Origin of the sequence: Pseudomonas sp. RHF3.3-3 (assembly GCF_048069595.1) — a bacterium.
GTDB classification, from domain to species: domain Bacteria; phylum Pseudomonadota; class Gammaproteobacteria; order Pseudomonadales; family Pseudomonadaceae; genus Aquipseudomonas; species Aquipseudomonas fuscovaginae_B.
This window is the reverse complement of the sequence record NZ_CP182250.1, coordinates 6,502,501-6,558,907: the sequence shown is the minus strand read 5'-3', so window position 1 is coordinate 6,558,907 and position 56,407 is coordinate 6,502,501. Positions and strand designations below refer to the sequence as shown.

The window sequence follows — 56,407 nt, the reverse complement described above, 5'->3', positions numbered from 1 at the left end:
GTCATATCCGCCACCCACGCCTTGTTCATCGCGTCGGGCTCGAACTGGCGATTGAGCACATTCTCGGCGATCGGCAGATCGTGATGGCTGTCCGTCGTGTGCACAAACTTGCGCTTCCAGGCCGAGCGCCGGCCATTGGCTTGCATCAAGCGGCGGATCTTATAAAGGCCTATTTCTATTCCCTTGGCGTGCAGGGCTTTACGCAGCGGTCGGCTGCCATAGCAACCGCCGCTTTCGCTGAACGGGGCCTTGAGCTGCACCGTGATCTGGCAAATGGCTGTCGGCGCTTGGGCACGCTTGTTGGCCTCGTAAAAGCCAGAGCGGCTGATGCCCAACAGCCGACAGGCGTGGGCCACCGAGTAAGCCTTCTGTTGCAGTTGTCGAACCAGGCGGTAGGTCACTTCTGATGTGGACCCGCCAAAAACACGAAAGCCGCGCATTGCGCGGCTTTGAGTATGGTGGGCCCACACGGACTCGAACCGTGGACCAAAGGATTATGAGTCCTCTGCTCTAACCGACTGAGCTATAGGCCCTCAGTTGGCCGCGAATTATAACGACGGTTTCTCTCCTGTGCCATCCGAAAACTCCGAAAGCGTCATGTGAAGAAAGGTCGCGGCAAATTCGTCGGCGGACAGCGGCAGGCTGACGATGTAGCCCTGGATCTGTTCGCACCCTTCGGCCGCGAGGAATGCCTGCTGCGCCAGGTTTTCCACGCCCTCGGCGATGATCGTGAACTGCATGCTGCGGCCCAGGGCGATGATGGCACGGACGATCGCGGCGTCGTGGGGGTCGTCCGGCAGGCCGCGGACGAATGACTGGTCGATCTTGAGGATGTCCAGCGGCAGGCGCTTGAGGTAGCTCAGCGAGGAGTAGCCGGTGCCGAAGTCGTCGATGGCCAGTTGCACGCCCAGGCGCTTGAGCTGGTGCAGGACATCCAGGGCCTCTTCGGTCTGGCTCATGATGAAGTTTTCGGTGATTTCCAGTTGCAGGCAGCCGGGGCGCAGATGGTGGCTCTTGAGCAGTTGTTCGATGCGTGCCAGCAGGTTCGGCTGGCGCAATTGTGCGCCGGCGAGGTTGACCGACAGTGGGCCGAACTCGCCGTAGCGCAAGGTCCAGCGTTGCATCTGGTGGCAGGCGCGCTCCAGGACCCAGTCACCGATCTGCAGAATCATGCCGTTGTCTTCCGCCAGCGGAATGAAGTGCTCGGGTGGCACGTCGCCGTAGGTCGGGTTGTGCCAGCGGATCAGCGCTTCGGCACCGACCAGTGCACCATCGTCGAGGCTGATCTTGGGCTGGTAGTAGAGCACCAGTTCCTGGCGTTCGATGGCGCGGCGCAACTCGTGTTCCAGGGCGACCCGTTCGCTGGCCTGGGCGGTGAGGTCGCGGGTGTAGCTTTCGACCCGGTTGCGGCCCTTGGCCTTGGAGCGGTACATCGCCGCGTCGGCGTTCTTGATCAGGGTGGCGACATCGGTGCCGTCGCCGGGGTAGAGGCTGGTGCCGATACTGGCGCTGATGAAGAACTCGTGTTCGCCGGCCTGGAACGGCGCGCTGAAGCAGCCCAGCAGCTTGTTGGCCAGGTGCTCGGCGTCGCTGGGCTGGTGCAGGCCGGGCAGCAGGATGATGAACTCGTCACCACCCAGGCGGGCCACGGTGTCGATATCCCTCAGTTGCTCCTTCAGGCGCTGGGCGATGCCCTTGAGCAGCAGGTCGCCGACCGGGTGGCCGAGGCTGTCGTTGATATGCTTGAAACGATCCAGGTCGAGGAACAGCACCGCGCCCTGGCCGCCATTTTCCTGCTGGCTGTTCAGCGCCGCCTGCAAGCGGCTTTCGAACAGGGTGCGGTTGGGCAGGCCGGTCAGCGGGTCGTGGTGGGCCTGGTAGTCGAGCCGCGCCTGGGCGTGCTTGAGGCTGGAGATGTCGGCGAACACGGCGACGAAGTGGGTGATGACCTGGTCGCGGTTGCGCACGGCGCTGATGGTCAGCCAACTGGGATAGAGTTCGCCATTCTTGCGCCGGTTGTAGATCTCGCCCTGCCAGTGGCCGTCGGCGCTCAACTGGTGCCACATGGCGGCGTAGAAGGCGCTGTCGTGCTGGCCCGAGGCGAGCAGGCGCGGGGTGTTGCCCAGGGCCTCGGTTTCGCTGTAGCCGGTGATTTCGCTGAAGGCGCGATTGACCGCGCTGATGTGCTGCCGGGTGTCGGTGATCAGGACGCCTTCGGCGGTGCTTTCGAAGACCGTGGCGGCCTGTTGCAGCTTCTCCTGCATCAGGTGGCGTTCGGTGATGTCCCGGGCGATGGTCAGCATGCAGTCTTCGCCGCCGATTGGCAGGGGGCGGCTGGAGACTTCGCAGAGGCGGATCTGCCCGTCGCTGCGGCGGATATGGCAATTGAAGTCGCGGACGAAGCCATCGCGTTGCAGCAGTTCGAGCATGTGCTTGCGCTCGTTGAGGTTGACCCACAGGCCCAGATCCATGGCCGAGTGGTCCAGCGAGCTGGCGCTGTTGTAGCCGGTGAGGCGGGTGAAGCCTTCGTTGATTTCCAGCAGCATGCCGTCGCGCTGGCGGCTCAGCAGCATGCCGTCCGGAGAGGCGTGGAAGGCCTTGGCGAATTTTTCCTCGGAGGTCTGCAGTTGCTCCCGGGTTTCCTTGAGCTGGCTGATGTCGCGCACCACGACCACCAGCGCGGGGGTGGTGTCGAGTTCGAAAACCTCGGCGGAAATCAGCCCGGTGAACAGCTGGCCGTTGCTGCGGCGAAAGGGCATTTCCAGGTTGCGGAGGCTGCCACCCTGCAGGCGCTGGAGGAGGCCGGGACCGACCCCCTCGATGCCCCAGATGTTGAGTTCGGTGGCGCTCCGCCCCAGGACCTGCGCGGCGCGCAGGCCAATCTGTTCCTCGAAGGCTTCGTTGACCTCCAGCAGGCAGCCGTCCGATAGCCGGGCGATCACCAGAATGTCGGGGCACTGCTGGAATACCGAGGCGAATTTCTGCTCCGACAGGCGCAGCGCCTCCTCGGTGTGCTTGGTTTCGCTGATGTCGATCATCAAGCCACGGATGACCAGATCATCACCCTCTCCGATCAGGCTGACGATGTCGCGCACCCACAGGGTCCGGCCGTCGGCGGTGATCACCCGATAATCGAGGCTGTGGTCGAGGCCGGCCAGGACCTGGTGATCGAAGAAGGCGTGGGCGCGGGTGAGGTCGGCAGGGTGGGTGATGCTGCGCCAGAAGCCCGGTACCAGCCAGTGGGCCAGCGGGTAGCCGAGCAGGGCTTCGGCGTGCGGCGAGACATAGGTATAGGTGTAATCCTCCATCCGTGCTTCCCAGGCAATCGCCGACAGGCTCTCCACCAGGCCGCGGTAGTGGTACTCGCTGCTGCGCAGTTCCTGTTCGAGGGCCACCCGCCGGGAGATCTCCGAGCTCAGGCGCCGGTTGACGCGGATCACCACGGCGAGCACGGTGACCAGCAGTAGGACGCCCGGCAAGCCGTAGCTGAGGATATCGACCCAGTACGAGGGGCTGCTCATGACGTTGCCGACCCAGTGTTTCTGGATGGCGTCGACTTCGGCGGGGCTCATGTCGGCCATGACCTTGTCGAGAATGCCCACCAGGATCTTCTGCTCCTGCGGCACACCCATGGCCAGTTGGTAGCGGTAGGGCGTTTCGCCGCTGACATACAGGCCGTCGAGCTTGAGTTGGCGCAGGCTCCAGACGGTGGAGGCGAGATCGCCGACCACGGCATCGACCTCGTCGGTGGCCAGGGCCTGGAGGGTCGAGCTGACGTTGGGCAGGGCGACCAGGTTCAGGTCCGGATGATGGGTGCGCAACAGCTCGTGGGGGGCGTAGCTTTCGACCACGGCGATCTTCAGGCCATACAGTTCCTGCAGGTTGCGCGGCTTGGCACCGCCCTCATGGGCGAGGATGACGATCGGAAAGTCCAGGTATGGGCGGGTGAAGGCCAGGTAGGCCCGACGTTCCGGCGTGGACATCACGCCGGGCAGCAGGTCGAGCTTGCCATCGCGTGCCTGTTGCAGCACCGCTGCCCAGCTCATTGGCTCGGCGGGTGTGAGCCTGATGCCCAGGCGTTTTTCCACCAGTGCCATGTAGTCGGCGGACAGTCCCTGATGGCGCCCGTCCTCATCGCGAAACTCGAACGGCGGCCAGGCGCTATCGATGCCCAGGCGAAGCTCCGGATGGGCCGCGAGCCAGCTACGTTCCTCATCGGTGAGACTCAACGCGCCAGCCGTTGCGGTCCAGGCGAGCAGCGACAGCAGTAGCAGGGCTGGCAGTCTGGGCATAACGGTCTCGTTATGGCACGGGGATTGTTTCGAGTGTAGACGGGCTGTGGGGGAGGAGAGGCTTTTGTACCCTGCTGAAAAGCAAAACCCCCGGCGGGCCGGGGGTTTTGTCCATCACTCGTCGAGGAAGGAGCGCAGATGCTCGCTTCGCGTCGGGTGACGCAGCTTGCGCAGCGCCTTGGCTTCGATCTGACGAATCCGCTCGCGGGTCACGTCGAACTGCTTACCGACTTCCTCGAGGGTGTGGTCGGTATTCATGTCGATGCCGAAACGCATCCGCAGTACCTTGGCTTCACGGGCGGTGAGGCCGGACAGCACTTCGCGGGTGGCTTCCTTGAGGCTTTCAACGGTGGCGACATCGATTGGCGACTGCATGGTCGAGTCTTCGATGAAGTCACCCAGATGAGAGTCTTCGTCATCACCGATCGGGGTTTCCATGGAGATCGGTTCCTTGGCGATCTTCAATACCTTGCGGATCTTGTCCTCAGGCATTTCCATGCGTTCGCCCAGCTCTTCCGGCGTCGGCTCGCGACCCATTTCCTGCAGCATCTGCCGGGAAATACGGTTGAGCTTGTTGATCGTCTCGATCATGTGCACCGGAATACGGATGGTGCGGGCCTGGTCGGCGATCGAGCGAGTGATCGCCTGACGAATCCACCAGGTGGCATAGGTCGAGAACTTGTAGCCACGACGGTATTCGAACTTGTCCACCGCCTTCATCAGGCCGATGTTGCCTTCCTGGATCAGGTCGAGGAATTGCAGGCCGCGGTTGGTGTACTTCTTGGCGATGGAGATCACCAGACGCAGGTTGGCTTCAACCATCTCTTTCTTCGCGCGGCGGGCCTTGGCCTCACCGATCGACATGCGACGGTTGATTTCCTTGATCTCGGCGATCGTCAGGCCGGTTTCGGCCTCGAGTGCGGTCAGCTTCTGCTGGCAACGGATGATGTCCGGCTGCAGGCGGCCGATGGCTTCGGCGTACTTGGCCTTGCCCTTGGCCAGGGCATCGCTCCAGCTCTCGTCGATTTCGTTGCCAGGGAACTGGCGCAGGAAATCGGCGCGCGGCATGCGGGCATCACGCACGCACAGCTGCATGATGGCGCGTTCCTGCTGACGCAGGCGATCCAGGGCGCTGCGAACGCGCTCGACCAGGATCTCGAACTGCTTGGGCACCAGCTTGATCGGCATGAACAGGTCGGCCAGGATCAACAGTTCGGCGATGGCCGCCTTGTTGTGGCGGCCGTGCTTCTTCAGCGCCTTGCGGGTGATTTCCATCTGCTCGGCGACGGCGCCGAAACGCTGTGCCGCAACGACCGGGTCCGGACCGCTTTCGGCCTCTTCCTCGTCGTCACCGCTTTCGGATTCTTCGTCTTCGTCGTCGTCGCCGTCGTCCTTGCCGGACTTGGCATCGACCGGTGGCGGAACTTCGGCGGCAGGCGGCGCGGTGCCGTCGTCCGGGTCGATGTAGCCGCTGAGAACGTCGGACAGGCGGCCACCTTCGCTGGTGACGCGATTGTACTCGTCGAGGATGTATTCAACCGTGCCAGGGAAGTGCGCGATGGCACTCATGACTTCACGGATGCCCTCTTCGATACGCTTGGCGATTTCGATTTCGCCTTCACGTGTGAGCAGCTCCACCGTGCCCATTTCGCGCATGTACATGCGCACCGGGTCGGTAGTGCGACCGATGTCGGTTTCCACAGCCGCGAGCGCCGCAGCTGCTTCTTCGGCAGCGGCTTCGTCGGTATCGGCTTCGGCCAACAAAAGGGCATCCGCATCCGGAGCACTCTCGAATACGTTGATCCCCATGTCGTTGATCATGCGGATGATGTCTTCCACCTGTTCCGGATCTGAAATATCCTCCGGCAGGTGGTCGTTGACCTCCGCGTAAGTCAGGTAACCCTGCTCACGACCACGGCTGATCAACTCTTTGAGGCGAGACTGCTGTTGCGCTTTTCCGGACATAACACCCTATCCACTGAAGGTCTTGGCGGGCAAAAAACAAGCCGAGGATTATACCTGAGCTATGACCTCACGCGCCAGTTGAGGTCGGGTTTGATGCAGGAACATCGCGTTTGAGCAATTCGAGCAGCAGGGATTTCTCCTCGGCGCTCAACTCGCTCTGTCGCGATTTCCTGAGAAGTTGTTCCAGCTTTCGCTCGCGCTGGCGGGCTGACAAGCTAGTTATGGTGTCGAAAAACTGTTGTTCAAGGTTTTCTCCGTCGATCAGCCACTCCTTTTCCGCCAGACGGGTCAGCAATCGGCCCTGTTCGGTGCCGTGCCAGCGCGAAAGCATCTGAATGGAGCTTAGCTGAGGATTCTTCTGCAAGGCCTCGAGCAGGGCCACCAGCAACTGGGTCGTGCTGTTGTCTTCATCGGCGAAGTGACCGGCGGTCTCGACCTTGCCGGCCAGTTGCGGGTAGTGAATGAGCGTGCGCACCGCGGCCTGGATCGGCGGCTCCACCGGTGCCGGGACCCTGGGTGGGTGTGGCTGGTCGCGATCGCCGCCACGCTTGCCGTTCTTGTCCCAGGGTTTCTTTTCCCACTTCTTGCCACCGCCAGCGGATTTCTTCGGCGTCCACTCCTGCTGCTGGGGCACGTAGGCCTCCTGCGGCTGGTGGTAATCCGAATAGTCCGGGTGGTCCGAGTAGTCCGGAGTGAAGCCGTAGTCGATGCCCGGGTCGTAGGCACCCGGCATCGGTGCTGGCGCGCTTTGCGCCAGTTGGCTGACCGTTTCGCTGCTCAGGCCGGTGATTTCCGTCAGCCGCTGGCGCATCAGGATGCGCAGGTTGGCGCCTGGCACCTTGTCGATCAGCGGGGCGGCGAGGGTGGCCATGTGGGCCTTGCCCTCCAGCGAGCGTGGGTCTGCCTCTTCCGTCAATTGCTGGAAGAAGTAGTCGGCCAGGGGCTGCGCATGCTGGTTGATCCGGGCACGGAAGGCGTCGGTGCCTTCGGCGCGGATCAGGGTATCCGGGTCTTCGCCTTCCGGCAGGAACAGAAAGCGCGCGCGCCGGCCGTCCTGCAGGCTGCTCAGGGTGGCCTCGAGCGCGCGCCAGGCGGCATTGCGGCCGGCCTGGTCGCCGTCGAAGCAGAACAGCACGCTGGGCACCACCCGGAACAGGCGTTTCATGTGCTCTTCGCTGGTCGCGGTGCCCAGGGTGGCCACGGCGTTGCGCAGGCCCTGCTGGGCCAGGGCGATGACGTCCATGTAGCCCTCGACGACGATGATCTCGTCGAGGTTGCGGTTGTTCTTGCGCGCTTCGTACAGGCCGTAGAGTTCCTGGCCCTTGTGGAACACCGGGGTTTCCGGCGAGTTCAGGTACTTGGGCTTGTCGTCGCCGAGCACCCGGCCGCCGAAGGCGATGATGCGGCCGCGGGTGTCGCGGATAGGGAACATCACGCGGTCGCGGAAGCGGTCGTAGCGCTTGCCGGTTTCGGCGTTCTCGATCAGCAGGCCGGCGTCGATCATGGCCTTCTGCTGCAGCGTGTCGCTGGACAGGTGCTTGAACAGGTTGTCCCAGCCCGGCGGGGCGAAACCCAGGCCGAAGTCGCGGGCAATTTCGCCGGTCAGGCCGCGGCCCTTGAGGTAATCGACGGCAGCCTTGCGCGCCGGATGGCTCTTGAGCGCCTGGCGGTAGAATTCGGCGGCCGCGGTCAGCAGCGGATAGAGCGGCGAGTCGGTCGGTTGGCGTGGCTTGCGCCCGCGGCCGTTGTCCCTTTCCTCGCGGGGGACTTCCATGCCGGCAGCTTTCGCCAGCTCCTCGACAGCCTGGGGGAAGTCCAGGTTGTCGTGGTCCATGATGAAGCCGAGGGCATTGCCCCCCGCGCCGCAGCCGAAGCAATAGTAGAACTGCTTGTCCGGGCTGACGCTGAAGGACGGAGTCTTTTCCTTGTGGAAAGGACAGCAGGCGGTGTAGTTCTTGCCGGCCTTTTTCAGTTGCACGCGCGAGCTGACCACATCGACGATGTCGGTACGGTTCAGAAGGTCGTCAATGAAGCTCTGGGGTATCAGCCCGGCCATGGCGTTCTCGTTGTCACTGCGCTGCTGGGAGATCCCGAAAGGGCCTGTCGACGTGAGGCATGCAGGCCTGTTGGCTGCGCGACCGTTCGTCGTCTGCTCAAGCATCGTCGGGAAATGTATCTGTCGAAACCGGCTGATCTTGAATCGGGCGGCCTGTCGAATTTCGATTTGTACAATGTCGCTGTCGGGCCCGCTGGAGGTCAAGGTGACCACGGATTTGCCGCAAGCTGGAAAGGGTGTGCTCGCCGGTAGCCTTGTTAGGCTCGTCAGTAAAGACGTGCACCGCTGGCTATAAGCCAGTTCTGACGTGGTGAAGCGGGTTCGTCTGGGCCGCATCGGCGGCTTTGACGGTGAAGCATCAAGCGATATCCGCAAATGCCATTAGCCCGGCTGAGGGCCGGGCTTGGCAGAAGCTTGCAGCGAACGTCTGTGTATTAGTACAGACGAACGGCGCGGCGCTGTTCGCGCTGAACTTTCTTGGCGTGACGCTTGACAGCAGCAGCTGCCTTGCGCTTACGCTCGGAAGTTGGCTTCTCGTAAAATTCGCGGCTACGAACTTCAGCCAGAACACCGGCTTTTTCGCAGGAGCGCTTGAAACGACGCAGAGCTACGTCGAAGGGTTCGTTCTCTTTAACTTTGACGGCTGGCATCCAGAGCTACCTTCATTCATTACCGGGGTCGACGTCCTCAGGCAAAAGCGCACTGGAGATCATCGGTTTTTAAGGGTTGCGGATGTTAACCCCTCGGGACGCGGAATGCAAAGCCTCTGATCGAAAACCGCTGGTCGGAGCTGGGGGGGGACGACTATCATGCGCGCCTTCGAATTCAGCCTCAGGGCGCAAACCCATGCTAGTACTGGGATTAGAAACCTCCTGCGACGAGACCGGCGTCGCGCTGTACGACAGTGAGCGCGGCCTTCTGGCCGACGCGCTGTTCAGCCAGATCGACCTGCACCGGGCCTATGGTGGCGTGGTGCCGGAACTGGCTTCCCGCGATCACGTCAAGCGCATGCTGCCGCTGATCCGCCAGGTGCTGGCCGAGGCCGACTGTGCACCGACCGAGATCGATGCGATCGCCTATACCGCCGGCCCAGGGTTGGTCGGCGCCTTGCTGGTCGGCGCCTCGTGCGCCCAGGCCCTGGCTTTCGCCTGGGATATCCCGGCGTTGGGCGTGCACCATATGGAAGGTCATCTGCTGGCGCCCATGCTCGAGGAGCAGCCACCGGAGTTTCCTTTCGTCGCCCTGCTGGTCTCTGGCGGGCACACGCAGTTGGTGCAGGTCGAGGGTATTGGCCAGTACAGCGTGCTGGGCGAAAGCCTGGACGATGCCGCCGGCGAAGCCTTCGACAAGACCGCCAAGCTGATCGGCCTGAATTATCCGGGCGGCCCGGAAATCGCCCGGTTGGCCGAACAGGGTGTGCCCGGGCGCTTCGTGTTCCCGCGGCCGATGTGCGACCGTCCGGGCCTGGAGTTCAGCTTCAGCGGCCTGAAGACCTTTGCCCTCAATACCTGGCAGCAGTGCGTCAGCGCTGGAGACGACGGTGAGCAAACCCGTTGCGACATCTCGCTGGCCTTCCAGCAGGCAGTGGTGGAGACTCTGACCTTCAAGTGCAAGCGGGCGTTGAAGCAGACCGGCATGAAGCGTCTGGTGATCGCCGGTGGCGTCAGTGCCAACAAGGCCTTGCGCGAGTCCCTGGAAAAAATGCTCGGCGACCTGAAGGGCGAGGTGTTCTATGCACGCCCGAGGTTCTGCACCGATAACGGCGCGATGATTGCCTTTGCCGGCTGCCAGCGTCTGCAGGCCGGGCAGCATGAAAGCCTGGCGATCAGCGTACAGGCGCGTTGGCCGATGGAGCAGTTGCCGCCACTTTGAGGCGCTGTGGCTCGGCTTTCACGGGCAATATCTAGAAATGCCGTTCGCGGCCGGCGAAAAGGTCGCGTAGATTGCCACGGTGGCGCCATACGATCAGCCCGGTCAGTACGCTCATCGGCAACAGCGCCGCCGGCTCCTGCCAGGCCAGCAGCGGCAGGGTCAGCGGTGTGGCGATCAAGGCGGCCAGCGAGCTGGTGCGGGTGAGGTAGAAGGTCAGGATCCAGGTGGCGATGGCCAGCAGGGCCGCTGGAGGGTAGAGCCCCAGCAGCATGCCGGCCGCTGTCGCCACCCCCTTGCCGCCGCGAAAGCGGAAATAGAGGGGAAACAGGTGGCCAAGAACGGCGCAGACGCCGATCCAGGCCTGTTGTTGCAGCGTCATGCCGGCTAGCCCGGCGATCAGTACCGGCAGCAGGCCTTTGAGCAGGTCGCCGAGTAGCGTCAGGATCGCCAGTTTCTTGCCGGCCAGGCGCAGCATGTTGGTGGCGCCGGCATTGCCCGAACCACTCATTCGCGGATCGGGCGTACCGGTCAGGCGGCTGAGCAAAATGGCGAAGGACAGAGAGCCGAGCAGGTAGGCGAGGATCGCCAGTAACCAAAACATGCTAACTATTCCGGGCGAGGACGCCCTGATTCTAACGGCGCATTGCGCCCTTGTCGTGCTGCGGAGAAGAGTGCTTGGACAGAGTGTTTATCGAGGGCCTGGAAGTCGACACGGTGATCGGGGCCTACGACTGGGAGCGCGGCATCAGGCAATGCCTGCGTCTTGACCTCAGTTTCGCCTGGGACAACCGCCCAGCTGCGGCAGGGGATGACCTGACCCTGGCGCTCGACTACGCCAGCGTGTCGACGCGGATCCAGGCGTTTGCCGAGCAGTCGCAGTTCCAGTTGGTGGAAACCTTTGCCGAGCGCCTGGCCGAAGTGCTCATGAGCGAGTTCCAGATTCCCTGGCTGCACCTCAAGTTGACCAAGCCGGGGGCGGTTGCGGCCGCCAGGGGCGTGGGCGTGGAGATCGAGCGCGGATGTCGCTAACTCAGGTTTATCTCGGGCTCGGCAGCAACATCGAGCGCGAAACCCATTTGTGCGCCGGTCTGGATGCCCTTGCCGGGTTTCTGCAGGATATCCGCTGCTCGGCGGTGTTCGAGAGCCAGCCGGTGGGGATCAGGAGCGGACCGTTCTTCAACCTGGTGGTGTCGGCCCTGACCGATCTGCCGTTGATGGAGCTGGATCGTCGACTGAAGTTCATCGAGGCCGACAACGGCCGTTATGCGCCGGATCGCAAAGGCTTGCCGCTGGATATCGATGTCCTGCTGTATGGCGAGCAGGTAGGGAATTTCGACGGGCTGATCCTGCCGCGTGCCGAAATCCTGAAAAATGCATTCGTATTGTGGCCATTGTCGCTGATTGCGCCGCAAAAGCTGCATCCCGAAGCCGGGAAGAGTTTTGCGACGTTGTGGCGCGAGGCGCGGATCGATCAGGTGCTGGCTCCCGTTGCGTTCGAATGGCGCGGCGAGCAACTGACACCGGCCGCGTTGCTGGCGGCATCGGCCTGAGCCCAAGGCTCGTCAGCCTGTGGGAGCTGGCTTGCCGGTGCGACGTCCTTGATATAGCGCAGAGCTTCGCGGGCAAGCCCGCTCCCACATCGGACCATGTTCCTCAACGGGCGGTCGTGTTTTTCTCCTTGTAGGCCTTGAGGGCGGTCAGGCGCTCGCGGCGCAGCGCCTCGCCGAGTGCCGGTCCCTTGTAGCCCTTTTCGATCAGCGGCTGAACCGCGACGGCCTTGGCCGCCTGCGCCGCGCCGCGCAGGTAGGCGGCCTGCGGATAATCCCGCTGTTCCAGCCCCTGGCGCCCGCGGGCATCCATTTCACAGGCGGCGATGAATTCCTCGAAGCGTTGCGGCCGACGATAGACATCGAAACTCTGCAGTAGCTCCAGCAGGGTCGAGGCTTTCAGTTCGAGAGCGCGATGGCCGTGGGTGTGATACTCACCCACCAGCAAGGCCAGCTCCTGGCAATCGCGGGGCACCTTGTAGCGCTCGTTGATGGCCTTGATCAGAGCAAGCCCCCTGGCTTCGTGGGCAATGTGCCTCGGCCATTCCTCCTCGGGGGTGAGACCCTTGCCCAGGTCATGCAGCAGGCAGGCCCAGCGTACGGTCAGGGGTTGCTGGTGGCGGGCGGCCTGTTCCAGCACGCTCAGGGTGTGCCGACCCGTATCGATCTCCGGATGGTGGGCGGCTGGCTGCGGGACACCAAAGAGGGCCTCTATCTCGGGAAACAGCACTGCCAGGGCGCCACATTCGCGCAGTACCTGGATGAATACCTGAGGCTGTTCCTCCATCAGGGCCCGGGAGATTTCCTTCCAGCTGCGCTCCGGTGTCAGCGCCTCCAGTTCGCCCGACTCCGCCAACTGACGCATCAGTGCGAGCGTCTGTGGCGCCACCGTGAACCCGAGGCCGGCATAACGGGCGGCAAAGCGGGCAACGCGCAATACGCGCAGGGGGTCTTCGGCGAATGCCGGGGAAACGTGCCGCAATACGCGATTTTCGAGATCCTGCTGGCCGTGGTAGGGGTCGGTCAGGTTGCCGTGGTCGTCTTCGGCCATGGCGTTGATCGTCAGGTCGCGACGGATCAGGTCCTCTTCGAGGGTGACCTCGGGACTGGCATGGAAGGTGAAACCGCCGTAGCCGCGCCCGCTCTTGCGTTCGGTGCGGGCCAGGGCGTATTCCTCGCCGCTTTTGGGGTGGAGAAACACCGGGAAGTCCGCTCCGACCGGGCGAAAGCCCCTGGCGAGCATCTCTTCACTGGTGGCACCGACCACGACCCAGTCGATATCGGTGACCGCGCGGCCCAGCAGGCGATCACGTACCGCACCGCCGACTTTATAGATCTGCATGAAAAACCTCCGTTAGCCGGACAGGATAACCTGTGTTGTCCGCCAACGGAGGTGTCTGCAACTCAGAGGTGAATCACGGCCAGGTCGAGTCGACCGTACTCGCTTTCGCCGTGTTCGCCTTTGGGGGGAACGTGATGGGTCTTCATGATCTGGTCGCCCTGCAGGGTTTCCAGGTGGATGTCGAAGCCCCACAGGCGATGCAGATGCTTGAGTACCTCCTCGGTCGAGTCGCCCAGGGGTTTGCGGTTGTGTTGCTGGTGGCGCAGGGTGAGCGAACGGTCGCCGCGGCGGTCGATGCTCCAGATCTGCACGTTGGGCTCGCGGTTGCCCAGGTTGTACTGGGCGGCCAGGGTTTCGCGGATGGTCCGGTAGCCGCTTTCGTCGTGGATGGCCGGTACCAGCAGGTCGTCGCGTTGATCGTCGTCGAGAATGCTGAACAGCTTCAGGTCGCGGATCACCTTGGGCGACAGGTACTGCAGGATGAAACTCTCGTCCTTGAAGCTGCTCATGGCGAACTTGATGCTCGACAACCAGTCGCTGCCCGCCAGCTCGGGGAACCAGCGGCGGTCTTCTTCGGTGGGTTCCTCGCACATCCGGCGGATGTCGCGGTACATCGCGAAGCCCAGGGCATAAGGGTTGATCCCGCTGTAGTAGGGGCTGTCGAAGCCGGGCTGGAACACCACGCTGGTATGGGAGGCGAGGAATTCCATCATGAAGCCGTCGGTGACCAGGCCTTCGTCGTAGAGATCGTTCATCAGGGTGTAGTGCCAGAACGTCGCCCAGCCTTCGTTCATCACCTGGGTCTGGCGCTGCGGATAGAAGTACTGGGCGATCTTGCGCACGATCCGCACGATTTCCCGCTGCCAGGGTTCCAGCAGCGGCGCGTGTTTCTCGATGAAATAGAGAATGTTCTCCTGGGGTTCGGAGGGGAAGCGGGCGGTGTCCTTCTCGCTGAGCTTGTCCGCGCCCTTGGGAATGGTTCGCCACAGGTCGTTGATCTGTTTCTGCAGGTGTTCTTCACGCTCCTTCTGCCGACGCCGTTCCTCCTCCGCGGAGATCGGGTAGGGGCGCTTGTAGCGGTCGACGCCGTAGTTCATCAGGGCGTGGCAGGAGTCGAGCAGGTCCTCGACGGCGTCGATACCGTGGCGTTCCTCGCACTGGGTGATGTACTGCTTGGCGAAAACCAGATAGTCGATGATCGAGCTGGCATCGGTCCAGGTACGGAACAGGTAGTTGCCCTTGAAGAAGCTGTTGTGGCCGTAGCAGGCGTGCGCGACCACCAGCGCCTGCATGCAGATGGTGTTTTCCTCCATCAGGTAGGCGATGCAGGGGTCGGAATTGATCACGATCTCGTAGGCCAGGCCCATCTGGCCGCGGCTGTAGGACTTCTCGGTGCTGAGGAAGTGCTTGCCGTAGGACCAGTGGTGATAGCCCAGGGGCATCCCCACCGAGGCATAGGCATCCATCATCTGCTCGGCGGTGATCACCTCGATCTGGTTGGGGTAGGTGTCCAGGGCGTAGCGCTCGGCGATACGGCTGATTTCGCGGTCGTAGGCCTGGATCAGTTCGAAGGTCCATTCCGAGCCGGTGGAAATGGGTTGGCGCTTGGGCTGTTTCTGCTCTCTGGAGGTCATGTCACTAACCTGCGCTGGAAGAGTTCACGGAAGACCGGATAGATATCGGCGGCCGATACCAGCTGCTGCTGGGCAAACGTATCGCTGAACGCTTCGCTGATGCGTTCGTACTCGTACCACAGGGCCTGGTGTTCGCGCGGGGTGATCTCTACATAAGTGTAGTACTGCACGAACGGCATGATCTGGTTGATCAGGATGTCGCGGCAGATCGGCGAATCATCGTTCCAGTTGTCGCCGTCGGAGGCCTGGGCGGCATAGATGTTCCATTCGTTGGTTGGATAGCGTTCGGCCATGATCTCCTGCATCAGCTTCAGGGCGCTGGAGACGATGGTGCCGCCGGTTTCCCGCGAGTAGAAGAACTCCTCCTCGTCGACCTCCCGGGCGCTGGTGTGATGGCGGATGAACACCACTTCGATCTTGTCGTAGTTACGCTTGAGGAACAGGTACAGCAGGATGAAGAAGCGCTTGGCGATGTCCTTGGTCGCCTGGGTCATCGAGCCGGACACGTCCATCAGGCAGAACATCACGGCCTTGGAGCTGGGGTTGGGTTGCTTGACCAGCAGGTTGTACTTGAGGTCGAACGTGTCGAGGAACGGCACACGGTGAATGCGCGCGCTGAGTCGTTCGATTTCCGCCTCGATTTCCTGGATATCGCCGAAGTTGTCCGGTTCTTCGCGTTTCAGTCGCTCCAGTTCGGCCTTGGCCTCCTTGAGTTTCGCCCGGCTGCTGCCGGACAGGGCGATGCGTCGGGCATGGGCCGAGCGCAGGGTGCGGATGATGTTGATGCGCGAGGGGTTGCCCTCGTTGCTGATCCCGGCGCGGACGGTCTTGTAGGTGTCGGTGCCGGTGAGGTTGCGCTTGACCAGGTTCGGCAGTTCCAGGTCCTCGAACATGAATTCGAGGAATTCCTCCTGGGTGATCTGGAAGACGAACTCATCCATCCCTTCGCCGGAGTTGCCGGCCTTGCCGGGACCGCGTCCGCCGCCTCCGCCCTGTGGCCTGGGAATGTGTTCGCCGGTGGTGAATTCCTTGTTGCCGGGATGGACCACGGTCTGCTTGCCGCCGCGCCCATGGTGGAGCACCGGCTCGTCGATGTCGCGACCGGGAATGCTGATCTGTTCGCCGTGTTCCATGTCGGTGATGGAACGGCGGCTCACGGCCTCCTCGACCGCTTTCTTGATGTGGTCACGGTAACGCCGCAGGAAGCGCTGGCGGTTCACCGTGCTCTTGTTCTTGCCATTGAGGCGTCGGTCGATCACATAGCTCATGGTGGAGCCCTCCGGGCAGCTTCAAGTTACAGGCTTCCAGCACCGGGCTGGAAACTCGGGGACAAGCGGTTGGCTGCGCGGACCGCGGACACGCCGGTGGACGTGTCGACGACCTGCAGCCTGGCGCTTGCAGCTGCCGTTACTGCGACTTGCGAACCCGCAGGTACCACTCGGAGAGCAGGCGTACCTGTTTGTCGGTGTAGCCGCGTTCGACCATGCGTGTGACGAAGTCGTTGTGTTTCTGTTGATCCTCCTTGCTGGCCTTGGCGTTGAAGCTGATGACCGGCAGCAGATCCTCGGTGTTGGAGAACATTTTCTTCTCGATCACCACCCGCAGCTTCTCGTAGCTGAGCCAGGTCGGATTCTTGCCGTTGTTGTTGGCCCGGGCGCGCAGTACGAAGTTGACGATTTCGTTGCGGAAATCCTTCGGATTGCTGATGCCGGCCGGTTTCTCGATCTTTTCCAGTTCCTCGTTGAGCGCGACGCGATTGAGGATCTCGCCGGTTTCCGGATCGCGGTATTCCTGGTCCTGGATCCAGAAGTCGGCGTACAGCACGTAGCGATCGAAAATGTTCTGGCCGTATTCGCTGTAGGATTCCAGGTAGGCAGTCTGGATTTCCTTGCCGATGAACTCGATGTAGCGCGGCGCCAGGTATTCCTTGAGGTAGCGCAGGTAGCGTTCGCGGGTTTCGGCCTGGAACTGTTCCTGTTCGATCTGCTGTTCGAGCACATACAGCAGGTGTACCGGGTTGGCGGCGATCTCATGGGGGTCGAAGTTGAAGACCTTGGACAGGATCTTGAACGCGAAGCGGGTCGACAGGCCGTTCATGCCTTCATCGACGCCAGCCGCGTCGCGGTATTCCTGGATCGACTTGGCCTTGGGATCGGTGTCCTTGAGGTTTTCCCCGTCGTAGACGCGCATTTTCGAGTAGATGTTCGAGTTTTCCGGCTCCTTGAGGCGCGAGAGCACGGTGAACTGGGCGAGCATCCGCAGGGTGTCGGGCGCGCAGTGCGCCTTGGACAGCGAACTGTTGTGCAGCAGCTTGTCGTAGATCTTCACTTCGTCGCTGACCCGCAGGCAGTACGGGACCTTGACGATGTAGATCCGGTCGATGAACGCCTCGTTGTTCTTGTTGTTGCGGAAGGTGTGCCATTCCGATTCGTTGGAGTGCGCCAGCAGTACGCCGGTGAAGGGAATCGCCCCCAGGCCTTCGGTGCTGTTGTAGTTGCCTTCCTGGGTGGCGGTCAGCAATGGGTGCAGCACCTTGATCGGTGCCTTGAACATCTCGACGAACTCCATCAGGCCCTGGTTGGCCCGGCACAGGGCGCCTGAGTAGCTGTAGGCGTCGGCGTCGTTCTGCGGGAATTCCTCCAGCTTGCGGATATCGACCTTGCCCACCAGCGCGGAAATGTCCTGGTTGTTCTCGTCACCGGGCTCGGTCTTGGCCACGGCGATCTGGTTGAGGATCGAAGGGTAGAGCTTGACCACGCGGAACTGGCTGATGTCGCCGCCGAACTCGGCCAGGCGCTTGGTCGCCCAGGGCGACATGATGGTGTTCAGGTAGCGCCGCGGAATGCCGAAGTCTTCCTCGAGGATCGCGCCGTCCTCCGTGGCGTTGAACAGGCCCAGTGGCGACTCGAACACCGGCGAGCCCTTGATGGCGTAGAAGGGCACCTTCTCGATCAGTTGTTTCAGCTTTTCCGCCAGGGAGGATTTACCACCCCCCACCGGACCGAGCAGATAGAGGATCTGTTTCTTCTCTTCCAGGCCCTGGGCGGCGTGGCGGAAATACGAAACGATCTGGTCGATGCATTCCTCCATCCCATGGAAGTCTTCAAAGGCCGGATAGCGACGGATCACCTTGTTGGAGAAGATGCGCGACAACCGTGAGTTGGTGGACGTATCCAGCAGTTCGGGTTCGCCGATTGCCAGTAGCATCCTCTCGGCTGCCGAGGCGTAGGCGCTGCGATCCTTTTTGCACAGCTCAAGATACTCCTGCAGCGTGAGTTCTTCCTGCCGTGTGGATTCGAAGCGTTGTTGGAAATGGCTGAATATGCTCATGACGTCACCTCGCTCGATACTTGGAGCCGGTGCCGGATCAGTCAGTCAAGTGCTGGCATGCAACGGTGAAGCCGTTGCCGTTTACCCCCCAGAACACCTTCAAGGCGGCGGTGGCCTTGAAAATTACTACCGATGACCCGTACGCCGGTGTACCGGCTCTCCCCTGATTTGGATGGCCTCGCGCTTAAGGATAGTTCGGAATCGGGGAGGTCAAGGCGGGATGCGCAATTAGTTGCGCTTTACCGTTCGTCAGGAAATGCTCTAGCCCGCGGTTCGTGCGGGCTTGAGCGGAAGAAAAAAATTATTCGGAAATATCTTGAGCGATTTCCGAAGGATAGGTCGTACGCCACAGTTCGAAGCCGCCATCCAGGCTGTAGACCTCGGAGAAACCCTGGCCCGCCAGGTAGGCTGCCGCACTCTGGCTGGAATTGCCGTGGTAGCAGCACACCACCAGCGGCTTATCCAGATCGGCGTTGGTGATGAAGTCGTGCAGTGAGTGATTGTCCAGGTGTTTCGCGCCCGCGATGTGCTGCAGGGCGAATGCCTGCGGATCGCGGATGTCGACGACCACGGCACCTTGCTCGCGCAGGGCCTGGGCTTGTTCGGGAGGGATGCGTTTGAATTCGCTCATGGTTGGCTCCGGTCGGGGGCTTGTAGGTCGTAGAGTCAGCGATAGAGCCAGGCGCGGAATCGCTCGGCCAGGGTCGGCGGTGGTGCGACGCCGCCCTGGCTGTCGCACTTGCAGCTCAGGCGCTCGCCGGTGTCGACGTTCATCAGGGTCATGGCACTGCCCCAGACACAACCGGTGTCGAGGGCGAAGATGTCCGGCACGTCGCATTGGCCTTCGAGTGCGGCCCAATGACCGAAGATGATCTTCAGCCCCTGGGTCCTGCGCTCCCTGAAGCTGAACCAGGGCGCGTAGCCGGCCGGCGCGGTGTCGGCGCCTTCCTTGCCCTTGAGGTCGAGTTTGCCTTCGGCGGTGCAGAAGCGCATGCGGGTGAAATAGTTGGTGATCACCCGCAGGCGGGTGATGCCTTCCAGGTCGCCGTCCCACTTGTTCGGTTCGTTGCCGTACATGCCAGCCAGGAAGGGCCTGAACTGCTGGTCGTCACGCAGGGCCGCTTCGACTTCCGCGGCGAGTTTGAGCGCCTTTTTCAGCGACCACTGTGGCGGAATACCGGCATGGACCAGTGCCACGTTGCGTTCCGGGTCATGATGCAGCAGCTTCTGCTGGCGCAACCAGCCGAGCAGTTCCGGTGCATCCGGGGCTTCGAGTACTTCGCGCAGGGTGTCGCTTTTCTTCAGGCGTTCAACGTTCTGCGCGGCAGCCAGCAGGTGCAGGTCATGATTACCGAGCACGCAGACCAGCGAGTCGCGCATGCGATAGAGGTAGCGCAGGGTCTCCAGGGACTGCGGGCCGCGGTTGACCAGGTCGCCGACCAGCCACAGGCGATCGCAGGCAGGGTCGAAGCGCACCCGTTCGAGCAGGCACTTGAGCGGTTCCAGGCAGCCTTGCAGGTCGCCGACGGCGTACACCGCCATCAGTGCAGGGCTCCGGGTACGGCAAGACGGAACGGCGCGATGATGGCGTCGAAGTGCTGACCATCCTCGGCCAGCATCTGGTAGCTGCCGTGCATGTTGCCGACCTGGGTGGTCATGACCGTGCCACTGCTGTAGGTGTGGCTTTCTCCGACTTCGATCAGCGGTTGCTGGCCGACCACGCCGGCCCCGCGAACCTCCTCCACGTGGCCGTCACCGTCGGTGATCACCCAGTGTCGGGACAGCAGGCGCGCAGGCAACTGCCCGTTGTTCTGCACGGTAATGGTGTAGGCAAAGGCGAAGCGGTTCTGTTCGGGCTGGGATTGTTCAGCGAGGAACCGGGTGACGACGCTGACGTCGACCTGATAGCGAGGATCGGACATGCAAGAGGCCTTGGAAGCAAAAGCGAAAGATGCGACTGATGGCACTCAGTCTAGGCCAAGTGCCGGGTAGTAGGCCAGATATGCTGTCTGGCGCCGTACCCGGTCACGGTGGGGTGTACTGTCAGTCGGTGACAGGCGACTTGTCGGACTGTTCGCTGAGCTTGTCGGCCAGGCGGACGAAGGCGGCCAGGTCCAGTTGCTCCGGGCGCAGGCTGCCATCGACGCCGGCGGCCTCGATGTCGGCGCTGCTGAGCAGGGCCTTGAGCGTGTTGCGCAGGGTCTTGCGGCGCTGGTTGAAGGCTTCGCGAACGATGCGTTCCAGCAGGCGGTGATCCTTGGCCGGGTGCGGTAGCACCTGGTGAGGTACCAGGCGGACGATCGCCGAGTCGACCTTGGGTGGCGGATTGAAAGCGCCAGGGCCGACGTTGAACAGGTGTTCGACGCGGCAGTGATACTGGACCATGATCGACAGGCGACCCCAGTCGCCTCCACCGGGGCCGGCGGCCAGACGCTCGACGACTTCCTTCTGCAGCATGAAGTGCATGTCGCGGATCAGGCTGGCATTGTCCAGCAGGTGGAAAATCAGTGGTGTCGAGATGTTGTAGGGCAGGTTGCCGACTACTCGCAGGCTGTTGGGGGCGGCGTTCAGCGTGGTGAAGTCGAACTTCAGTGCATCGCCCTGATGCAGTTGGAAGTTCGGCTTGCCGGCGAACTGCTGGTTGAGGATCGGGACCAGGTCCTTGTCCAGTTCAACCACGTCCAGTTGTGCGCCGCTGCTCAGCAGGCCTTCGGTCAGGGCGCCCTGGCCCGGGCCGATTTCCAGCATGCGGTCTTCGGCCTTGGCTCGGATGGCCCGCAGGATGCGATCGATCACGCCGGCATCATGCAGGAAGTTCTGGCCGAAGCGCTTGCGCGCCCGGTGTTGGTATTGCTCGCTCATAAACGGGTCTCGGCCATCTGGTAGGCGGTTTCCAGGGCGACTTGCAGGCTGCCGGTGTCGATTTTGCCGCTGCCGGCCAGGTCCAGGGCAGTGCCGTGGTCGACCGAGGTGCGGATGATCGGCAAGCCGAGGGTCACGTTGACTGCCGCGCCGAAACCTTTGTATTTCAGCACGGGCAGGCCCTGATCATGGTACATCGCCAGCACCGCGTCGCAGTGCTCCAGATATTTGGGGGTAAACAGAGTGTCGGCGGGCAGCGGGCCGCGCAAGTCCATGCCCTCACTGCGCAGACGCTCCAGGGTCGGTTCGATGACGTCGATCTCTTCGTGGCCCAGGTGACCACCTTCACCGGCATGGGGGTTGAGCCCGCATACCAGGATTCGTGGCTGGGCGATGCCGAACTTTTCCTTGAGATCGGTGTGCAGGATGCGCGTGACGCGCTCCAGGCGCTCGTCGGTAATCGCGTCGGCCACCTGGCGCAGCGGCAGGTGCGTGGTGACCAGCGCCACGCGCAGTCCGCGGGTGGCGAGCATCATCACCACCTGGCGGGTATGGGTCAGGTCGGCGAGGAACTCCGTGTGCCCGGAAAAGGCGATCCCGGAGTCGTTGATCACGCCCTTGTGCACCGGAGCGGTGATCATGCCGGCGAAATCGCCGTTGAGGCAGCCTTCGCCGGCGCGAGTCAGGGTTTCCAGGACGAAGGCCGCGTTGGCCTGCTCCAGTTGCCCGGGCACGACCGGGGCGGCCAGTGGCGTATCCCAGACGTAGAGGCTGCCAGCGGGGGCCGGCTGCTCTGGCCAGTGGTCCGGCCCTACCGCCAGCAGGTCGACGGCCACCGCCAGTTGCGTGGCCCGCTCGGCGAGCAGGTCACGACTGGTAATGGCAATCAGGGGGTAGGGCTGGGGCTGCGAGGCCAGCAGCAGACAAAGGTCTGGACCGATGCCTGCCGGCTCGCCGGGGGTCAGCGCAAAACGCCTGGGTTTCACTTGGCTGCCTGGTCTGCGCCAGGGAGCTTGATTTCAACGTAGGCCTCGTCGCGGATCTGACGCAGCCAGGTCTGCAGCTCTTCGTCGTACTTGCGGTTACGCAGTACGGTCATGGCCTGTTGCTCGCGAGCCTGATTGGTGCTGTCGGTGGCGCGACGGCCGAGGACTTCCAGCACGTGCCAGCCGTATTGGGTCTTGAATGGCTTGGACAGCACGCCTTGCGGGGTCTTGGCCATCACTTCCTGGAACTCGGGAACGAGTACCTTCGGGTCGATCCAGTTCAGGTCGCCACCGTTGAGAGCCGAACCCGGGTCTTCCGAAAAGCTCTTGGCCAGGGTGGCGAAGTCTTCACCATTCTGGATGCGCTCGTAGAGTTTCTGGGCCAGTGCCTGGGTCTCGGCTTCGCTGCGGATGGCGTTCGGCTTGATCAGGATGTGACGAACATGCACTTCGTCGCGCATCTGGGTCTCGCCACCACGCTTGTCCAGTACCTTGAGGATGATGAAACCACCGGGTGCACGGGCTGGCTCGGTGATCCCGCCTACCGGCAGGTTGCTCAACATCTGGTCGAACGGTGGTGGCAGTTGTGCCGGCTTGCGCCAGCCCATGTCACCGCCTTCGAGGGCGTTGTCGCTGCCGGACTTGGCAATCGCCAACTGGGCGAAGTCGGCACCCTGCTTCAGCTGCCGGTAGATGTCCTGGGCCTGGGCCGCCGCGGCCTGGATGGCTTGCGAACTGGCGCTGTCCGGGGTGGCGATCAGGATGTTGGCCAGGTGCAGTTCTTCAGAAAGCTGCATCTTGCCCAGGTCCGAGGCGAGGAAGTTCTTCACTTCCTGTTCGGACACCTGCACCCGCTCGGCAACCCGGCGCTGGCGCACGCGGCTGATGATCATTTCACGGCGAACCTGGTCGCGGGCGTCCTCGTAGGAGAGGCCGTCGTGGGCCAGGGCGGCCTTGAACTGGTCGATCGACATGTTGTTGCGCTGGGCGATGCTGCCGATGGCCTGGTTCAGTTCCTCATCGGAAATGCGAATGCCGGAACGTTCGCCGATCTGCAGCTGCAGGTTCTCGACGATCAGGCGGTCGAGGACCTGCTGGTCCAGGACGCTGGTCGGTGGTACGCCGCCGCCGCGCTTGGCAATGCTCTGCTGGACTTCGTGGACGCGCTGGTCCAGTTGGCTCTGCATGATCACGTCGTTGTCGACGATCGCCACGACGTTGTCCAGGGGTTGTACCGCGGCGTGAACCGCGGCACTCAGGGCCAGTGCGCCCAGCATCAGCGGGCGCAGACAATCAGAAAGCTTGATCTTCACGTTCACGATAACCTTGGATGCCTTTGTCGAGGAAGGTTTCTACTTTCTGGCCGAGAACGCCGCCCAGACCCTTCAGGACAATTTGGAGGAAGATGCCGTGGTCGCCTTTCTCGTTCTGTGGGGCTTCCTGACTGAATTCGTCATACTTGACCCAGTAACGGTTGATCAGGCGCAGTTTCCAGCAGCAGTTGTCATACTCGAAACCACCAAAGGCTTCCAGCGTGCGGTTGCGGTTGTAGTCGTACTGCCAGCGGCTGATGACGTTCCACTGCGGCACCACCGGCCAGATGACCGAGAAATCGTGCTGCTGGATCTTGTAGTAGTCCTTCACGTAGCCAGGCGTGCCTGGAGTGCCGTAGTCACCACCGAACTGCCACTGACCGGTGTTCTGGTTGTAGATGACCTGGTCGTTGCGATAGCGATAGCCGGCGTTGAAGACCTTGTTCGGGTTGTCTTCAGGCTGGTAGTGGAACATCGCACTGCCCGAGCGTGGGCTGTGGCTGTCCGGGTCCCAGTTGTAGTCGGCGGTCGCGCGCCAGTCGCGGTTGAAACGGTAGGCGTATTCCAGGGCGTAGGGCGATACGTTGGCCTTGGCGTCGGCGCGGGTATGGTAGTCGACACCTGGCAATTGAACGGCGCGGTCCTTGAAGTACAGGGCCTGGCCGACGCTGATGCGCTGGCGCTCGAAGCCGTTGTCCTCGATCCAGCGGCTGGTCACGCCCAGGGACAGCTTGTTCTCGTCGCCGACACGGTCCGAACCGGAGAAACGGTTCTCGCGGAACAGCGAGGCGTAGTTGAAGCTGTACTCACCCGTATCGAAAACCGGAATGTCCTTCTGGTCCTTCTCTGGAACGTAGAGATAGAACAGGCGTGGTTCCAGGGTCTGGCGATAGTTGGTGCCGAACATGCTGGTGTTGCGGTCGAAGTACAGGCCGCTGTCGATGCTGGCGATAGGCACGCCACGGCTTTGCGAGCTGCTGTAGCTCTCACCCAAGGCAGAAGCGTTGCCACGGTTGGTGAGCAGATCCTCTCTGCCCTGGGCGCCAAGGTCCAGATCGTACTTGGTGTACTGGTACTTGAGCGATGGCTTTACGTAGCCATAGGTCCAGTTAAGTGGCAGGCTGACACCTGGCTTGAGATTCAGGCGGTCACCGTTGGCGCGGGCCAGACCGGTGACGTTGGTGTCCAGGCGTGGTGTGCCCACGGTACCGTCCGCGTTGAACGGCCCGCCATCCTTGTCAAAAAAGTTGCCGGTCTCCAGGCTACGTTCAAAACGCACCGCTTCAGTCTCGTAGGTGAAATCGAGACCTTCGGGATGGTAAGGCAGTTCACCGTTGAAGGTGATCTGCGGCAGGCGGTTGTAAGGCGTGATGTTGGACACGCTGGCCATCTGATACGCCTGCAGGTTCAGCTTGGCGGTATAGCTGTCGCCGCGGTAGCTGACGGCAGCCTGCTGGTTGACGTAGTTGCTGCTGTCCTTGACGCCGATCTGGTCGCTGGTCAGGTCCTGGAAGTAGTAGGGGTCGCTGATCTTGGTGTAGTCGACTTCGGTCAGGATACGCGAGTCCAGGCCGCCCTTGTGCTGCCAGTTGAGCATGTAGCGGGTTTTTTCGGAGTCGGTCTGCTTCGAGCGATCGTTGCTGTCGTCGTTCAGGTACGCGCCGCCGAACTGGCCTTCGCTGGACTTGGTCAGGTAGCGGAATTCCCCTTCCATCAGCAAGCCGCGCTTGGTCATGTAGCGTGGGTACAACGTGGCATCGTAGTTCGGTGCCAGGTTGAAGTAGTACGGTGTGACCAGGGTGAAGCCGTTGTCGCTATCCGAACTGAAGCTCGGCGGCAGGAAGCCGGACTGGCGACGGTTGTCGATCGGGAAGTAGATATACGGCGTGTACAGGACCGGAATGTCCTTGACCCGCAGTGTCACGTTGGTCGCGGTACCGAAGCCGGTCGCCGGGTTCAGGGTGATGTTGTTGCCCTTGAGTTGCCAGGCGTTGCTGCTCGGTTCGCAGGTGGTGTACGTACCGTCCTTGAGACGGATGATCGCGTTCTCGGCCCGCTTGGCGTAGAGCGCGCTGCCCCGCACGCGTGACTTGTGTAGCACGTATTCGGCGTTGTCGACCTTGGCTTCGCCGGTGTCCAGCTGGACGTCCGCGTGATCGCCCACCATCAGGGCGCCGTTGTCGCGAACACGCACGTTGCCGCTCAGCTCGCCACGGTTTTCCGCCTGGTACAGGTTCGCCTCGTCGGCCTCGACCTGCATGCTGCCCTGGCGCATGACCACGTCACCGGCCAGGCTGGCGACCTGTTGCTCCTGCTCGTAACGCGAAGCCTTGGCACCGATGAAGGTCGGCGCATCACTTTTATTCGTCTTGTCATTCATGCCAGGACGAATCGGTTCGATATAGGCACCAGAGCAGTATGGTCCGGTCTCGGCCAACTGGGCCGGCGTCAGCTTCTCGCGGGGAACCCAGTCGAGGTGGCTGTAGTCGGCGCTGCGGGATTTCAGACCACGGCCCTTGGCTTCGGTGACCAGCTTGGTCGCCGGCGCGCTGTCGCTGCCGGAGCTGCTGTCCGCGGTGGCCTGGGAGGTGCCGCCGACCGAGCCGGCGTCGTGCACGGGACGCGGTGGCAACTGGGCGGTGGTCGCTTTCGGCGCACAACTCCAGGCGCCCGAAGCCGAGGCCGAGCAGTCATACTGTTCAGCAGCAACAACGAACGAAGTGGCCAGAGGTTGCAGGGCCAGCAAACCGCCGGTGACCAGCAACGGAAACTTTCTACGAAACGCGGGGGATTTCAATGCCATCTTATTAGTCCGGGCTTCCTGCGTGCCATCTGCCCGCGGTAAGGGCCGCACGCCTATCGATGGTCTGAAAAAGATGCTGGATAATAAAGCATGACCCGCTTGACGGCTAGCGCCGTCGGAGACCCTTAGTAATGCCCGACCAAGATCTACGCTTGCAACACCTGAAAGTTTGGCTGGATGAGCAACTGGCATCCCTGTTCCTGGCCAGGGGCTGGGGTGCCGTACCGGACGCCACCCTGACCGCAGCCAGCAGTGACGCGAGTTTCCGCCGGTATTTCCGCTGGCAGGGCGAGGACCGCAGCTTCATCGTGATGGATGCTCCGCCGCCGCGCGAGAACTGCAAACCCTTCGTGGATATTGCCCATTTGCTGGCGAAATCCGGCATCAACGTGCCGGAAATTTATGCTCAGGATCTGGAAAACGGCTTTCTGCTGCTCAACGACCTGGGCAACCGGACCTATCTGGATGTGATCGACGACGAGAACGCCGATGCCCTGTTCGCCGATGCCATCGATGCCTTGCTGGCTTTCCAGCAACTGCCGCTGGAGGCCGATCTGCCGAGCTATGACGTCGCCCTGCTGCGGCGCGAGCTGGAGCTGTTCCCCGAATGGTATGTGGGGCGCGAGTTGGGTGCCGTCTTCAGCCCACGGCAACTGGAGCTGTGGCAGCGGGTCAGTACGTTGTTGATCGACAGTGCCCTGGCACAGCCGAAGGTGCTGGTGCACCGTGACTACATGCCGCGCAACCTGATGCTGAGCGAGCCCAACCCGGGGGTGCTGGACTTTCAGGATGCAGTCTACGGCCCGGTGACCTACGATATTACCTGCCTGTTCAAGGATGCGTTTCTCAGTTGGCCCGAGGCCCGGGTCGTCGATTGGCTGCATGGCTACTGGGAGCGGGCTCGCCAGCAGGGCATTGCGGTCCAGGCGGATTTCGAGGCGTTCCACCGGGCCAGCGACCTGATGGGGGTGCAGCGCCACCTGAAGGTGATCGGTATCTTTGCCCGTATCTGCCATCGCGATGGCAAGCCGCGCTACCTGGCGGACGTGCCGCGCTTCTTCGCCTATATCGAAGCGGTGCTGGCACGCCGGCCGGAGTTGGCCGAGCTGGGTGAACTGCTTGACAGCCTGCGCCTGCCGTCCGGGGCCACGCTATGAGGGCGATGATCCTGGCGGCGGGGAAGGGCGAGCGCATGCGCCCGCTGACCCTGCACACACCCAAGCCGCTGATCCGGGCCAACGGCGTGCCGCTGATCGACTATCACCTGCGGGCCCTGGCGGCGGCCGGCTTCAGGGAGATCGTCATCAATCATGCCTGGCTCGGCCAGCAGATCGAGGATTACCTCGGCGACGGTTCGCGTCATGGCCTGAGCATCGCCTATTCGCCGGAAGGCGAGCCGCTGGAGACCGGTGGCGGGATCTTCCGGGCGCTGCCGTTGCTGGGCGACGAGCCCTTCCTGGTGGTCAATGGCGATATCTGGACCGATTATGATTTCTCGGCATTGCGCCGTCCGCTGGCTGGCCTGGTTCACCTGGTGATGGTCGACAACCCGCCGCATCATCCGTCCGGAGGCGACTTTGCGCTGCTTGACGGTCGGCTGTTCGACGATCGTCCGGATCTGCCCAGGCTGACCTTCAGCGGCATCTCGGTGCTGCATCCGCGACTGTTTGCCGGTTGCCATGCCGGGGCGTTCAAGCTGGCCCCACTGTTGCGCGAGGCCATGGCCCGAGGGCAGGTGAGCGGCGAGCACCTTCAGGGACAGTGGGTGGATGTCGGCACCGTGGAGCGCCTGGCCCAAGTCGAGCAACTGCTGCAAGAGAGGCACTGATATGTTGTGGCCAGGGACTCTGATTGGAGCCGGGGCGGGCTTTGCCATCGCCAGCATTCCGGGGGCCATGTTGGGCGGGTTGTTGGGGCAGGCGCTGGATCGGCGCCTGCAGTTGCACAGTTGGGCACACTTGCGCGAACGCCTGGGCGGCAAACCGGCACTGCGCAACGACGAACTGCTGTTCGTCCTGCTCGGGCGCCTGGCCAAGAGTGATGGACGGGTGGTCGACGGGCACATCCAGCAGGCGCGTCAGGAAATGCGCCAACTGGACATGGGCGAACCGGCGCAGCGGCGGGCGATTGCCGCGTTCAACCGGGGCAAGTCGGGAGAGGATCGCCTGCGTGGCTACCTGCGTCACCTCAAGGCCCAGCCCCACGCCGCCGAGGGTGTGCTGCGGGCCTGCTGGCGAATGGTCTGGGCCGACGGTCGGGCCGGGCGGGAGGAGCGCGAGCTGATTCTGCTCTGGGGCAAGTGGCTGGGCTGGACGACGCAGCAGGTCCAGGCCCTGGCCAGTGACTACGAGCCCAGCCGCAAGCCGCTGATGAGCAGCGCCGGCAGCTATCAGGATGCCTTGCGGGTACTCGGGGTGACCGCGACCAGCGAGCCGGCACAGATCAAGCGGGCTTATCGGCGCCTGCTCAGTCGTCACCATCCGGACAAGGTGGCCGGGATGGGCGCGACCCCGGCCCAGGTGCAGGAAGCCACCGAGAAAACCCGGGAGTTGCATCAGGCCTATGCGCTGATCCGCGAGCGCCGGGACTTCCGCTGAGGTGCAGGCGGGTTACTGGCTGTCCTGATCCTGCGGGTTCAGGTAGCCACGAACCCGCCGGACCAACTGTTGCTGGCCCGGGTTGCCCGGGATCGCCTTCAGTCCCACCTGGGTGTAGCTGGAAGTCTTCTGGCGTTTGCTGGCTTGCAGGCGCAGCAGGGCGGCTTTGCGATCCAGCGCCTTGTCCTGATAGAAGAAGTCGGCGGTCGCCACTTTCAGGCCGGGCGTCAGTTGCGCCAGGTCTGCCTTGGCGCTGGCCGGCGTCTGCGCAGCCACCAGCACCAGCTTCTGCACTTGTGGCGAGGCTTTCTCGATCAGATAGCGGGTTGCCCAGTAGGCGCCGGTGCCATGCCCCAGCAACACGATGCTGCGGGCATTCTGCTGTTGAGCGTAGGCAATGGCGGCATCGAAACGGGCAAAGATCCGCTCGGCATCGCCCTTGAGCGGGTCCTCGGCGGTGGCGGCGGGGGCCTGGTCGGGGATGTCGGCTTCGGCGCTGGCCGCCTGTTCGATCGGCTTGCTGGTGGTACTGGCGTCCTTGCTGTTGCTCGCTGCCGGCTCCGCCGGTTTTGGCGCTTCGACCACCCGTGGCAGGGAGGCGTCGCTTTGCAGGTCCGGGAGTGTCAGACTCAGGCTGCTCCACTGGGCGTCCGGCAATTGGTTGCGCAAGGGCGCGACGGCTTGGGGCCAGTCAGCGGTTTCACCGGCCCCGGGGATTATGATCACCGCACCGCTGGGCGTCGGGGTGTTGGCCGGTTTCCACAGGGCCAGGAAGGTGTCACCGGCCGCCTGCAGCTGTTGTTGCTCCTGTAGCGGCAGTTGCCGCTCCAGGGCGGTGGCGTCTTCCTGGCTGCGTTCGGGCAAGGACTGGCGTTCAACCGGTTTCTCGGCGGGCGTGTCTTTCGCCGGTGCGGGTGCCGGATCTGCCGCCAGGACCGGCGCGGCAAGCGGTAGGATCATCGACAGGCACAGCGCAGGCAGTGCCGAGCGGTAGACAGGGGGCATCGGATTTTCCAGGCCAGAGGTAATCCTGGCAGCCTAATGGGTTGGTCAGTATTTGTCAGTGTGGATGAGTCGAATCATGCGTTTTTGCTGTCTTTGGGTTATCGGCTGGCTGTGTCTTCCCTTGATCGCCTGGGCTGCGTCGGCCCCTGCGGGCAATGGCCTGCCCTTGTCCGCCGAGCAGCGCCGCTGGCTCGACGAGCATCGGGAACTGCGGGTCGGACTGGTACTGCAGGCGCCTTACGCGCAGTACGACCGACGCCTGCAGCGCCTGTCGGGGGCCAATGTCGAGTTGATGCAGTGGCTGGCCAAGGCGATGAATGTCGAGCTGACCTGGCGTAACTTTCCCGACCAGGCCCAGTTGGAAAAGGCTCTGGAGGAGGACGAGGTCGATCTCGCCCCGGGCCTGACCCAGACGCCGGCCGGCCTGCGCCTCTGGCTGTTCTCCGATCCGTACATGCGGGTGCCGCAGTTGGTCGTTGGCGAGCGCAACGGCGCCGGGGCCGTGGAGCTGGAAAAGCTCGACAGCCAGACCCGGGTCGCCGTGCGCATGCCCAGTGCGATTGCCGATTACCTGCGCGGTACCTACAGCAATCTCAACCTGCAGGGCGTTCCGGCGGAGCGCCAGGCCCTGCAACTGCTGTTGAGCCAGCAGGCCCGTTATGCCGTGGTCGATGAGGCGCAACTCAGTCGCCTGTCCGGCGAGGAAGAGTTCGCCGGGCTGGCGGTGGTCGGCGATATCGGCCTGCCGCAACTGTTGCGGGTGGCCAGCCGGCGTGACTGGCCAGAACTGGCGGGCATCGTCGAGAAGGCGTTGCATGCGATACCGGCTCGGGACCTCGATCAACTCCACCTGCGCTGGTTGCAACCCAAGTACCCGCGCCTGTCGGCATCGCCGGGCTTCTGGCAGAACCTTTGCCTGCTGCTGGCGGTGATGTTCATGGCGGGCCTGGCGATCGTGTTCTGGTTGCGCCGCCAGCAACGCAGCCTCGAGCAGGCCCTGCTCGCCGCCCGCGAGGACCTGGCCCGACGCGAGGCCAGCGAGGAGGCCTTGCGCCTGACCCAGTTTTCCATCGACCAGAGCACCGTGGGCATTCTCTGGGTCAACTGGGACAGCCACGTGCGTTATGCCAACCGGGCGGCCGAGGAGATGCTCGGCTACCCCCCGGGCGCGTTGTTCGATCGGCCGCTGATCGACTTTGAGCCGAACCTGCACATGGACCGCTGGCTGAACCTGTGGAAGCGCGCCCGGGCCAGCGACGAGGCGCCACAAAGCTTCGAGACCCAATGCCTGCGGGCCGACGGCAGCATCCTGCCGGCCGACGTGTCCCTCAGCTTCCTGCGCTTTCGTGATGGCGAATACCTGGTGGTCTATCTCAACGATGTCACCGAGCGCCGCCGTGCCCTGGCCGCGCTGCAGGAGAGCGAGGCCCGGCTCAAGGGGATCGCGGCCAACGTTCCGGGGCTGGTATTTCGCCTGGAGCGGGTGCCGCAGACCGGCGAGCTGTACTTCCCGTATATCAGCGAGGGCAGCGAGAGCCTGGTGGGCCATGCGCCCGCCACCCTGCGTCGGCAGGAGGTCGGCCTGCGCAGCGTGGTCCATCCGGACGACCGCGCCGACTATCATCGTGTCCAGGACCTGGCGATCGATTCCGGCAGCGACTGGTCCTGGCAGGGCCGGATCATGACCCGCGAAGGCCGGCAGCGCTGGGCCGAGATCAAGGCCATCACCCGCCGTCTGGCGGATGGCACGATGGTCTGGGACGGTATCGTCTGGGACATCAGTGAAAGCAAGCGGATCGAGTTGGAACTGGCCAGTTCGCGCGAGCAACTGCGCGAGCTGTCGGCGCACCTGGAGAGTGTCCGGGAGGAGGAGAAGGCCCGTATCGCCCGGGAGGTTCACGATGAGCTGGGGCAGATGCTGACGGTGCTCAAGCTGGAAACCTCCATGTGCGAGCTGGCCTATGCCGAGCTGGACCCCGGGTTGAACGAGCGCCTGAACAGCATGAAGAAGCTGATCGCGCAATTGTTCCAACTGGTGCGCGATGTCGCGACCGCCTTGCGCCCGCCGATTCTCGATGCCGGTATCGCCTCGGCGATCGAATGGCAGGCGCGGCGTTTCGAGGCGCGGACGCAGATCCCGTGCCTGGTGCAGGTTCCGGAAAACCTGCCGGCGCTCAGCGATGCCAAGGCCACCGGGCTGTTCCGGATTCTCCAGGAGGCGCTGACCAATGTCATGCGCCATGCCCAGGCGCATACTGTGGAACTGACGCTGGCGATCGACGGGCAGGACCTGTGCCTGAGCATCAGCGATGACGGTGTCGGGTTTGTCGCCCCGAGTGGCCGGCCGACTTCGTTCGGCGTGGTCGGCATGCGCGAGCGCGTACTGATGCTGGGCGGCAGCCTGTCGCTGGAAAGCGCTGTCGGCGAAGGCACGACGCTGAGCGTTCGTGTACCGTTGGACCCGCCGCAGGCCATGCAAGCCCTTTGACCGAGCAGGAGTAAGACGTGATCCGCGTACTGGTAGCCGAAGACCACACCATCGTCCGCGAGGGCATCAAGCAGTTGATCGGCCTGGCCAGGGACCTGCAGGTGGCGGGGGAGGCGAGCAATGGCGAGCAACTGATGGAAGCCTTGCGGCATACGCCCTGCGAGGTGGTGCTGCTGGATATCTCGATGCCCGGGGTCAACGGCCTGGAGGCCATTCCGCGGATTCGCGCGCTGAGCGATCCGCCGGCGATCCTGGTGCTGTCGATGCATGACGAGGCGCAGATGGCCGCCCGGGCGCTGAAGATCGGCGCCGCCGGCTATGCCACCAAGGACAGCGATCCGTCGCTGTTGCTGACCGCCATTCGCAAGGTGGCGGCGGGCGGGCGCTACATCGACCCCGAACTGGCCGACCGGATGGTCTTCGAGGTCGGCCTGACCGATTCCCGGCCACTGCACGCTTTGCTGTCGGAGCGGGAATTCTCGGTATTCGAGCGCCTGGCCCAGGGCGCCAACGTGAACGACATCGCCCAGCAACTGGCGTTGAGCAGCAAGACCATCAGTACCCACAAGGCCAGGCTGATGCAGAAACTCAACGTCACCTCCCTGGCTGAACTGGTGAAATACGCCATGGAGCACAAGTTGCTCTGACGCTTGCGCCGATGGAAAAAAGAGTGGGCGTATCCATTTGCGACAACTGTCGGTCGGGGCTGGATGATGTCATAAGGCCTGCCGTGGCGATCCGTTTGTCGGCTTATCCAATAGCGCCATCCCTGTAGGGCAATCCCTACAACAACTCTTCCAGACTGCTGAGGACAATCTCTCCCGGCCCCCGATTTGCGCTGTGTGCAGCCTTCACTAGGCTTAGACCACGGCAGTCAAAACAAAAAGGTGTGGGTATGAGCGAGGTTGATTCAAGCGCTGGGGCCAAGGACATCCTGGTCAGCTTTCGTGGCGTGCAGAAGAGCTACGATGGGGAAAACCTGATCGTCAAGGACCTCAACCTGGACATTCGCAAGGGCGAATTCCTTACCTTGCTCGGGCCCTCCGGTTCCGGCAAGACCACCAGCCTGATGATGCTGGCCGGGTTCGAAACACCGACCGCCGGCGAGATCCAACTGGCCGGGCGCTCCATCAACAACGTGCCGCCGCACAAGCGCGATATCGGCATGGTGTTCCAGAACTATGCGCTGTTCCCGCACATGACCGTGGCCGAGAACCTGGCGTTCCCGCTGACCGTGCGCGGCCTGAGCAAGACCGACATCAGCGAGCGGGTCAAGCGTGTGCTGGGCATGGTCCAGCTCGACAAGTTCGCCCAGCGTTACCCGGCGCAGTTGTCCGGCGGCCAGCAGCAGCGGGTGGCGTTGGCCCGGGCACTGGTGTTCGAGCCGCAACTGGTGCTGATGGACGAGCCGCTCGGCGCGCTGGACAAGCAACTGCGCGAACACATGCAGATGGAAATCAAGCACCTGCACCAGCGTCTCGGCGTGACCGTGGTCTACGTGACCCACGACCAGGGCGAAGCCCTGACCATGTCCGATCGGGTGGCGGTGTTCCATCAGGGCGAGATCCAGCAGATCGCGCCACCGCGCACGCTTTATGAAGAGCCGCGCAACACTTTCGTCGCCAACTTCATCGGCGAGAACAACCGCCTCAGCGGGCGCCTGCACAGCCACAACGGCGATCGCTGCGTGGTCGAGCTGGGGCGCGGCGAGAAGGTCGAGGCCCTGGCGGTGAATGTCGGCAAGGCCGGCGAGCCGGTGACCCTGTCGATCCGCCCCGAGCGCATCAGCCTCAATGGTTCCAGCGAATCCTGCGTCAACCGCTTCTCCGGGCGCGTGGCCGAATTCATCTATCTGGGCGACCACGTTCGCGTGCGTCTGGAAGTCTGCGGCAAAACCGACTTCTTCGTGAAACAGCCCATCGCCGAGCTCGACCCGGCGCTGGCGGTCGGTGATGTCGTACCCCTTGGCTGGCAGGTCGAGCACGTTCGCGCGCTGGACCCGGTGCTCGACGCCAGCTGAAGCGCTGTACCCCAAGAGGCGAATCCATCGCCCCGTGCTTCACCAACCTGCACTCGTGGAGAGAAGAATAAATGCTCAAATCCCTGAAATTCAGTGCCCTCGCAGTAGGGCTGATGTGCGCGGCAAATGCCATGGCGGCGACCGACCTGACCGTGGTGTCCTTTGGTGGCGCGAACAAGGCGGCCCAGGTCAAGGCGTTCTATGCCCCTTGGGAGGCTCAGGCGGGCAACGGCAAGATCGTCGCCGGCGAGTACAACGGCGAGATGGCCAAGGTCAAGGCCATGGTCGACACCAAGAGCGTGTCCTGGGACCTGGTCGAAGTCGAGTCGCCGGAACTGTCCCGCGGCTGTGACGAAGACATGTTCGAGCAACTGGACCCGGCGCTGTTCGGCAAGACCGAAGACTACGTCAAGGGTGCCATCCAGCCATGCGGCGTAGGCTTCTTCGTCTGGTCGACCGTACTGGCCTACAACGCCGACAAGCTCGCTTCCGCGCCAACCAGCTGGGCCGATTTCTGGGACACCAAGAAATTCCCGGGCAAGCGCGGCCTGCGCAAGGGTGCCAAGTACACCCTGGAATTCGCCCTGATGGCTGACGGCGTTGCGCCGAAGGACGTCTACAAGGTGCTGGCCGGCAAGGATGGCCAGGATCGCGCCTTCAAGAAGCTCGATGAACTCAAGCCCTACATCCAGTGGTGGGAAGCCGGTGCCCAGCCACCGCAGTACCTCGCTTCGGGCGACGTGGTGATGAGCTCGGCCTACAACGGCCGGATCGCCGCGGTGCAGAAGGAAAGCAACCTGAAGGTGGTGTGGAACGGCGGTATCTACGACTTCGATGCCTGGGCCATTCCGAAGGGCCTGGACAAGGCACGTGCCGACGTGGCGAAGAAGTTCATCGCCTTCTCGGTGATGCCGCAGCAGCAGAAGACCTACTCGGAGAACATCGCCTACGGCCCGGCCAACACCCAGGCGGTACCGTTGCTGGCCAAGGACATCCTCAAGGATATGCCGACGACGCCGGAAAACATCGCCAACCAGGTGCAGATCGACGTCAGCTTCTGGGCTGACAACGGCGAGCAACTGGAGCAGCGCTTCAACGCCTGGGCGGCCAAGTAATACACCACAGCCCTTTGTGGGAGCCGGCTTGCTGGCGGCGGCGTCCGTTCAAGCGCCGCCAATGCTGCTGGCCTTGACCTGTAGGAGCGTGGCTTGCCCGCGAAGCTTTTAGCGGCCTCAAGGGCCTATTCGCGGGCAAGCCGCGCTCCTACAGGCGCCACATCGGGTGTCGGTATGCGTCAGTAACAATAAAAATTTTCCGGAGTTCGTCATGGCCATCACCGTTCCTCTGAACGAGGGGACCAGTCCCACCCTGAAGCAGCGCCTGGCACGCGCCGAGCGGGTCAACCGCTGGAAGGCCCAGGCCTTGATCGCGCCGCTGGTGCTGTTCCTGCTGCTGGTGTTCCTGGTGCCTATCGTCGCGCTGCTCTACAAGAGCGTCGGCAACCCCGAGGTGATCAGCGCCCTGCCGCGTACCGTGGCAGCCGTGTCGGCCTGGGATGGCAAGGGCCTGCCTGGAGAGGCAGCCTACAAGGCCCTTGGCGAAGAGCTGGGTGAGGCCCGCAAGAATCAGAACCTGGGCGACTTGTCCAAGCGCCTGAACATGGAGCTGGCCGGCTACCGCAGCCTGCTGACCAAGACTGCCCGCTCCCTGCCGTTCAAGACTGAACCGGCCTCCTACAAGGAAGCCCTGGAAGCCCTCGATGAACGTTGGGGCGATCCGGCTTACTGGCAGGCGATCCGGCGCAATACCAGTAGTGTCACCCCCTATTACCTGCTGGCGGCCGTCGATCATCGCATCGACGACCTCGACGAACTGGCCGCGGCCACCCCTGACCAGGCCATCTATCTCGATATCTTTGCCCGCACGTTCTGGATGGGCCTGGTGATCACCGCGGTCTGTCTGGTCCTGGCCTATCCGCTGGCCTACCTGCTGGCGAACCTGCCGGCACGCAAGAGCAACCTGCTGATGATTCTCGTGCTGCTGCCGTTCTGGACCTCCATCCTGGTGCGGGTGGCGGCGTGGATCGTGCTGCTGCAGTCGGGCGGCCTGATCAACAGCGCGCTGATGGCCATGGGGGTGATCGACAAGCCGCTGGAACTGGTGTTCAACCGTACCGGGGTCTACATCTCCATGGTCCACATCCTGCTGCCGTTCATGATTCTGCCGATCTACAGCGTGATGAAAGGTATCTCGCCGACCTACATGCGGGCGGCGATCTCCCTGGGCTGCCACCCGTTCGCCAGCTTCTGGCGGGTGTACTTCCCGCAGACCTATGCCGGTGTCGGCGCCGGTTGCCTGCTGGTGTTCATCCTGGCGATCGGCTACTACATCACCCCCGCGCTGTTGGGCAGCCCGAACGATCAGATGGTCAGCTATTTCGTCGCCTTCTACACCAACACCAGCATCAACTGGGGCATGGCGACGGCGTTGGGCGGCCTGCTGCTGCTGGCGACCGTGCTGCTGTACCTGATCTACAGCCGGCTGGTGGGCGCCAGCCGCCTGAGCCTGGGTTAAGGAGAGAATCGAAATGCTCAGTCCATACATGTCGCCCGTCGAGCGGGTCTGGTTCTATAGCTTGCGCATCCTGTGCGGGTTGATCCTGTTGTTCCTGGTCCTGCCGGTACTGGTGATCGTTCCGCTGTCGTTCAATGCCGGCAGTTTCCTGGTGTATCCGCTGCAAGGTTTCTCGCTGCACTGGTACCAGGATTTCTTCGCCTCCGCCGAGTGGATGCGCGCCCTGAAGAACAGCATCATCGTCGCTCCGGCGGCGACGGTGCTGGCGATGGTCTTCGGTACCCTGGCGGCCATCGGCCTGACCCGTGGCAACTTCCCCGGCAAGCCGCTGGTGATGGCCCTGGTGATTTCGCCGATGGTGGTGCCGGTGGTGATCATCGGCGTCGCCAGCTACCTGTTCTTTGCGCCACTGGGGCTGGGCAACAGCTTTTCCTCGCTGATCGTGGTGCATGCGGTGCTGGGTGTGCCGTTCGTGATCATCACCGTCTCGGCGACCCTGCAGGGCTTCAACCACAACCTGGTACGTGCTGCGGCCAGCCTGGGGGCATCGCCGCTGACGACGTTCCGCCGGGTGACCCTGCCGCTGATTGCACCGGGGGTGATTTCCGGGGCGCTGTTCGCCTTTGCCACCTCCTTCGACGAGGTGGTGGTGACGCTGTTTCTCGCCGGCCCCGAACAGGCGACGCTGCCACGGCAGATGTTCAGCGGTATCCGCGAAAACCTCAGCCCGACCATCGCCGCAGCCGCGACCTTGCTGATCGCCTTCTCGGTGATCCTGCTGCTGACCCTGGAATGGTTGCGCGGGCGCAGCGAGAAGCTGCGTACGACCCAGGCCTGAAACCGGCTGGCTGGCGATCCGCCGAAGGCGGCCATCCAGTGATATCTCGGGCGATGGCAAGGGCGCTATCGCCAGAGCCGGCTCCTAAGGAGGGTGTCCGTAAATACGGGGGAAACCGCTGCGAGGGCGACTAAAGTCGTAGGAAAAGAGCCTGCTGCATGTGCGGCCAATTATCGCGGTCACGGTGCGTTTGGCGAAACATGAGGTATACAATGCGCGCCACCGTGATTCCGCTCAAAAAGGTGCGTCATGCAGCCCTTCGCAATTGCTCCGTCGATTCTTTCCGCCGACTTCGCCCGTCTGGGTGAGGAAGTGGACAACGTTCTCGCCGCCGGCGCCGACATCGTGCACTTCGATGTCATGGACAACCACTACGTCCCCAACCTGACCATCGGCCCGATGGTCTGCGCGGCGCTGCGCAAGTACGGCATTACCGCGCCGATCGACGCGCACCTGATGGTCAGCCCGGTGGATCGCATCATCGGCGACTTCATCGAGGCCGGTGCGACCTATATCACCTTCCATCCCGAAGCCACCCTGCATGTCGACCGCTCCCTGCAACTGATCCGCGATGGTGGTTGCAAGGCTGGCCTGGTGTTCAACCCGGCCACGCCGCTGGATGTGCTCAAGTACGTGATGGACAAGGTCGACATGGTCCTGCTGATGAGCGTCAACCCGGGCTTCGGTGGGCAGAAGTTCATTCCCGGGACCCTCGACAAGCTGCGCGAGGCACGGGCGCTGATCGATGCCTGCGGCCGTGATATCCGCCTGGAGATCGACGGTGGGGTGAACGTGAACAACATCCGCGAAATCGCCGAGGCCGGAGCTGACACCTTCGTCGCCGGCTCGGCGATCTTCAACGCTCCGGATTACCGCGACGTCATCCAGAAGATGCGCGCCGAGCTGGCGCTGGCCCGATCATGAGTGCCTTCGAGCAGCTCTTTGCGGGTGGGCTGCCCAAGCTGGTGATGTTCGATCTGGATGGTACGCTGATCGATTCGGTACCGGACCTGGCGGCCGCCGTCGACAAGATGCTGCTCGCCCTGGGCCGGCCCGCTGCCGGCCTGGAAGCGGTGCGCGAATGGGTCGGCAACGGCGCCCCGGTGCTGGTGCGTCGGGCCCTGGCCGGTGGCCTCGATCACTCGGCTGTGAGCGAAAGCGACGCCGAGCAGGGCCTGGAGCTGTTCATGGCGGCCTATGATGGCGGCCATGACCGGACCACGGTCTACCCCGGTGTCCGGGAAACCCTGCGCTGGATGCAGAAGCAGGGTGTGGAAATGGCCCTGATCACCAACAAGCCCGAACGTTTCGTCGCGCCCCTGCTCGACGAGATGCAGTTGGGGCGCTTCTTCCGCTGGATCATTGGCGGCGACACCCTGCCACAGCGCAAGCCCGATCCGGCGGCGCTCTTCCATGTCATGAAAATGGCCGGCATCCCGGCATCGCAGAGCCTGTTCGTCGGCGATTCGCGCAGCGATGTGCAGGCCGCCAGGGCCGCCGGAGTCGCCTGCGTGGCCCTCAGCTATGGCTACAACCATGGCCGGCCGATCGCCGAAGAGCAGCCGGCGCTGGTCATCGATGATCTGCGCGCACTGATTCCCGGTTGCCTGGAGGGCGGCGCTGAGCTAATGTCGGCGGACTGTAATCAATCCCCTCCTGGAAACGCCATCGTGGTGGTCACTCGCAAACTCTGGATGAAAGTCATCAAGGCCTTGGCCCGTTGGCGTTGGCGCGCCTGACATTTATCTGGCCGCTCCGTGCGGCGCGTTTGCATACCTGACCGTTTGAACCTCAAGCCACGAGGCACATGATGACCCGCGAAGAATTCCTGCGTTTGGCCGCTGCCGGCTACAACCGCATCCCGCTTGCCTGCGAAACCCTGGCCGACTTCGATACGCCGTTGTCGATCTACCTGAAACTGGCCGACCAGCCCAACTCCTACCTGCTCGAATCGGTGCAGGGCGGCGAGAAGTGGGGCCGCTACTCGATCATCGGCCTGCCATGCCGCACCGTGCTGCGGGTGCATGATCACCAGATCCGCGTGACCCACGACGGCGTCGAGATCGAAGCCTGCGAGGCCGATGATCCGCTGGCCTTCGTCGAGGCGTTCAAGGCGCGCTACAACGTTCCGACCATCCCTGGACTGCCGCGTTTCAACGGCGGCCTGGTGGGCTACTTCGGCTATGACTGCGTACGCTACGTGGAGAAGCGCCTGGGCCAGTGCCCGAACCCCGATCCATTGGGTGTGCCGGACATCCTGCTGATGGTCTCCGATGCGGTGGTGGTGTTCGACAACCTGGCCGGCAAGATGCACGCCATCGTCCTCGCCGACCCGGCGCAGGACAACGCCTACGAACAGGGCCAGGCGCGCCTGCAGCAGTTGCTCGAGCAACTGCGCCAGCCGATCACGCCGCGGCGCGGGCTGGCACTCGATCGTCCACCGGCGGCCGATCCGCTGTTCCGCTCCAGTTTTACCCAGGGTGACTACGAGCGTGCGGTCGATACCATCAAGGAATACATCCTGGCCGGCGACTGCATGCAGGTGGTGCCGTCGCAGCGCATGTCGATCGACTTCAAGGCTGCGCCCATCGACCTGTACCGGGCGCTGCGCTGCTTCAACCCGACGCCGTACATGTACTTCTTCAACTTCGGCGATTTCCATGTGGTCGGCAGTTCGCCGGAAGTGCTGGTGCGGGTCGAGGACAACCTGATCACCGTGCGGCCGATCGCCGGCACCCGCCCGCGCGGTGCCACCGAGGACGCCGACCGGGCACTGGAAGACGACCTGCTGTCGGATGAAAAGGAGATCGCCGAGCACCTGATGCTGATCGACCTGGGGCGCAACGATACCGGCCGGGTTTCCGAGATCGGTTCGGTGAAACTCACCGAGAAGATGGTAATCGAGCGTTACTCCAACGTGATGCACATCGTTTCCAACGTCACCGGCCAGCTCAAGAGCGGCCTGACGTCCATGGACGCGCTGCGGGCGATCCTGCCGGCAGGGACCTTGTCCGGCGCACCGAAGATCCGCGCCATGGAAATCATCGACGAACTGGAGCCGGTCAAGCGCGGCGTGTATGGCGGCGCGGTCGGCTACTACGCCTGGAACGGCAACATGGACACCGCGATTGCCATTCGTACCGCGGTGATCAAGGACGGCGAACTGCATGTGCAGGCCGGTGGCGGCATCGTCGCCGACTCGGTGCCGGCGCTGGAATGGGAAGAAACGCTGAACAAGCGTCGCGCGATGTTCCGCGCGGTCGCCCTTGCTGAACAAACCCCCGCGTCCGACGCCTGAGGAACCCTTTGTCATGTTGCTGATGATCGATAACTACGACTCGTTTACCTACAACGTCGTGCAATACCTCGGTGAGCTGGGCGCGGACGTCAAGGTCGTACGTAACGACGAACTGACCGTGGCTGAAATCGAAGACCTCAAGCCCGAGCGCATCGTGGTCTCGCCTGGCCCTTGCACGCCGACCGAGGCGGGCATTTCCCTGGAGGCCATCCGGCATTTCGCCGGCAAACTGCCGATTCTCGGCGTCTGCCTCGGCCACCAGTCCATCGGCCAGGCCTTTGGCGGCGATGTGGTGCGTGCCCGTCAGGTGATGCACGGCAAGACCAGTCCGCTGTACCACGAAGGCAAGGGGGTATTCGAGGGCCTGAACCTGCCGTTGACCGTTACCCGCTACCACTCGTTGATCGTCAAGCGCGAGACCCTGCCCGAGTGCCTGGAGCTGACCGCCTGGACCCGGCTGGAAGACGGCTCGGTCGACGAGATCATGGGCCTGCGTCACAAGACGCTGAACATCGAGGGGGTACAGTTCCACCCCGAGTCGATTCTCTCCGAGCAGGGACACCAGCTGTTCGCCAACTTCCTCAAACAGACCGGCGGCGTGCGCTAAGGAGTTTTCATGGATATCAAGACAGCCCTGAGCCGTATCGTCGGCCACTTGGACCTGAGCACCGAAGAAATGCGCGATGTCATGCGTGAGATCATGACCGGGCAGTGCACCGAGGCGCAGATTGGCGCCTTCATGATGGCCATGCGCATGAAGAGCGAAAGCATCGACGAGATCGTCGGTGCGGTTTCGGTCATGCGCGAGCTGGCGGACAAGGTCGAACTGCAGAGCCTCGACGGTGTGGTCGACGTGGTCGGTACCGGCGGTGATGGTGCCAACATCTTCAACGTTTCCACCGCGTCGGCCTTCGTCGTCGCAGCGGCTGGCGGTACTGTCGCCAAGCATGGCAACCGGGCGGTGTCGGGCAAGAGCGGCAGTGCCGACCTGCTGGAGTCGGCCGGTGTCTATCTGAACCTGACGCCGGTCCAGGTGGCGCGTTGCATCGATAACGTCGGTATCGGTTTCATGTTCGCCCAGACCCACCACAGTGCGATGAAGTACGCCGCAGGCCCGCGTCGCGACCTGGGCCTGCGCACCCTGTTCAACATGCTTGGCCCGCTTACGAATCCGGCTGGCGTGAAGCACCAGGTGGTGGGCGTGTTCACCCAGGCGCTCTGCCGGCCACTGGCGGAAGTCCTGCATCGGCTGGGCAGCAAGCACGTGCTGGTGGTGCATTCCCAGGACGGCCTGGATGAATTCAGCCTGGCGGCACCGACCTACGTTGCCGAACTGAAAAATGGTGCAATAACCGAGTATTGGGTTCAGCCCGAAGACTTGGGTATAAAGAGTCAGAGTCTGTTTGGCCTGGTGGTGGACAGCCCGGCGGCGTCGTTGGCGTTGATCCGCGATGCACTGGGGCGCCGCAAGACCGAGAACGGCCAGAAAGCTGCGGAAATGATCGTGCTCAACGCCGGTGCCGCGCTGTATGCCGCCGATCTGGCCAGCAGCCTCAAGGAAGGCGTAGCCCTGGCCCATGATGCGCTGCATACCGGCCTTGCCCGGGAAAAACTCGAGGAGCTGGGCGCGTTCACCGCGGTATTCAAGCAGGAGAATGAAGCATGAGTGTGCCAACCGTTCTGGAGAAGATCCTCGCCCGCAAGGCCGAGGAGGTTGCCGAGCGCAGTGCGCGCCTGAGTCTGGCTGAGCTTGAGAACCTGGCTCGAGCCGCCGATGCTCCTCGCGGTTTTGCCCAGGCGCTGCTTGACCAGGCCAAGCGCAAGCATCCGGCGGTCATTGCCGAAATCAAGAAGGCTTCGCCGAGCAAGGGAGTGATTCGCGAGCATTTCATCCCGGCGGAAATAGCCAGCAGCTACGAGAAGGGTGGGGCGACCTGCCTGTCGGTGCTGACCGACGTGGATTATTTCCAGGGCTCGGACCTGTACCTGCAACAGGCCCGTGCGGCCTGCAAGCTGCCGGTCATCCGCAAGGACTTCATGGTCGATCCGTACCAGATCGTCGAGGCCCGGGCCATGGGCGCCGATTGCATCCTGCTGATCGTCGCCGCACTGGAAGACGGGCAGATGGCCGAACTGGCCTCGGTGGCCAAGGCTGTCGGGCTCGACGTGCTGGTGGAGTCCCATGACGCCGCCGAGCTGGAGCGGGCACTGAAGCATCTGGACACACCGCTGATCGGTATCAACAACCGCAACCTGCACACCTTCGACGTCAGCCTGGAAACCACCCTCGACCTGTTGCCGATGGTGCCGCGTGACCGTCTGGTGGTCACCGAGAGTGGAATTCTCAACCGGGCCGATGTCGAGCTGATGGAAATCAGCCAGGTGTACTCGTTCCTGGTCGGCGAAGCGTTCATGCGTGCGCAGAACCCGGGTGATGAACTGCAGCGGCTGTTCTTCCCGGAGCGCGGGACGCCGGTGATCACCGGTTCCACCCTCGATTGAAACCTGTTGTTCGAACAAGCCGGCATTGCCGGCTTTTTCATGGCCTGACTAAACGGATCTTTTTGCCATGACCCTGCCTGTAGCCCTTACCGTCGAAGCCGGCCTGCGTGCCGAACAGGATCTGCTGGCCGAAGTCTGTGCCGGCGAGCGGGACTGGGGGCTGTTGTTGTGGCAGCCCAGTGATCGTGCCCTGGTCATGCCGCGGCGGCTGAATCGGTTGCCGGGTTTTGACGCGGCCTGTGAGGCGCTGGCGGCCAGCGGTTGGCCGGTCCTGTTGCGAGAGACCGGTGGTGAACCGGTGCCGCAGTCCTCGTCGACGGTGAACATTGCCCTGGTCTATGCGCCACCGCGCAGCGAGGGTGACCAGAACCGCATCGAAACCGGTTACCTGCGCCTGTGTCAGCCCATTTGCGAGGCGCTGGACGAACTGGGGGGTGTCGCTTCCTTGGGGGAGATCGAGGGAGCGTTCTGCGATGGTCGGTACAACGTCAACCTCAATGGGCGCAAGCTGGTCGGCACTGCTCAGCGTTGGCGGCAGAGCCGGGGCGGAACGCGTCCGGTGGGATTGGTGCATGGTGCGATGCTGATCGACGACGAACGTGAGTCGATGGTGGCGGCGGTCAATCTGTTCTATCAGGCGTGCAGCCTGGAGCAGCGGGTGCGTGCTGCGAGCCATGTCGCCCTGCATGAGGTCTATCCGGCCCCGCTGTTCCTTGAGCGGCTGGCCGGTTCGTACCAGCAACTGCTGGCAGGTCTGCTCGACGCCTAGCGGGTACCGAAGACCACCATGGTCTTGCCCTTGACGTGTACGAGGTTCTGCTCTTCGAGATCCTTGAGCACTCGGCCGACCATTTCCCGCGAGCAGCCGACGATCCGGCCGATTTCCTGGCGGGTGATCTTGATCTGCATGCCGTCCGGGTGGGTCATGGCATCCGGCTGCTTGCACAGGTCCAGCAGGCAGCGGGCGACGCGCCCGGTCACGTCGAAAAAGGCCAGGTCGCCGACCTTGCGGGTGGTGTTGCGCAGGCGCTGTGCCATCTGTCCGCTGAGGGCATAGAGGATGTCCGGGTCCTGCTGGGCCAGTTCGCGGAACTTGGCATAGCTGATTTCCGCCACCTCGCACTCGACCTTGGCGCGTACCCAGGCGCTGCGCTCCTGTTCGACCCCCGCCTGCTCGAACAGCCCCAGCTCACCGAAGAAATCCCCGGCATTGAGATAGGCGATGATCATTTCCCGGCCGTCATCGTCTTCGATGAGGATGGTGACCGAGCCCTTGACGATGAAGAACAGGGTCTGCGAACGATCACCGGCGCAGATGATGTTGCTCTTGGCCTGGTAGCGACGACGCTGGCAGTGCATCAGCAGTTTGTCGAGGTTCTTGATCTTGGAGGGGGAAGCGGAAGCCAGAGCAACCATGTTTGTATCCTGGAAAAGACTGCACGGTTTGGTTTGGTTTTTTTAGGCGTAGCCAAAAAGCTGGCATAACGCCAGCGATTTGGCGTCAGCTTACCAGACACGCGGTGTCGAGATGGTGGAATTTAATGGACCGACCAACCGGTCGTCGCCTGAGTCCACAGGGTGCTGTGCTAAGCTGGCGACCTTTTTAATCAGTGGAGTCTTGGCGATGAAGGCACGCATCCAATGGGCTGGCGAAGCCATGTTCCTCGGAGAGTCGGGTAGCGGACACGTGGTGGTGATGGATGGCCCGCCGGAAAGTGGTGGCCGCAACCTGGGTGTACGTCCCATGGAAATGGTGCTGCTGGGCCTGGGTGGCTGCAGCAACTTCGACGTGGTCAGCATCCTGAAGAAGGCGCGCCAGCCGGTCGAGAGCTGCGAAGCGTTCCTTGAAGCCGAGCGTGCGACCGAAGATCCGAAGGTGTTCACCAGGATCCACCTGCATTTCGTGGTCAAGGGGCGGGGCCTGAAGGAATCGCAGGTCAAGCGGGCGATCGAGCTGTCGGCCGAGAAGTACTGCTCGGCTTCGATCATGCTCGGTGCCGCAGGTGTGGCCATCAGCCATGACTACGAGATCGTCGAGCTCGGCTGATGCCCTGGGCAGGCTTGCGCTGTTTGTAGGAGCGGATCCGTTCTGATAAGCGGTCGCAGCCCCGCCTATGACCCGCCGGTTCAGATGCGGTAGGTGCTCTTGGTCATCACCTTGGCCAGCAGGCTCATGCCGAACTTCACCGGCGCCGGGAAGCGGAAACCGCCGGCATCGAGCGCCGACTCGGCATGGTGTTCCTCGTCGATGCGCATCTGTTCGAGAATCGCCCGGGATTTTTCGTCTTCGGCGGGCAGTTGTTCCAGATGTTCGTTCAGGTGCTTGCAGACCTGGTCTTCGGTCGCCGCGACGAACCCGAGGCTGACCTTGTCGCTGATCAGCCCGGCCACCGCGCCAATTCCGAAGGACAGGCCATAGAACAACGGATTCAGCACGCTCGGGCTGCTGCCCAGCTGGCGGATACGTTGCTCGCACCAGGCCAGGTGGTCGATTTCTTCCTCGGCCGCATGCTCCATGGCTTCGCGTACGTGGGGCAGCTTGGCGGTCAGGGCCTGGCCCTGGTACAGCGCCTGGGCACAGACTTCACCGGTGTGGTTGATCCGCATCAGTCCGGCGACATGGCGGGTATCCTCCTCGCTCATCTGCGCTTCGGGCTGGACGATGGCCGGCGATGGGCGATACGGCTGGCCGCTGAACGGGAGCAGGGTGCGCATGGCGGCGTCGGCCTGCAGCAGCAGGCGGTCAATCGGCGAGTAGTGACGTTGGGTAGTCATGCTGACCTCCGGAGGAATCTCGGTCTGCAGTTTACCGCAATCCGGGGCGGAAGGTTTGAGCTGGGTCATCGGCTGGATGGCCGGGCAGCGGAAGGGTTTGTGTGGACTGGCGATCCCTGTCGCCAGCAAGCCGGCTCCCGCCATGATCGAGCCGCTCACGCATTCCCGGCAGGAGCAGGGCTTGCCCGCGAACAGGCCGGCAAGCCTTGTACCGATCTTGCGATCATCTTTGCCGGCAAACCTGCTCCAACAAGGAGGCGTATCAGCCCGGAGGCCAGTTCATCTGGCGCTGACCCAGCACATGCATGTGGATGTGGTAGACCGTCTGGCCACCTTTCTCGTTGCAGTTCATCACCACGCGGAAGCCTTCCTCGCAGCCCAGCTCCAGCGCCAGACGCTGGGCGGTGAACAGGATATGCCCGGCCAGTGCCTTGTCGTCCTCGGTCAGGTCATTGAGGGTGCGAATCGGCTTCTTCGGGATCACCAGGAAATGCACCGGTGCCTGCGGGGCAATATCGTGGAACGCCAGGACCTGGTCGTCTTCGTAGATGATCTTCGCGGGTATCTCCCGGTTGATGATCTTGGTGAACAGAGTATCCACAACTGTTTCTCCATTTGCGTAGGGATGGGCCGGAGTCTGTCTGCTGCGGCCCGCGAGTTCAAGTGTCAGCGTGGGCAGTATGCCCGGGTAATCAGGCCGGCCAGTTTGCGCACCATCCAGCGGCTGCCCAGGCGCGGCAGGCGGGTGAGCCAGCGATTGCGCCAGCCGGGGATGATGATCGCGCGATTCTTGTCCAGGGCGCGTACCGTGTAGAGCGCGACTTCCTCGGGGCTCATCATCAGCTTGCTCTGCTTGAGCTTGTCGGCTTGCAACTGGGCGGTATCGAAGAAGGCGGTGCGGGTCAGGCCGGGGCAGAGCACCGAGACCTTGATCCCGGTTTTTTTCAACTCTTCGCGCAGGCCTTCGCTGAAGTGCAGGACGTAAGCCTTGCTGGCGTAGTAGCTGCTCATCCATGGCGCCGGGTGGAAGGCGGCGATCGAGGCGACGTTGAGGATCTGCCCGCCGCCCTGGATCGCCATCAGGTTGCCGAGGGAATGGCACAGGCGGGTGAGGGCGAGGATGTTCACTTCGATCAGGTCCTGCTCGGTACCCCAGTCCTGGGCCAGGAACGGGCCGCTGGTGCCGATACCGGCGCAATTGACCAGCAGATCGATCTGGTGCGCGCCTTCCTCCAGCTCCAGCAGGAAGCCGGACAGACGCAGCGGTTCGCCCAGGTCGCAGGCGCGGAACAGCACCTCGACGCCGAAGCGTTGGGTCAGTTCGATGGCAATGCTTTCCAGCCGATCACGTTGACGGGCAACCAGGATCAGGTTGCGACCGCGGCGCGCCAGGGCTTCGGCCAGGGCCAGGCCGATACCGCTGGAAGCGCCGGTGATCAGGGCGTAACGGGTCATGCAATTCTCCATGGCAACGGCGCCGGGCCTCGGGACAGGGAGGTCGCAAGGTCAGCGCTGTTTATTTTGCCGATAGTCTACAGGGGCCACGGTTGCTTGGCGCTGCTCTTGGCCTGGCTGGCCTAGATGTTCCTGATGCTGGCGGCTCCCAGTACGACGGTCAGGCTGATCAGGAAGACGAAGATACTTGCCAGAATCGAGAGCACCTTGACCGATGTGCTGTTGGGCGGCGGCGGAGCGCCGTACCGGTTGGCCGAGGCGTTGCCTGGGCAGAACAGCAGGATGAAGGGAAACACGTAGCCGATGAGGGGCACCAGCATGAGCAGCCAGAGCCAGCCGGACCAGCCGATATCGTGCAGGCGTTGTACGGCGATCTGGATGGTCAGGAGCAGGTAAAAAGCGGCGGCAACCACCACGACCAGGCCGCCAACGATCGCCGAGCCTCTGAGGATGGTGGTCAGCAGCATCAGCAGAACGAAGGTCACGAGTGCTGCCGTCATGCTCCACGCCAGATACCGCAATCGTCCGATCCGGCCATTGAGGCTGAACACCTTCAGCGGCCCGAAGGTGGGCAGCGTATCTCCAACCTGGGCGGCAGGTGGCGCGTAGGGTGAGTGCGACGGGTTGTTCTCTGGAGGTGGAACGTACCGTGACTGCGGTTCGCCGGCTGCGGGAGGCGGCACGCTGGCGGGCAGCTCGTTGACATCCGCCAGGCTCAGTTCGACGCTCGGTGTTTCCTCGACGATCCGTGCGTCGATCCCGGTGTTGCGCAGGGCTTGGAGATAGCTTTGCGCCTCGGTGGCCGAAAGGTCGCGCTTGAGCGCAATGGGGTGACCGTTGAAGAGCTTTTCCACGGAAGTCATGTCGCTCTTGAACAGTTCGGCAAGGTTGAATTGTGCGGTGGTCTGTTCCACGCCGGGCAGCAAGGTGCCATCGAATACGATCTTGAAGCGGGTGTTGCTCATTGGGCGTCCCTGTCTCGATACTGATGGATGGCGCCTAGTGTAGGCCCGCAAGATACTTGCAGGCCACAGCGGGCTCACGGGCGGGGCCAGTGTCCTGACAGTTGCGCCGCCCGGGATTGCGCCTGGCGGTACTCGTCGTCGAGTCGTGCGATCAGTTGGTCGATGCTCGGCAGGTCGTTGATCTCGCCAACGCCCTGACCGGCGGACCAGACGGTTTTCCAGGCCTTGGCTTCGTCATTGAGCGGCTTGAGCTTGCTGCCGAAGTCGACTTCGCCCTTGCCCTGCAGGGCGGCAAGGTCGAAACCGGCGTTTTCCAGGCTCTGGCGCATGAAGCTGGCCGGGACGCCCGAAACGGCGGCGGTGTGCACGATGTCGGCGGCATGCGACTTCAGCAGCATCTGCTTGTAGGCCTCGGGCGCATGGCTTTCCGTGGTGCCGATGAAGCGGGTGCCGAGATAGGCCAGGTCCGCGCCCAGCAACTGCGCGGCGAGAATCTCGTGGCCATGGTTCAGGCAGCCGGACAGCAGCAGGGTCTTGTCGAAGAACTGGCGGATTTCGGCGATCAGCGCGAACGGGCTCCAGGTGCCGGCATGCCCGCCGGCGCCGGCGGCGACCGCAATCAGGCCGTCGACACCGGCCTCGGCGGCCTTCTCGGCGTGACGACGGGTCGTCACGTCATGGAAAACCAGGCCACCGTAGCTGTGCACCGCGTCGACCACTTCCTTGACCGCACCCAGGCTGGTGATGACGATCGGCACCTGGTGTTCGATGCAGATCTGCAGGTCGGCCTGCAGGCGCGGGTTGCTGTGGTGCACGATCAGGTTGACGGCGTAGGGCGCCGGATTGTCCAGTTCCGCCAGGCCGCTTTCGATTTCCTCCAGCCAGGCCTTGAAACCGCTGCTTTCACGCTGGTTGAGGGCCGGGAAGCTGCCGACCACGCCGTTGCGGCAGCAGGCCAGGACCAGTTGCGGGTTGGAAATCAGGAACATCGGCGCCGCCACGACGGGCAGGCGCAGGCGTTGTTCGAGCAGGACGGGCAGCGACATGGGCGGTACTCCGGGAGTGACGGCTTATTGGCTTAGAACGGTCTGACCACGACCAGAATTACGATAGCCAGCAATATCACAACCGGTACTTCATTGAACCAGCGATAAAAGACATGACTGCGGGTGTTCTCGCCACGGGCAAAGCGCTTCACCTGGGCGCCGCACATGTGGTGATAACCGATCAGCAGCACCACCAGCGTCAGCTTGGCGTGCATCCAGCCACCCTGGGTGAAGTAGGCAGCGGGGTTGAGGCTGATCAGCGCGCCGCCGAAGATCAGCGTGGCGATCATCGCCGGGCCCATGATGCCGCGGTACAGCTTGCGCTCCATGACGCTGAAGCGTTCCTTGCTGATACTGTCCTCGCTCTGGGCGTGGTAGACGAACAGGCGCGGGAGGTAGAACAGGCCGGCAAACCAGCAGACGACGCTGACGATGTGCAAGGCTTTGAGCCAGAGATAGAGCATTTTTTTGATTTCCAGGTTCACGGTGGAACAAATAGTAGAGTCTCGAGCCTCCGCACGTCACCTTGACGGTTGTCGCAGGCCTGCGCGGGCCCTATTATCGAGGGCTTTCCAGTGGGTTCGTTGAGGGGCAGGTCATGGTGAAGGTCGGTATCGTCGGCGGCACGGGTTACACCGGTGTCGAATTGCTGCGTCTGTTGGCACAGCATCCGCAGGCAGAGGTGGTGGTCATCACTTCCCGATCCGAGGCCGGAGTGGCCGTGGCCGACATGTATCCGAACCTGCGCGGTCACTACGATGGCCTCAAGTTCAGCGTGCCGGACGTCAAGACCCTGGGCGCCTGCGATGTGGTGTTCTTCGCCACGCCTCACGGCGTCGCCCATGCCCTGGCCGGCGAACTGCTGTCCGCCGGGACCAGGGTCATCGACCTGTCCGCCGACTTCCGTCTGCAGGACGCCGATGAATGGGCCAAGTGGTATGGCCAACCGCACGGTGCGCCGGCGCTGCTGGACGAGGCGGTCTATGGCCTGCCGGAAGTGAACCGCGAGAAGATCCGCCAGGCTCGGCTGATCGCTGTACCGGGTTGCTACCCCACCGCCACGCAACTGGGCTTCCTGCCATTGCTGGAAGCCGGCCTGGCCGACGCTTCGCGGCTGATCGCCGACTGCAAGTCCGGTGTCAGCGGTGCCGGTCGTGGTGCCAGCGTCGGTTCGCTGTATTCCGAAACCTCGGAAAGCCTCAAGGCCTACGCGGTCAAGGGGCACCGCCACCTGCCGGAAATCCGTCAGGGCCTGCGTCGTGCCGCCGGCAAGGACGTCGGCCTGACCTTCGTGCCGCACCTGACACCGATGATTCGCGGCATTCACTCCACTCTGTACGCGACTGTGGCGGACCGCTCCGTCGACCTGCAGGCGCTGTTCGAGAAGCGTTATGCCAACGAGCCGTTCGTTGACGTGATGCCGGCTGGCAGCCATCCGGAAACCCGTAGCGTGCGTGGTGCGAACGTGTGCCGGATTGCCGTGCACCGTCCGCAGGACGGCGACCTGGTGGTCGTGCTGTCGGTGATCGACAACCTGGTCAAGGGCGCTTCGGGCCAGGCGGTACAGAACCTGAACATCCTGTTCGGCCTGGATGAGCGCCTGGGCCTGTCCCATGCCGGCATGCTGCCATAACCGCATCTTGCGATTCACCGGAAAGGCCCGCCATGCGGGCCTTTTTGCATGGTGCCTCGTGTAATGGGTTTATTGATATACCATAACAATAGTTGACCGCTTTTCTAGGAGAAGCGGATAATGCACGTCATCACGCATTATGGCGGCGTAACGCCGGGAGATAGTCAACATGAGCGTCGAATCCTTCACCCCCACGGCTTTGCTATTCACCCAGGGTGCCGCGCACAAGGTGAAGAGCCTGGTCGATGAAGAGGGTAATGATCGCTTGAAGCTGCGCGTATTCGTGACGGGCGGCGGTTGTTCAGGGTTTCAGTACGGCTTCACCTTCGACGAGGATGTGGCCGAGGACGACACCATCGTCGAGCGCGAAGGCGTCAGCCTGGTGGTCGATCCGATGAGCTTCCAGTACCTGGCCGGTGCGGAAGTGGATTACCAGGAGGGTCTGGAAGGTTCGCGGTTCGTGATCAAGAACCCGAACGCCACCACCACCTGTGGTTGCGGTTCGTCGTTCTCGATCTGACGGGTCTTCAAGCGCCTGATCTCAACGCCGCGAATCTTCGCGGCGTTTTGCCTTGTGGGGCTCAGGCCGGGTAGATCGCGCCCAGCACCCGCAAGCCGCGCGCGCCGGTCACACTGGGGCGGTTGGTCGGGATGCCCTCCAGGCAGCAGTGGGCGAGCCAGGCGAAGGCCATGGCCTCGACCCAGTCGGGATCTACGCCGTGGGTTGCGGTGCTGGCGACTTTGGCTTCGGGCAGCAGTTGGCCCAGCCGTGCCATCAGTGCCGCGTTATGGGCGCCGCCACCACAGACCAGCAACTGCTCGGTGCCTGTCTGGGCATGGGTCAGCGACTCGATGATGCTCTGTGCGGTGAGTTCGAGCAGTGTGGCTTGCACGTTCTCGGCGTTGTAGGTCGGCAGGCGCCCCAGGTGTTGCTTCAGCCAGTTCAGATTGAAGACTTCCCGTCCGGTGCTCTTGGGGCCGGTGGTCTGGAAGAAGGGGTCGCCCAGCAGCGCCTGCAGCAACTGCGGTTCGACCTGGCCGCTGGCGGCCCACTGGCCGTTGCGATCGTAGGTCTCGCCGCGCTGGTCTTGAATCCAGGCATCCAGCAGCACGTTCCCAGGGCCGCAGTCGAAGCCTGACACCGGCTTGTTCGGTTCGATCAGGCTCAGGTTGCTGAAGCCGCCAATATTCAGTACCGCGCAATTTGCACTGCGCTCCTCGAACAGAGCCTCATGGAAGGCGGGTACCAGCGGTGCGCCCTGGCCGCCGGCTGCCACGTCACGCCGGCGGAAATCACTGACGACGCTGATCCCGGTCAGTTCGGCCAGCAGCGCCGGGTTGCCGATCTGTACCGTGAAGCCGCGGGCCGGTTCATGGCGGATGGTTTGGCCATGGCTGCCGATGGCACGAATCGATTCGGGGGTGAGCGACTGGTGGGCGAGGAGGGCGTTGACGCCACGGGCGGCGAGGGTCGCCCACTCATGTTCGGCTATCGCGGCCCGGGCGATTTCATCCGGGCCGCTGGCGCACAGGCCGAGCAGTTCGGCTCGCAGTGCGTCAGGCATGGGAGTGTAGTGGGTGGCCAGCAATTGGATGCCGCTGCCCAGCTCGATCAGCGCGATATCCAGCCCATCCAGGCTGGTGCCGGACATCACGCCGATATAGAGCGCCATGGTTCAGCGCTTGGCCGAAGCGAGCTTGGTGGCCTTTTCCTGGTCCATGCGCGCCATCAGCGGCTGGCTCTGTTGCAGGAAGCGGGCGCGCTCGGATTTGGCGATCGGGTCGGCCATCGGCAGTTTCTGGCTCAGCGGGTCGACGTGCACACCGTTGACCTGGAACTCGTAGTGCAGATGCGGGCCGGTCGACAGACCGGTGGTGCCGATATAACCGATCACCTGGCCCTGCTTGACGTTGCTGCCGGTCTGGACGCCCTTGGCAAAGCCCTGCATGTGGCCATAGAGGGTACGGTAGCTATTGCCGTGCTGGATGATCACGGTGTTGCCGTAGCCGCCGCGACGCCCCGCCAGGATCACCTTGCCGTCGCCCGCTGCCTTGATTGGCGTACCACGTGGGGCGGCGTAGTCGACGCCCTTGTGGGCGCGGATCTTGTTCAGGATCGGGTGCTTGCGGCCCATGGAGAAGCGCGAGCTGATGCGGGCGAAGTCCACTGGAGTACGGATGAAAGCCTTGCGCATGCTGTTGCCGTCGGCGGTGTAGTAGCTGCTGTTGCCCTGCTTGTTGGTGTAACGCACGGCGGTGTAGGTCTTGCCGCGGTTGGTGAAGCGGGCGGACAGAATGTTGCCGGTGCCGACGGTCTTGCCGTTGACCACTTTCTGTTCGTAGATCACCTCGAACTCGTCGCCTGGGCGAATATCCTGGGCGAAGTCGATGTCGTAGCCGAAGACGCTGGCCATCTCGCGGGTCAGGCTGTGGGGCATGCCGGCGCGTTGGGCCGAGAGGGACAGGGAGCTGTTGATCACGCCATGTACATAGGCCGACTGGACGGTTGGCTTGGTGACCACGCGATTGAAGGTGAAGCCTTTCGGGCCCTTGGTCAGGGTGATGGTTTCCAGGTCGCTGACCTTGCTGTGCAGGTTGTTCAACTGGCCGTCGGGGCTCAGTTCGAACTCCAGTTTCTGGCCGTGCTTGAGCTGGGAAAACTGCTTGGCCTGCTTGTCGCTGGCCAGCACTTCATGCACGGCTGCAGCAGGCAGGCCGACCTTTTCGAACAGGGTGGAGAGCGTGTCGCCACGGGCAACGGTCACTTCGCGGTGACCGGGTGCCTTCTTCTCTTCCACGGCAGGTGCAGGCTCGCTTTTGGCGGTGTTCTTGCTGTCATCGTCGCTGTTTTCGATCTGGGCGAAAGGCGATTCATTGCCTTCATTTGTGGCCTGGTCGAGTTCTACAGCGTCTTTGTCTTGTGTCAGTTGAGCAGCGGGACTTTCCAGTTCAAGGCTCAGGGTCGTTTTCTTGGCTTCGACATCGCTGGATGGAAACACCAGCAGTGCCAGGCTGAGGAGGGCGGCGATACCACTTGCGGCCAGCAGGTGGGTCTTCGGATAAAGCGGCGGCGCTTTAGGCGGTTCTGTGCTCATGAGTGATTTGACTTTGAAAAAGATGAATTGGAAAAGATGAATGACATGATGAAGATGAAATAACTGTATAAAATATAACCAAAACATCTCTGAAGCAAGTCTGTCATGTGCAGGCAGGCCCTGGCTTGGCCGTACGCCGGGCAAAACTTGTAATTGGGCTGCGATCTTGTATGGTTGGTTCCCTTTGAATCTGAGCCTTGCAGGTTGGTTATGAAGTCGGTTGAAGAGCAGCTAGCGCTGATCAAGCGTGGTGCGGAAGAGTTGTTGGTCGAGTCGGAACTGGTCGAGAAGCTCAAGCGCGGCCAGCCGCTGCGTATCAAGGCTGGCTTTGACCCGACGGCGCCGGATCTGCATCTGGGTCATACGGTGCTTATCAACAAGCTGCGCCAGTTCCAGGATCTGGGTCACCAGGTCATTTTCCTGATCGGCGATTTCACCGGCATGATCGGTGACCCGAGTGGCAAGAGTGCTACGCGTCCGCCGCTGACTCGCGAGCAGGTGCTCGAGAACGCCGAGACCTATAAGTCCCAGGTATTCAAGATTCTCGACCCGGCCAAGACCGAGGTGGCGTTCAACTCCACCTGGATGGACAAGATGGGGCCGGCGGACTTCATTCGCCTGACTTCGCAGTACACCGTGGCGCGTATGCTCGAGCGTGACGATTTCGACAAGCGCTACAGCTCCAAGCAGCCGATCGCGATCCATGAGTTCCTCTATCCGCTGGTGCAGGGCTATGACTCGGTGGCGTTGCGGGCCGATGTCGAGTTGGGCGGTACCGACCAGAAGTTCAACCTGCTGATGGGGCGTGAGTTGCAGCGTTCCTATGGGCAGGAGGCGCAATGCATCCTCACCATGCCGCTGCTCGAAGGTCTGGACGGTGTGAAGAAGATGTCCAAGTCCCTGGGTAACTATGTGGGTATCCAGGAAGCGCCGGGTGTGATGTACGGCAAGCTGGTATCGATCCCTGATGCGCTGATGTGGCGCTATTTCGAACTGTTGAGTTTCCGTTCGATGGATGAGATCAATCAGTTGCGCAAGGATGTCGAGGGCGGTGCCAACCCGCGGGATATCAAGATCTTGCTGGCCGAAGAGATCGTTGCCCGTTTCCATGGCGAGGAGGCGGCGGCCAATGCCCATCGTGGCGCGGGCAATCGTATGAAGGATGGCGAACTGCCGGACGATCTGCCGGAGATCGAGTTGGCAGCGGCCGAAGATATGCCGATCGCTGCGATCCTCAACAAGGCGGGCCTAGTCAAGAACTCGGCAGTCGCTCGTGATCTGTTGGGTTCCGGTGGTGTGCGGGTGGATGGCGAAGTGGTCGATCGTGCGTTCGTCTTCAAGCTGGGGGCTACCCATGTCTGCCAGGCCGGCAAGAAGGCATTTGCCCGGATCACCCTGAAGTCCGAGTAATTCGCGTTTCCGTGTCAGGCTCAAAGAAGGCCGGCCCCTTGGGGCCGGCCTTCTGCTTTTTGCTTTTATAGGAGTCAGACAGCAGTTCAGGTTCCTGCTCCGGTATCTGTGGGCGTTTTGACCTTTATGACAGAAATCCGAAAATAACGGTTGACGCTCATTCCCAGGGGCCTATAATGCGCCCCACTTCCGGCGCAGTCCGAACGGAAAACTCCTTGAGATTCAACGAGTTATCTTGTTTCAGGCGGCGCAGCTTCAAATCATCGAAGCACGGAAGAAGCTGTAAAAGAGGTGTTGACAGCAGCGTGTAACGCTGTAGAATTCGCCTCCCGCTAACGAGAGATCGGAAGCGCAAGTGGTTGAAGTTGAAGAAGAAATTCTGAAAGCTTCTGAAAATAATCACTTGACAGCAAATGAGGCTGCTGTAGAATGCGCGCCTCGGTTGAGCGAACAGCTCGCCAAACGCTCTTTAACAACTGAATCAAGCAATTCGTGTGGGTGCTTGTGGTGTCAGACTGAATAGTCACTAGATTATCAGCAACACAAGTGACCATGCGAGAAATCAAATGAGTCATTTGAGTATGCTGAGCCAAGTTTAGGGTTTTCTCAAAACCCAAGCAGTATTGAACTGAAGAGTTTGATCATGGCTCAGATTGAACGCTGGCGGCAGGCCTAACACATGCAAGTCGAGCGGATGAGAGGAG

General features: G+C 62.6%; 48 protein-coding genes, 1 tRNA gene, 1 rRNA gene and 2 pseudogenes (2 of these 52 running past the window's edge). 24 read left to right on the top strand and 28 right to left on the bottom strand.

Annotated elements, in window-relative coordinates:
• The 6 genes and pseudogenes from ACMGT0_RS28880 to rpsU all read right to left on the bottom strand — a co-directional run.
• Positions 1-404: pseudogene (locus ACMGT0_RS28880) on the bottom strand (IS3 family transposase); its annotated part reaches 181 nt to the left of the window's first position; the annotation flags it as partial.
• Between the two features lie 52 nt (positions 405-456).
• Positions 457-533, bottom strand: a tRNA-Ile gene (locus ACMGT0_RS28875).
• A 15-nt stretch (positions 534-548) separates the two neighbouring features.
• Entirely contained in the window at positions 549-4,292 is a 3,744-nt protein-coding gene (locus ACMGT0_RS28870) for a bifunctional diguanylate cyclase/phosphodiesterase (protein WP_416770736.1), read from the bottom strand.
• A gap of 114 nt (positions 4,293-4,406) precedes the next feature.
• On the bottom strand, positions 4,407-6,257 hold the full coding sequence (rpoD, locus tag ACMGT0_RS28865) for an RNA polymerase sigma factor RpoD (RefSeq protein ID WP_054057032.1): 1,851 nt from the start codon (positions 6,255-6,257) through the stop codon (positions 4,407-4,409).
• Positions 6,258-6,324: 67 nt separating this feature from the next.
• Complete coding sequence (gene dnaG, locus ACMGT0_RS28860; protein WP_054057031.1) at positions 6,325-8,313, bottom strand: DNA primase; 1,989 nt, start codon at positions 8,311-8,313, stop codon at positions 6,325-6,327.
• Between the two features lie 434 nt (positions 8,314-8,747).
• Positions 8,748-8,963: a 30S ribosomal protein S21 gene (rpsU, locus tag ACMGT0_RS28855; protein ID WP_002551877.1), complete on the bottom strand. Its 216-nt coding sequence runs from the start codon at positions 8,961-8,963 to the stop codon at positions 8,748-8,750.
• A 196-nt stretch (positions 8,964-9,159) separates the two neighbouring features.
• On the opposite strand from rpsU, the gene tsaD reads away from it, so the two are divergent.
• Positions 9,160-10,185 carry a tRNA (adenosine(37)-N6)-threonylcarbamoyltransferase complex transferase subunit TsaD gene (gene tsaD, locus ACMGT0_RS28850; RefSeq protein WP_054057029.1) on the top strand — a complete coding sequence of 342 codons (1,026 nt, stop codon included), beginning with the start codon at positions 9,160-9,162 and terminating at the stop codon, positions 10,183-10,185.
• Between the two features lie 31 nt (positions 10,186-10,216).
• Here tsaD and plsY read toward each other — a convergent pair whose 3' ends face one another.
• Entirely contained in the window at positions 10,217-10,786 is a 570-nt protein-coding gene (plsY, locus tag ACMGT0_RS28845; RefSeq protein ID WP_054057028.1) for a glycerol-3-phosphate 1-O-acyltransferase PlsY, read from the bottom strand.
• 74 nt (positions 10,787-10,860) lie between these two features.
• Here plsY and folB point away from each other — a divergent pair, with 74 nt between their 5' ends.
• Together folB and folK are read left to right on the top strand one after the other, a co-directional pair.
• On the top strand, positions 10,861-11,214 hold the full coding sequence (folB, locus tag ACMGT0_RS28840) for a dihydroneopterin aldolase (RefSeq protein WP_054057027.1): 354 nt from the start codon (positions 10,861-10,863) through the stop codon (positions 11,212-11,214).
• Positions 11,205-11,735: a 2-amino-4-hydroxy-6-hydroxymethyldihydropteridine diphosphokinase gene (gene folK / locus ACMGT0_RS28835; RefSeq protein WP_054057026.1), complete on the top strand. Its 531-nt coding sequence runs from the start codon at positions 11,205-11,207 to the stop codon at positions 11,733-11,735. Before folB ends, folK begins: the two co-directional genes overlap by 10 nt.
• A 103-nt stretch (positions 11,736-11,838) precedes the next feature.
• Here folK and ACMGT0_RS28830 read toward each other — a convergent pair whose 3' ends face one another.
• The 11 genes and pseudogenes from ACMGT0_RS28830 to ACMGT0_RS28780 all read right to left on the bottom strand — a co-directional run.
• Positions 11,839-13,074, bottom strand: coding sequence for a multifunctional CCA addition/repair protein (locus ACMGT0_RS28830; protein WP_416770731.1), 1,236 nt, complete (start codon positions 13,072-13,074; stop codon positions 11,839-11,841).
• A 62-nt stretch (positions 13,075-13,136) separates the two neighbouring features.
• The gene (locus ACMGT0_RS28825) at positions 13,137-14,708 is read right to left on the bottom strand and encodes a SpoVR family protein (RefSeq protein WP_416770729.1); all 1,572 of its coding nucleotides are present in this window, start codon (positions 14,706-14,708) and stop codon (positions 13,137-13,139) included.
• Positions 14,705-15,976 carry a YeaH/YhbH family protein gene (locus tag ACMGT0_RS28820; protein WP_017902887.1) on the bottom strand — a complete coding sequence of 424 codons (1,272 nt, stop codon included), beginning with the start codon at positions 15,974-15,976 and terminating at the stop codon, positions 14,705-14,707. Before ACMGT0_RS28820 ends, ACMGT0_RS28825 begins: the two co-directional genes overlap by 4 nt.
• 139 nt (positions 15,977-16,115) lie before the next feature.
• Positions 16,116-18,038: a PrkA family serine protein kinase gene (locus tag ACMGT0_RS28815; protein ID WP_054057023.1), complete on the bottom strand. Its 1,923-nt coding sequence runs from the start codon at positions 18,036-18,038 to the stop codon at positions 16,116-16,118.
• 301 nt (positions 18,039-18,339) lie between these two features.
• On the bottom strand, positions 18,340-18,669 hold the full coding sequence (gene glpE / locus ACMGT0_RS28810) for a thiosulfate sulfurtransferase GlpE (RefSeq protein WP_054057022.1): 330 nt from the start codon (positions 18,667-18,669) through the stop codon (positions 18,340-18,342).
• Between the two features lie 35 nt (positions 18,670-18,704).
• Positions 18,705-19,580: a symmetrical bis(5'-nucleosyl)-tetraphosphatase gene (locus tag ACMGT0_RS28805; RefSeq protein WP_054057021.1), complete on the bottom strand. Its 876-nt coding sequence runs from the start codon at positions 19,578-19,580 to the stop codon at positions 18,705-18,707.
• A complete protein-coding gene (apaG, locus tag ACMGT0_RS28800) occupies positions 19,580-19,960 on the bottom strand; it encodes a Co2+/Mg2+ efflux protein ApaG (RefSeq protein WP_054057020.1) in 381 nt (126 codons plus the stop codon). Before apaG ends, ACMGT0_RS28805 begins: the two co-directional genes overlap by 1 nt.
• Before the next feature lie 121 nt (positions 19,961-20,081).
• Entirely contained in the window at positions 20,082-20,900 is an 819-nt protein-coding gene (rsmA, locus tag ACMGT0_RS28795) for a 16S rRNA (adenine(1518)-N(6)/adenine(1519)-N(6))-dimethyltransferase RsmA (protein ID WP_054057019.1), read from the bottom strand.
• Entirely contained in the window at positions 20,897-21,886 is a 990-nt protein-coding gene (pdxA, locus tag ACMGT0_RS28790) for a 4-hydroxythreonine-4-phosphate dehydrogenase PdxA (RefSeq protein ID WP_416770726.1), read from the bottom strand. Before pdxA ends, rsmA begins: the two co-directional genes overlap by 4 nt.
• Positions 21,883-23,205 carry a peptidylprolyl isomerase gene (locus tag ACMGT0_RS28785; RefSeq protein WP_081009941.1) on the bottom strand — a complete coding sequence of 441 codons (1,323 nt, stop codon included), beginning with the start codon at positions 23,203-23,205 and terminating at the stop codon, positions 21,883-21,885. The genes pdxA and ACMGT0_RS28785 overlap by 4 nt, the downstream gene beginning before the upstream one ends.
• Positions 23,180-25,735: pseudogene (locus tag ACMGT0_RS28780) on the bottom strand (LPS-assembly protein LptD); the annotation flags it as partial. The gene ACMGT0_RS28785 and the pseudogene ACMGT0_RS28780, both read right to left, overlap by 26 nt.
• Positions 25,736-26,133: 398 nt before the next feature.
• On the opposite strand from ACMGT0_RS28780, the gene ACMGT0_RS28775 reads away from it, so the two are divergent.
• From ACMGT0_RS28775 to ACMGT0_RS28765, 3 genes are read left to right on the top strand one after another with little or no spacing between them, the layout of a single operon-like run.
• Complete coding sequence (locus ACMGT0_RS28775; protein ID WP_416770724.1) at positions 26,134-27,159, top strand: aminoglycoside phosphotransferase family protein; 1,026 nt, start codon at positions 26,134-26,136, stop codon at positions 27,157-27,159.
• A complete protein-coding gene (gene murU / locus ACMGT0_RS28770) occupies positions 27,156-27,830 on the top strand; it encodes an N-acetylmuramate alpha-1-phosphate uridylyltransferase MurU (protein WP_416770722.1) in 675 nt (224 codons plus the stop codon). Before ACMGT0_RS28775 ends, murU begins: the two co-directional genes overlap by 4 nt.
• Before the next feature lies 1 nt (position 27,831).
• The gene (locus ACMGT0_RS28765; RefSeq protein ID WP_054064663.1) at positions 27,832-28,599 is read left to right on the top strand and encodes a TerB family tellurite resistance protein; all 768 of its coding nucleotides are present in this window, start codon (positions 27,832-27,834) and stop codon (positions 28,597-28,599) included.
• Positions 28,600-28,611: 12 nt separating this feature from the next.
• Here ACMGT0_RS28765 and ACMGT0_RS28760 read toward each other — a convergent pair whose 3' ends face one another.
• Positions 28,612-29,604 carry an alpha/beta hydrolase family protein gene (locus tag ACMGT0_RS28760; protein WP_054057012.1) on the bottom strand — a complete coding sequence of 331 codons (993 nt, stop codon included), beginning with the start codon at positions 29,602-29,604 and terminating at the stop codon, positions 28,612-28,614.
• Positions 29,605-29,668: 64 nt separating this feature from the next.
• On the opposite strand from ACMGT0_RS28760, the gene ACMGT0_RS28755 reads away from it, so the two are divergent.
• From ACMGT0_RS28755 to ACMGT0_RS28695, 13 genes are all read left to right on the top strand, one after another.
• Positions 29,669-32,092, top strand: coding sequence for a PAS domain S-box protein (locus ACMGT0_RS28755; RefSeq protein WP_416770719.1), 2,424 nt, complete (start codon positions 29,669-29,671; stop codon positions 32,090-32,092).
• A 17-nt stretch (positions 32,093-32,109) separates the two neighbouring features.
• Complete coding sequence (locus ACMGT0_RS28750; RefSeq protein WP_273825963.1) at positions 32,110-32,739, top strand: response regulator transcription factor; 630 nt, start codon at positions 32,110-32,112, stop codon at positions 32,737-32,739.
• Between the two features lie 248 nt (positions 32,740-32,987).
• Entirely contained in the window at positions 32,988-34,112 is a 1,125-nt protein-coding gene (locus ACMGT0_RS28745; protein ID WP_054057010.1) for an ABC transporter ATP-binding protein, read from the top strand.
• 71 nt (positions 34,113-34,183) lie between these two features.
• Complete coding sequence (locus ACMGT0_RS28740; RefSeq protein ID WP_017902871.1) at positions 34,184-35,227, top strand: ABC transporter substrate-binding protein; 1,044 nt, start codon at positions 34,184-34,186, stop codon at positions 35,225-35,227.
• A 211-nt stretch (positions 35,228-35,438) separates the two neighbouring features.
• A complete protein-coding gene (locus tag ACMGT0_RS28735; protein WP_416770716.1) occupies positions 35,439-36,686 on the top strand; it encodes an ABC transporter permease in 1,248 nt (415 codons plus the stop codon).
• 13 nt (positions 36,687-36,699) lie between these two features.
• Positions 36,700-37,524, top strand: coding sequence for an ABC transporter permease (locus tag ACMGT0_RS28730; RefSeq protein WP_054057007.1), 825 nt, complete (start codon positions 36,700-36,702; stop codon positions 37,522-37,524).
• A 249-nt stretch (positions 37,525-37,773) separates the two neighbouring features.
• Complete coding sequence (gene rpe, locus ACMGT0_RS28725; RefSeq protein WP_273825962.1) at positions 37,774-38,448, top strand: ribulose-phosphate 3-epimerase; 675 nt, start codon at positions 37,774-37,776, stop codon at positions 38,446-38,448.
• Positions 38,445-39,263 carry a phosphoglycolate phosphatase gene (locus ACMGT0_RS28720; protein ID WP_054057005.1) on the top strand — a complete coding sequence of 273 codons (819 nt, stop codon included), beginning with the start codon at positions 38,445-38,447 and terminating at the stop codon, positions 39,261-39,263. Before rpe ends, ACMGT0_RS28720 begins: the two co-directional genes overlap by 4 nt.
• A gap of 71 nt (positions 39,264-39,334) precedes the next feature.
• Positions 39,335-40,822 (top strand): anthranilate synthase component I, encoded by a 1,488-nt coding sequence (trpE, locus tag ACMGT0_RS28715; RefSeq protein ID WP_054057004.1) that lies wholly within the window; start codon positions 39,335-39,337, stop codon positions 40,820-40,822.
• Between the two features lie 13 nt (positions 40,823-40,835).
• Positions 40,836-41,429 carry an aminodeoxychorismate/anthranilate synthase component II gene (locus ACMGT0_RS28710; RefSeq protein WP_054064667.1) on the top strand — a complete coding sequence of 198 codons (594 nt, stop codon included), beginning with the start codon at positions 40,836-40,838 and terminating at the stop codon, positions 41,427-41,429.
• A gap of 9 nt (positions 41,430-41,438) precedes the next feature.
• Positions 41,439-42,488 (top strand): anthranilate phosphoribosyltransferase, encoded by a 1,050-nt coding sequence (trpD, locus tag ACMGT0_RS28705; RefSeq protein WP_054057002.1) that lies wholly within the window; start codon positions 41,439-41,441, stop codon positions 42,486-42,488.
• On the top strand, positions 42,485-43,324 hold the full coding sequence (trpC, locus tag ACMGT0_RS28700; protein ID WP_054057001.1) for an indole-3-glycerol phosphate synthase TrpC: 840 nt from the start codon (positions 42,485-42,487) through the stop codon (positions 43,322-43,324). The genes trpD and trpC overlap by 4 nt, the downstream gene beginning before the upstream one ends.
• Before the next feature lie 67 nt (positions 43,325-43,391).
• Entirely contained in the window at positions 43,392-44,093 is a 702-nt protein-coding gene (locus ACMGT0_RS28695) for a lipoate--protein ligase family protein (protein ID WP_054057000.1), read from the top strand.
• Here ACMGT0_RS28695 and crp read toward each other — a convergent pair.
• A complete protein-coding gene (crp, locus tag ACMGT0_RS28690) occupies positions 44,090-44,740 on the bottom strand; it encodes a cAMP-activated global transcriptional regulator CRP (protein WP_054056999.1) in 651 nt (216 codons plus the stop codon). The two genes, ACMGT0_RS28695 and crp, sit on opposite strands and share 4 nt — an antisense overlap.
• Positions 44,741-44,948: 208 nt before the next feature.
• Between crp and ACMGT0_RS28685 the strand changes: the two genes are divergently transcribed.
• Entirely contained in the window at positions 44,949-45,371 is a 423-nt protein-coding gene (locus tag ACMGT0_RS28685; protein WP_054056998.1) for an OsmC family protein, read from the top strand.
• 80 nt (positions 45,372-45,451) lie between these two features.
• Here the strand turns inward: ACMGT0_RS28685 and coq7 are convergent, their stop codons facing one another.
• The 6 genes from coq7 to hemJ all read right to left on the bottom strand — a co-directional run bounded on the left by coq7 (position 45,452) and on the right by hemJ (position 50,029).
• A complete protein-coding gene (gene coq7, locus ACMGT0_RS28680) occupies positions 45,452-46,099 on the bottom strand; it encodes a 2-polyprenyl-3-methyl-6-methoxy-1,4-benzoquinone monooxygenase (protein WP_054057052.1) in 648 nt (215 codons plus the stop codon).
• 262 nt (positions 46,100-46,361) lie between these two features.
• Positions 46,362-46,700: a histidine triad nucleotide-binding protein gene (locus ACMGT0_RS28675; RefSeq protein WP_054056997.1), complete on the bottom strand. Its 339-nt coding sequence runs from the start codon at positions 46,698-46,700 to the stop codon at positions 46,362-46,364.
• Between the two features lie 65 nt (positions 46,701-46,765).
• Positions 46,766-47,554 carry an SDR family NAD(P)-dependent oxidoreductase gene (locus ACMGT0_RS28670; RefSeq protein WP_054056996.1) on the bottom strand — a complete coding sequence of 263 codons (789 nt, stop codon included), beginning with the start codon at positions 47,552-47,554 and terminating at the stop codon, positions 46,766-46,768.
• A 122-nt stretch (positions 47,555-47,676) separates the two neighbouring features.
• Complete coding sequence (locus ACMGT0_RS28665) at positions 47,677-48,519, bottom strand: DUF805 domain-containing protein (RefSeq protein ID WP_054056995.1); 843 nt, start codon at positions 48,517-48,519, stop codon at positions 47,677-47,679.
• A 74-nt stretch (positions 48,520-48,593) separates the two neighbouring features.
• Complete coding sequence (locus tag ACMGT0_RS28660) at positions 48,594-49,565, bottom strand: NAD(P)H-dependent flavin oxidoreductase (protein ID WP_054056994.1); 972 nt, start codon at positions 49,563-49,565, stop codon at positions 48,594-48,596.
• Positions 49,566-49,597: 32 nt separating this feature from the next.
• Complete coding sequence (gene hemJ / locus ACMGT0_RS28655; RefSeq protein ID WP_054056993.1) at positions 49,598-50,029, bottom strand: protoporphyrinogen oxidase HemJ; 432 nt, start codon at positions 50,027-50,029, stop codon at positions 49,598-49,600.
• A 134-nt stretch (positions 50,030-50,163) separates the two neighbouring features.
• On the opposite strand from hemJ, the gene argC reads away from it, so the two are divergent.
• Positions 50,164-51,198 carry an N-acetyl-gamma-glutamyl-phosphate reductase gene (gene argC, locus ACMGT0_RS28650; RefSeq protein WP_054056992.1) on the top strand — a complete coding sequence of 345 codons (1,035 nt, stop codon included), beginning with the start codon at positions 50,164-50,166 and terminating at the stop codon, positions 51,196-51,198.
• Between the two features lie 169 nt (positions 51,199-51,367).
• Positions 51,368-51,718: an iron-sulfur cluster insertion protein ErpA gene (gene erpA / locus ACMGT0_RS28645; protein ID WP_017902852.1), complete on the top strand. Its 351-nt coding sequence runs from the start codon at positions 51,368-51,370 to the stop codon at positions 51,716-51,718.
• Between the two features lie 61 nt (positions 51,719-51,779).
• Here the strand turns inward: erpA and ACMGT0_RS28640 are convergent, their stop codons facing one another.
• Together ACMGT0_RS28640 and ACMGT0_RS28635 are read right to left on the bottom strand one after the other, a co-directional pair.
• Entirely contained in the window at positions 51,780-52,871 is a 1,092-nt protein-coding gene (locus ACMGT0_RS28640; protein ID WP_054056991.1) for an anhydro-N-acetylmuramic acid kinase, read from the bottom strand.
• A gap of 3 nt (positions 52,872-52,874) precedes the next feature.
• Positions 52,875-54,293 (bottom strand): peptidoglycan DD-metalloendopeptidase family protein, encoded by a 1,419-nt coding sequence (locus ACMGT0_RS28635; RefSeq protein ID WP_054056990.1) that lies wholly within the window; start codon positions 54,291-54,293, stop codon positions 52,875-52,877.
• 210 nt (positions 54,294-54,503) lie between these two features.
• Between ACMGT0_RS28635 and tyrS the strand changes: the two genes are divergently transcribed.
• Together tyrS and ACMGT0_RS28625 are read left to right on the top strand one after the other, a co-directional pair.
• On the top strand, positions 54,504-55,703 hold the full coding sequence (gene tyrS, locus ACMGT0_RS28630; protein WP_054056989.1) for a tyrosine--tRNA ligase: 1,200 nt from the start codon (positions 54,504-54,506) through the stop codon (positions 55,701-55,703).
• 625 nt (positions 55,704-56,328) lie between these two features.
• Positions 56,329-56,407 (top strand): 16S ribosomal RNA (locus ACMGT0_RS28625) (it continues 1,458 nt past the right edge of the window).

Excerpts from the sequence above, each read along its gene's own strand:
- murU (WP_416770722.1), top strand. The coding sequence starts at position 27,156 with ATGAGGGCGATGATCCTGGCGGCGGGGAAGGGCGAGCGCATGCGCCCG.
- rpoD (WP_054057032.1), bottom strand. The coding sequence starts at position 6,257 with ATGTCCGGAAAAGCGCAACAGCAGTCTCGCCTCAAAGAGTTGATCAGC.
- ACMGT0_RS28745 (WP_054057010.1), top strand. The coding sequence starts at position 32,988 with ATGAGCGAGGTTGATTCAAGCGCTGGGGCCAAGGACATCCTGGTCAGC.
- ACMGT0_RS28685 (WP_054056998.1), top strand. The coding sequence starts at position 44,949 with ATGAAGGCACGCATCCAATGGGCTGGCGAAGCCATGTTCCTCGGAGAG.
- ACMGT0_RS28765 (WP_054064663.1), top strand. The coding sequence starts at position 27,832 with ATGTTGTGGCCAGGGACTCTGATTGGAGCCGGGGCGGGCTTTGCCATC.
- ACMGT0_RS28805 (WP_054057021.1), bottom strand. The coding sequence starts at position 19,580 with ATGGCGGTGTACGCCGTCGGCGACCTGCAAGGCTGCCTGGAACCGCTC.
- trpE (WP_054057004.1), top strand. The coding sequence starts at position 39,335 with ATGACCCGCGAAGAATTCCTGCGTTTGGCCGCTGCCGGCTACAACCGC.
- rpsU (WP_002551877.1), bottom strand. The coding sequence starts at position 8,963 with ATGCCAGCCGTCAAAGTTAAAGAGAACGAACCCTTCGACGTAGCTCTG.
- erpA (WP_017902852.1), top strand. The coding sequence starts at position 51,368 with ATGAGCGTCGAATCCTTCACCCCCACGGCTTTGCTATTCACCCAGGGT.
- tsaD (WP_054057029.1), top strand. The coding sequence starts at position 9,160 with ATGCTAGTACTGGGATTAGAAACCTCCTGCGACGAGACCGGCGTCGCG.
- ACMGT0_RS28720 (WP_054057005.1), top strand. The coding sequence starts at position 38,445 with ATGAGTGCCTTCGAGCAGCTCTTTGCGGGTGGGCTGCCCAAGCTGGTG.
- ACMGT0_RS28640 (WP_054056991.1), bottom strand. The coding sequence starts at position 52,871 with ATGGCGCTCTATATCGGCGTGATGTCCGGCACCAGCCTGGATGGGCTG.
- ACMGT0_RS28695 (WP_054057000.1), top strand. The coding sequence starts at position 43,392 with ATGACCCTGCCTGTAGCCCTTACCGTCGAAGCCGGCCTGCGTGCCGAA.
- trpC (WP_054057001.1), top strand. The coding sequence starts at position 42,485 with ATGAGTGTGCCAACCGTTCTGGAGAAGATCCTCGCCCGCAAGGCCGAG.
- ACMGT0_RS28755 (WP_416770719.1), top strand. The coding sequence starts at position 29,669 with ATGAGTCGAATCATGCGTTTTTGCTGTCTTTGGGTTATCGGCTGGCTG.
- rsmA (WP_054057019.1), bottom strand. The coding sequence starts at position 20,900 with ATGAGCGAGCAATACCAACACCGGGCGCGCAAGCGCTTCGGCCAGAAC.
- ACMGT0_RS28815 (WP_054057023.1), bottom strand. The coding sequence starts at position 18,038 with ATGAGCATATTCAGCCATTTCCAACAACGCTTCGAATCCACACGGCAG.
- ACMGT0_RS28660 (WP_054056994.1), bottom strand. The coding sequence starts at position 49,565 with ATGTCGCTGCCCGTCCTGCTCGAACAACGCCTGCGCCTGCCCGTCGTG.
- rpe (WP_273825962.1), top strand. The coding sequence starts at position 37,774 with ATGCAGCCCTTCGCAATTGCTCCGTCGATTCTTTCCGCCGACTTCGCC.
- argC (WP_054056992.1), top strand. The coding sequence starts at position 50,164 with ATGGTGAAGGTCGGTATCGTCGGCGGCACGGGTTACACCGGTGTCGAA.
- apaG (WP_054057020.1), bottom strand. The coding sequence starts at position 19,960 with ATGTCCGATCCTCGCTATCAGGTCGACGTCAGCGTCGTCACCCGGTTC.
- ACMGT0_RS28760 (WP_054057012.1), bottom strand. The coding sequence starts at position 29,604 with ATGCCCCCTGTCTACCGCTCGGCACTGCCTGCGCTGTGCCTGTCGATG.
- crp (WP_054056999.1), bottom strand. The coding sequence starts at position 44,740 with ATGGTTGCTCTGGCTTCCGCTTCCCCCTCCAAGATCAAGAACCTCGAC.
- ACMGT0_RS28710 (WP_054064667.1), top strand. The coding sequence starts at position 40,836 with ATGTTGCTGATGATCGATAACTACGACTCGTTTACCTACAACGTCGTG.
- ACMGT0_RS28670 (WP_054056996.1), bottom strand. The coding sequence starts at position 47,554 with ATGACCCGTTACGCCCTGATCACCGGCGCTTCCAGCGGTATCGGCCTG.
- ACMGT0_RS28870 (WP_416770736.1), bottom strand. The coding sequence starts at position 4,292 with ATGCCCAGACTGCCAGCCCTGCTACTGCTGTCGCTGCTCGCCTGGACC.
- ACMGT0_RS28635 (WP_054056990.1), bottom strand. The coding sequence starts at position 54,293 with ATGAGCACAGAACCGCCTAAAGCGCCGCCGCTTTATCCGAAGACCCAC.
- ACMGT0_RS28735 (WP_416770716.1), top strand. The coding sequence starts at position 35,439 with ATGGCCATCACCGTTCCTCTGAACGAGGGGACCAGTCCCACCCTGAAG.
- tyrS (WP_054056989.1), top strand. The coding sequence starts at position 54,504 with ATGAAGTCGGTTGAAGAGCAGCTAGCGCTGATCAAGCGTGGTGCGGAA.
- ACMGT0_RS28775 (WP_416770724.1), top strand. The coding sequence starts at position 26,134 with ATGCCCGACCAAGATCTACGCTTGCAACACCTGAAAGTTTGGCTGGAT.
- ACMGT0_RS28665 (WP_054056995.1), bottom strand. The coding sequence starts at position 48,519 with ATGAGCAACACCCGCTTCAAGATCGTATTCGATGGCACCTTGCTGCCC.
- ACMGT0_RS28820 (WP_017902887.1), bottom strand. The coding sequence starts at position 15,976 with ATGAGCTATGTGATCGACCGACGCCTCAATGGCAAGAACAAGAGCACG.
- ACMGT0_RS28830 (WP_416770731.1), bottom strand. The coding sequence starts at position 13,074 with ATGCAGATCTATAAAGTCGGCGGTGCGGTACGTGATCGCCTGCTGGGC.
- hemJ (WP_054056993.1), bottom strand. The coding sequence starts at position 50,029 with ATGCTCTATCTCTGGCTCAAAGCCTTGCACATCGTCAGCGTCGTCTGC.
- trpD (WP_054057002.1), top strand. The coding sequence starts at position 41,439 with ATGGATATCAAGACAGCCCTGAGCCGTATCGTCGGCCACTTGGACCTG.
- ACMGT0_RS28825 (WP_416770729.1), bottom strand. The coding sequence starts at position 14,708 with ATGACCTCCAGAGAGCAGAAACAGCCCAAGCGCCAACCCATTTCCACC.
- ACMGT0_RS28740 (WP_017902871.1), top strand. The coding sequence starts at position 34,184 with ATGCTCAAATCCCTGAAATTCAGTGCCCTCGCAGTAGGGCTGATGTGC.
- glpE (WP_054057022.1), bottom strand. The coding sequence starts at position 18,669 with ATGAGCGAATTCAAACGCATCCCTCCCGAACAAGCCCAGGCCCTGCGC.
- coq7 (WP_054057052.1), bottom strand. The coding sequence starts at position 46,099 with ATGACTACCCAACGTCACTACTCGCCGATTGACCGCCTGCTGCTGCAG.
- dnaG (WP_054057031.1), bottom strand. The coding sequence starts at position 8,313 with ATGGCCGGGCTGATACCCCAGAGCTTCATTGACGACCTTCTGAACCGT.
- plsY (WP_054057028.1), bottom strand. The coding sequence starts at position 10,786 with ATGTTTTGGTTACTGGCGATCCTCGCCTACCTGCTCGGCTCTCTGTCC.
- ACMGT0_RS28730 (WP_054057007.1), top strand. The coding sequence starts at position 36,700 with ATGCTCAGTCCATACATGTCGCCCGTCGAGCGGGTCTGGTTCTATAGC.
- folK (WP_054057026.1), top strand. The coding sequence starts at position 11,205 with ATGTCGCTAACTCAGGTTTATCTCGGGCTCGGCAGCAACATCGAGCGC.